At 64.9% G+C, this 54,954-nt stretch carries 53 protein-coding genes, 3 tRNA genes and 1 pseudogene (1 of these 57 only partly in view); 26 read left to right on the top strand and 31 right to left on the bottom strand.

The features are described 5' to 3' along the window. Window positions 1-146: 146 nt before the first annotated feature. From dapA to RS899_RS19180, 5 genes are all read left to right on the top strand, one after another. Window positions 147-1,025 (top strand): 4-hydroxy-tetrahydrodipicolinate synthase, encoded by an 879-nt coding sequence (dapA, locus tag RS899_RS19200; RefSeq protein WP_315807850.1) that lies wholly within the window; start codon window positions 147-149, stop codon window positions 1,023-1,025. A 13-nt stretch (window positions 1,026-1,038) separates the two neighbouring features. Beyond that, window positions 1,039-2,229, top strand: a complete 1,191-nt coding sequence (gene bamC, locus RS899_RS19195) for an outer membrane protein assembly factor BamC (RefSeq protein WP_315807849.1) — start codon at window positions 1,039-1,041, stop codon at window positions 2,227-2,229. Next, window positions 2,168-2,926 carry an MBL fold metallo-hydrolase gene (locus RS899_RS19190; RefSeq protein WP_054910995.1) on the top strand — a complete coding sequence of 253 codons (759 nt, stop codon included), beginning with the start codon at window positions 2,168-2,170 and terminating at the stop codon, window positions 2,924-2,926. The genes bamC and RS899_RS19190 overlap by 62 nt, the downstream gene beginning before the upstream one ends. A gap of 29 nt (window positions 2,927-2,955) precedes the next feature. Next, window positions 2,956-3,666, top strand: a complete 711-nt coding sequence (purC, locus tag RS899_RS19185; protein WP_038803299.1) for a phosphoribosylaminoimidazolesuccinocarboxamide synthase — start codon at window positions 2,956-2,958, stop codon at window positions 3,664-3,666. Window positions 3,667-3,761: 95 nt separating this feature from the next. Next, window positions 3,762-3,851 (top strand) — tRNA-Ser (locus RS899_RS19180). Window positions 3,852-3,937: 86 nt separating this feature from the next. Here RS899_RS19180 and RS899_RS19175 read toward each other — a convergent pair. The 3 genes from RS899_RS19175 to RS899_RS19165 form a co-directional block, all read right to left on the bottom strand. Continuing rightward, complete coding sequence (locus RS899_RS19175) at window positions 3,938-4,306, bottom strand: hypothetical protein (RefSeq protein WP_315807848.1); 369 nt, start codon at window positions 4,304-4,306, stop codon at window positions 3,938-3,940. Between the two features lie 99 nt (window positions 4,307-4,405). Beyond that, complete coding sequence (locus RS899_RS19170; protein ID WP_017522075.1) at window positions 4,406-4,753, bottom strand: carboxymuconolactone decarboxylase family protein; 348 nt, start codon at window positions 4,751-4,753, stop codon at window positions 4,406-4,408. Window positions 4,754-4,889: 136 nt separating this feature from the next. After that, window positions 4,890-5,372 (bottom strand): GreA/GreB family elongation factor, encoded by a 483-nt coding sequence (locus tag RS899_RS19165; protein WP_315810454.1) that lies wholly within the window; start codon window positions 5,370-5,372, stop codon window positions 4,890-4,892. Window positions 5,373-5,496: 124 nt separating this feature from the next. Here RS899_RS19165 and RS899_RS19160 point away from each other — a divergent pair, with 124 nt between their 5' ends. After that, entirely contained in the window at window positions 5,497-5,931 is a 435-nt protein-coding gene (locus RS899_RS19160) for a hypothetical protein (RefSeq protein ID WP_315807847.1), read from the top strand. Window positions 5,932-5,937: 6 nt separating this feature from the next. Here the strand turns inward: RS899_RS19160 and RS899_RS19155 are convergent, their stop codons facing one another. Beyond that, on the bottom strand, window positions 5,938-6,423 hold the full coding sequence (locus RS899_RS19155; RefSeq protein WP_315807846.1) for an RcnB family protein: 486 nt from the start codon (window positions 6,421-6,423) through the stop codon (window positions 5,938-5,940). Between the two features lie 269 nt (window positions 6,424-6,692). Here RS899_RS19155 and RS899_RS19150 point away from each other — a divergent pair, with 269 nt between their 5' ends. From RS899_RS19150 to rmuC, 3 genes are all read left to right on the top strand, one after another. Then, complete coding sequence (locus tag RS899_RS19150) at window positions 6,693-7,061, top strand: MbcA/ParS/Xre antitoxin family protein (protein WP_024763405.1); 369 nt, start codon at window positions 6,693-6,695, stop codon at window positions 7,059-7,061. Continuing rightward, complete coding sequence (locus tag RS899_RS19145) at window positions 7,062-7,826, top strand: RES family NAD+ phosphorylase (protein WP_054910907.1); 765 nt, start codon at window positions 7,062-7,064, stop codon at window positions 7,824-7,826. It begins immediately after the preceding gene. 857 nt (window positions 7,827-8,683) lie between these two features. Further along, window positions 8,684-10,048, top strand: a complete 1,365-nt coding sequence (rmuC, locus tag RS899_RS19140) for a DNA recombination protein RmuC (RefSeq protein WP_233300329.1) — start codon at window positions 8,684-8,686, stop codon at window positions 10,046-10,048. Window positions 10,049-10,199: 151 nt separating this feature from the next. Here rmuC and RS899_RS19135 read toward each other — a convergent pair whose 3' ends face one another. The 4 genes from RS899_RS19135 to RS899_RS19120 all read right to left on the bottom strand — a co-directional run bounded on the left by RS899_RS19135 (window position 10,200) and on the right by RS899_RS19120 (window position 15,187). Next, complete coding sequence (locus RS899_RS19135; protein WP_315807845.1) at window positions 10,200-11,546, bottom strand: FAD-binding oxidoreductase; 1,347 nt, start codon at window positions 11,544-11,546, stop codon at window positions 10,200-10,202. An 88-nt stretch (window positions 11,547-11,634) separates the two neighbouring features. Continuing rightward, window positions 11,635-12,525 carry a metal-dependent hydrolase gene (locus tag RS899_RS19130; RefSeq protein ID WP_315807844.1) on the bottom strand — a complete coding sequence of 297 codons (891 nt, stop codon included), beginning with the start codon at window positions 12,523-12,525 and terminating at the stop codon, window positions 11,635-11,637. An 8-nt stretch (window positions 12,526-12,533) separates the two neighbouring features. Further along, the gene (locus tag RS899_RS19125) at window positions 12,534-14,306 is read right to left on the bottom strand and encodes an SDR family oxidoreductase (RefSeq protein ID WP_315807843.1); all 1,773 of its coding nucleotides are present in this window, start codon (window positions 14,304-14,306) and stop codon (window positions 12,534-12,536) included. Beyond that, window positions 14,303-15,187, bottom strand: coding sequence for a M24 family metallopeptidase (locus RS899_RS19120; protein WP_315807842.1), 885 nt, complete (start codon window positions 15,185-15,187; stop codon window positions 14,303-14,305). The genes RS899_RS19125 and RS899_RS19120 overlap by 4 nt, the downstream gene beginning before the upstream one ends. Before the next feature lie 270 nt (window positions 15,188-15,457). Between RS899_RS19120 and RS899_RS19115 the strand changes: the two genes are divergently transcribed. Further along, on the top strand, window positions 15,458-16,276 hold the full coding sequence (locus RS899_RS19115) for a MerR family transcriptional regulator (protein ID WP_240964903.1): 819 nt from the start codon (window positions 15,458-15,460) through the stop codon (window positions 16,274-16,276). 4 nt (window positions 16,277-16,280) lie between these two features. Here RS899_RS19115 and RS899_RS19110 read toward each other — a convergent pair whose 3' ends face one another. Further along, entirely contained in the window at window positions 16,281-17,189 is a 909-nt protein-coding gene (locus tag RS899_RS19110; RefSeq protein WP_315807841.1) for a LysR family transcriptional regulator, read from the bottom strand. An 83-nt stretch (window positions 17,190-17,272) separates the two neighbouring features. Between RS899_RS19110 and RS899_RS19105 the strand changes: the two genes are divergently transcribed. After that, window positions 17,273-17,731 (top strand): DMT family transporter, encoded by a 459-nt coding sequence (locus RS899_RS19105; protein ID WP_054910900.1) that lies wholly within the window; start codon window positions 17,273-17,275, stop codon window positions 17,729-17,731. 135 nt (window positions 17,732-17,866) lie between these two features. On the opposite strand, the gene RS899_RS19100 is transcribed toward RS899_RS19105, so the two are convergent. Then, a complete protein-coding gene (locus RS899_RS19100) occupies window positions 17,867-21,343 on the bottom strand; it encodes a PAS domain-containing hybrid sensor histidine kinase/response regulator (protein ID WP_054910899.1) in 3,477 nt (1,158 codons plus the stop codon). Window positions 21,344-21,572: 229 nt separating this feature from the next. Between RS899_RS19100 and RS899_RS19095 the strand changes: the two are divergent. The 4 genes and pseudogenes from RS899_RS19095 to RS899_RS19080 all read left to right on the top strand — a co-directional run bounded on the left by RS899_RS19095 (window position 21,573) and on the right by RS899_RS19080 (window position 27,660). Next, window positions 21,573-22,174: pseudogene (locus RS899_RS19095) on the top strand (GNAT family N-acetyltransferase). A gap of 219 nt (window positions 22,175-22,393) precedes the next feature. Continuing rightward, window positions 22,394-23,245: an AraC family transcriptional regulator gene (locus RS899_RS19090; RefSeq protein ID WP_315807840.1), complete on the top strand. Its 852-nt coding sequence runs from the start codon at window positions 22,394-22,396 to the stop codon at window positions 23,243-23,245. A gap of 207 nt (window positions 23,246-23,452) precedes the next feature. Continuing rightward, on the top strand, window positions 23,453-25,618 hold the full coding sequence (locus RS899_RS19085; RefSeq protein ID WP_315807839.1) for a TonB-dependent receptor family protein: 2,166 nt from the start codon (window positions 23,453-23,455) through the stop codon (window positions 25,616-25,618). A gap of 167 nt (window positions 25,619-25,785) precedes the next feature. Beyond that, window positions 25,786-27,660 (top strand): MFS transporter, encoded by a 1,875-nt coding sequence (locus RS899_RS19080; RefSeq protein ID WP_315807838.1) that lies wholly within the window; start codon window positions 25,786-25,788, stop codon window positions 27,658-27,660. A 63-nt stretch (window positions 27,661-27,723) separates the two neighbouring features. Here RS899_RS19080 and RS899_RS19075 read toward each other — a convergent pair whose 3' ends face one another. From RS899_RS19075 to rdgC, 4 genes are all read right to left on the bottom strand, one after another. Next, window positions 27,724-27,933 (bottom strand): cold-shock protein, encoded by a 210-nt coding sequence (locus RS899_RS19075; protein WP_024763416.1) that lies wholly within the window; start codon window positions 27,931-27,933, stop codon window positions 27,724-27,726. Between the two features lie 205 nt (window positions 27,934-28,138). Further along, window positions 28,139-28,453: a quaternary ammonium compound efflux SMR transporter SugE gene (gene sugE / locus RS899_RS19070; protein WP_054910894.1), complete on the bottom strand. Its 315-nt coding sequence runs from the start codon at window positions 28,451-28,453 to the stop codon at window positions 28,139-28,141. Between the two features lie 134 nt (window positions 28,454-28,587). Beyond that, complete coding sequence (locus RS899_RS19065; protein WP_315807837.1) at window positions 28,588-29,544, bottom strand: bile acid:sodium symporter family protein; 957 nt, start codon at window positions 29,542-29,544, stop codon at window positions 28,588-28,590. Between the two features lie 70 nt (window positions 29,545-29,614). Further along, a complete protein-coding gene (gene rdgC / locus RS899_RS19060) occupies window positions 29,615-30,535 on the bottom strand; it encodes a recombination-associated protein RdgC (protein ID WP_054910892.1) in 921 nt (306 codons plus the stop codon). Window positions 30,536-30,712: 177 nt separating this feature from the next. Between rdgC and RS899_RS19055 the strand changes: the two genes are divergently transcribed. From RS899_RS19055 to RS899_RS19040, 4 genes are all read left to right on the top strand, one after another. Beyond that, window positions 30,713-30,788, top strand: a tRNA-Val gene (locus RS899_RS19055). Between the two features lie 13 nt (window positions 30,789-30,801). Beyond that, window positions 30,802-30,878, top strand: a tRNA-Asp gene (locus RS899_RS19050). Between the two features lie 287 nt (window positions 30,879-31,165). Continuing rightward, window positions 31,166-31,915 (top strand): FKBP-type peptidyl-prolyl cis-trans isomerase, encoded by a 750-nt coding sequence (locus tag RS899_RS19045; RefSeq protein WP_054910891.1) that lies wholly within the window; start codon window positions 31,166-31,168, stop codon window positions 31,913-31,915. Between the two features lie 374 nt (window positions 31,916-32,289). Beyond that, entirely contained in the window at window positions 32,290-32,715 is a 426-nt protein-coding gene (locus RS899_RS19040) for a YkvA family protein (protein ID WP_024763421.1), read from the top strand. Here the strand turns inward: RS899_RS19040 and RS899_RS19035 are convergent. After that, on the bottom strand, window positions 32,703-33,449 hold the full coding sequence (locus RS899_RS19035; RefSeq protein WP_054910890.1) for a substrate-binding periplasmic protein: 747 nt from the start codon (window positions 33,447-33,449) through the stop codon (window positions 32,703-32,705). The genes RS899_RS19040 and RS899_RS19035 overlap by 13 nt on opposite strands. A gap of 97 nt (window positions 33,450-33,546) precedes the next feature. Between RS899_RS19035 and RS899_RS19030 the strand changes: the two genes are divergently transcribed. From RS899_RS19030 to RS899_RS19020, 3 genes are all read left to right on the top strand, one after another. Further along, entirely contained in the window at window positions 33,547-33,864 is a 318-nt protein-coding gene (locus RS899_RS19030; RefSeq protein ID WP_054910889.1) for a helix-turn-helix domain-containing protein, read from the top strand. Continuing rightward, complete coding sequence (locus tag RS899_RS19025; RefSeq protein WP_024763424.1) at window positions 33,861-34,226, top strand: hypothetical protein; 366 nt, start codon at window positions 33,861-33,863, stop codon at window positions 34,224-34,226. Before RS899_RS19030 ends, RS899_RS19025 begins: the two co-directional genes overlap by 4 nt. Before the next feature lie 70 nt (window positions 34,227-34,296). Further along, window positions 34,297-34,713: a sel1 repeat family protein gene (locus RS899_RS19020; RefSeq protein ID WP_315810453.1), complete on the top strand. Its 417-nt coding sequence runs from the start codon at window positions 34,297-34,299 to the stop codon at window positions 34,711-34,713. A gap of 1 nt (window position 34,714) precedes the next feature. Here RS899_RS19020 and RS899_RS19015 read toward each other — a convergent pair whose 3' ends face one another. Together RS899_RS19015 and RS899_RS19010 are read right to left on the bottom strand one after the other, a co-directional pair. After that, the gene (locus RS899_RS19015; RefSeq protein WP_315807836.1) at window positions 34,715-36,463 is read right to left on the bottom strand and encodes a bifunctional diguanylate cyclase/phosphodiesterase; all 1,749 of its coding nucleotides are present in this window, start codon (window positions 36,461-36,463) and stop codon (window positions 34,715-34,717) included. Between the two features lie 89 nt (window positions 36,464-36,552). Next, window positions 36,553-38,631 (bottom strand): carboxy terminal-processing peptidase, encoded by a 2,079-nt coding sequence (locus tag RS899_RS19010; RefSeq protein ID WP_054911160.1) that lies wholly within the window; start codon window positions 38,629-38,631, stop codon window positions 36,553-36,555. 138 nt (window positions 38,632-38,769) lie between these two features. Here RS899_RS19010 and RS899_RS19005 point away from each other — a divergent pair, with 138 nt between their 5' ends. Beyond that, on the top strand, window positions 38,770-39,732 hold the full coding sequence (locus tag RS899_RS19005; RefSeq protein WP_315807835.1) for an NAD(P)H-quinone oxidoreductase: 963 nt from the start codon (window positions 38,770-38,772) through the stop codon (window positions 39,730-39,732). A 79-nt stretch (window positions 39,733-39,811) separates the two neighbouring features. On the opposite strand, the gene RS899_RS19000 is transcribed toward RS899_RS19005, so the two are convergent. Genes RS899_RS19000 through RS899_RS18975 form a run of 6 tightly spaced genes read right to left on the bottom strand, consistent with a single transcriptional unit; the run spans window position 39,812 to window position 44,991 of the window. Beyond that, on the bottom strand, window positions 39,812-40,465 hold the full coding sequence (locus RS899_RS19000; RefSeq protein WP_313464042.1) for an HAD family hydrolase: 654 nt from the start codon (window positions 40,463-40,465) through the stop codon (window positions 39,812-39,814). Then, window positions 40,465-41,460 (bottom strand): ABC transporter ATP-binding protein, encoded by a 996-nt coding sequence (locus tag RS899_RS18995; RefSeq protein WP_054911164.1) that lies wholly within the window; start codon window positions 41,458-41,460, stop codon window positions 40,465-40,467. The genes RS899_RS19000 and RS899_RS18995 overlap by 1 nt, the downstream gene beginning before the upstream one ends. Next, on the bottom strand, window positions 41,457-42,245 hold the full coding sequence (locus RS899_RS18990) for an ABC transporter permease (protein WP_037009239.1): 789 nt from the start codon (window positions 42,243-42,245) through the stop codon (window positions 41,457-41,459). The genes RS899_RS18995 and RS899_RS18990 overlap by 4 nt, the downstream gene beginning before the upstream one ends. Then, window positions 42,229-43,071, bottom strand: coding sequence for an ABC transporter permease (locus tag RS899_RS18985; RefSeq protein ID WP_054911165.1), 843 nt, complete (start codon window positions 43,069-43,071; stop codon window positions 42,229-42,231). The genes RS899_RS18990 and RS899_RS18985 overlap by 17 nt, the downstream gene beginning before the upstream one ends. Beyond that, the gene (locus tag RS899_RS18980) at window positions 43,068-43,877 is read right to left on the bottom strand and encodes an alkaline phosphatase family protein (protein WP_315807834.1); all 810 of its coding nucleotides are present in this window, start codon (window positions 43,875-43,877) and stop codon (window positions 43,068-43,070) included. The genes RS899_RS18985 and RS899_RS18980 overlap by 4 nt, the downstream gene beginning before the upstream one ends. A gap of 55 nt (window positions 43,878-43,932) precedes the next feature. Beyond that, window positions 43,933-44,991 (bottom strand): ABC transporter substrate-binding protein, encoded by a 1,059-nt coding sequence (locus tag RS899_RS18975; RefSeq protein WP_315807833.1) that lies wholly within the window; start codon window positions 44,989-44,991, stop codon window positions 43,933-43,935. Between the two features lie 325 nt (window positions 44,992-45,316). Here RS899_RS18975 and RS899_RS18970 point away from each other — a divergent pair, with 325 nt between their 5' ends. Beyond that, window positions 45,317-46,033, top strand: a complete 717-nt coding sequence (locus RS899_RS18970; protein ID WP_315807832.1) for a UTRA domain-containing protein — start codon at window positions 45,317-45,319, stop codon at window positions 46,031-46,033. 117 nt (window positions 46,034-46,150) lie between these two features. Here RS899_RS18970 and RS899_RS18965 read toward each other — a convergent pair whose 3' ends face one another. The 6 genes from RS899_RS18965 to minC form a co-directional block, all read right to left on the bottom strand. Beyond that, window positions 46,151-46,552: a GFA family protein gene (locus RS899_RS18965; RefSeq protein ID WP_054911169.1), complete on the bottom strand. Its 402-nt coding sequence runs from the start codon at window positions 46,550-46,552 to the stop codon at window positions 46,151-46,153. Window positions 46,553-46,611: 59 nt separating this feature from the next. Then, window positions 46,612-47,901, bottom strand: coding sequence for a M18 family aminopeptidase (locus RS899_RS18960; protein ID WP_169937462.1), 1,290 nt, complete (start codon window positions 47,899-47,901; stop codon window positions 46,612-46,614). A gap of 178 nt (window positions 47,902-48,079) precedes the next feature. After that, window positions 48,080-48,715, bottom strand: a complete 636-nt coding sequence (locus RS899_RS18955) for an RluA family pseudouridine synthase (protein WP_315807831.1) — start codon at window positions 48,713-48,715, stop codon at window positions 48,080-48,082. 75 nt (window positions 48,716-48,790) lie between these two features. Then, window positions 48,791-49,045, bottom strand: coding sequence for a cell division topological specificity factor MinE (gene minE / locus RS899_RS18950; protein ID WP_045210300.1), 255 nt, complete (start codon window positions 49,043-49,045; stop codon window positions 48,791-48,793). Then, a complete protein-coding gene (minD, locus tag RS899_RS18945) occupies window positions 49,042-49,857 on the bottom strand; it encodes a septum site-determining protein MinD (RefSeq protein ID WP_017522034.1) in 816 nt (271 codons plus the stop codon). The genes minE and minD overlap by 4 nt, the downstream gene beginning before the upstream one ends. Before the next feature lie 61 nt (window positions 49,858-49,918). Next, complete coding sequence (minC, locus tag RS899_RS18940) at window positions 49,919-50,854, bottom strand: septum site-determining protein MinC (protein WP_233300312.1); 936 nt, start codon at window positions 50,852-50,854, stop codon at window positions 49,919-49,921. Between the two features lie 144 nt (window positions 50,855-50,998). On the opposite strand from minC, the gene RS899_RS18935 reads away from it, so the two are divergent. After that, window positions 50,999-51,928, top strand: coding sequence for a lipid A biosynthesis lauroyl acyltransferase (locus RS899_RS18935; RefSeq protein ID WP_315807830.1), 930 nt, complete (start codon window positions 50,999-51,001; stop codon window positions 51,926-51,928). 45 nt (window positions 51,929-51,973) lie between these two features. Further along, complete coding sequence (locus RS899_RS18930; RefSeq protein ID WP_064979773.1) at window positions 51,974-53,158, top strand: patatin-like phospholipase family protein; 1,185 nt, start codon at window positions 51,974-51,976, stop codon at window positions 53,156-53,158. Between the two features lie 112 nt (window positions 53,159-53,270). Here the strand turns inward: RS899_RS18930 and RS899_RS18925 are convergent, their stop codons facing one another. Both RS899_RS18925 and RS899_RS18920 read right to left on the bottom strand, forming a co-directional pair. Then, complete coding sequence (locus RS899_RS18925; protein ID WP_315807829.1) at window positions 53,271-54,131, bottom strand: pirin family protein; 861 nt, start codon at window positions 54,129-54,131, stop codon at window positions 53,271-53,273. Window positions 54,132-54,271: 140 nt separating this feature from the next. Next, window positions 54,272-54,954, bottom strand: partial view of an MlaA family lipoprotein gene (locus RS899_RS18920; protein ID WP_054911122.1) — the 3' portion only. Its footprint extends 130 nt past the window's final position; the window shows 683 of its 813 coding nt (coding positions 131-813); the start codon falls outside the window, past its right edge — the gene reads right to left on this strand; the stop codon is at window positions 54,272-54,274.

Genomic DNA, 54,954 nt, shown 5'->3' with positions numbered 1-54,954 from the left:
AGCGGGCCGCATCGACAAAGGAGGAAGGGTAGCGAAAAGCGCCGATGAGGGGAATGTCTGGTCGTTCGCGGGTCGCTGCGTCACCTTGTGCGTGGCCGGTGGCGACAGTACCATTACGGCTTTCTTTTTCCGGCAGGAGCGGTTGCATGATTGCGGGCAGTATGGTGGCGCTGGTCACCCCCTTCGATGCTCAGGGTCGACTGGATTGGGACAGCCTCGCTAAGCTGGTGGACTTCCACCTGCAGGAAGGCACCAACGCCATCGTAGCGGTCGGCACCACTGGTGAATCGGCCACCCTGGACGTGAACGAACACCTGGAAGTCATCCGTCGCGTAGTCGACCAGGTCAACGGCCGCATCCCGGTCATCGCCGGCACCGGCGCCAACTCCACCCGCGAAGCCGTCGAGCTGACCGAGGCCGCCAAGTCCGGCGGCGCCGACGCCTGCCTGCTGGTGACTCCGTATTACAACAAGCCGACCCAGGAAGGCCTGTACCAGCATTTCCGCCACATCGCCGAAGCCGTGGCCATCCCGCAGATCCTCTACAACGTGCCGGGCCGTACCGCCTGCGACATGCTGCCCGAGACCGTCGAGCGCCTGTCCAAGGTGCCGAACATCATCGGCATCAAGGAAGCCACCGGCGACCTGCAGCGCGGCAAGGAAGTACTGGACCGCGTCGGCAAGGATTTCCTCGTCTACTCCGGTGACGACGCCACTGCCGTCGAGTTGATGCTGATGGGCGGCAAGGGCAACATCTCGGTGACCGCCAACGTCGCGCCGCGTGCCATGAGCGATCTCTGCGCTGCCGCCATGCGTGGCGATGCCGCCGCTGCCCGCGCCATCAACGATCGCCTGGTGCCGCTGCACAAGACCCTGTTCATTGAATCCAACCCCATCCCGGTCAAGTTCGCCCTGCACGAAATGGGGCTGATTCCAGAGGGCATCCGCCTGCCTCTGACCTGGCTCAGCCCGCGTTGCCACGAACCGCTGCGTCAGGCCATGCGCCAGACCGGCGTCCTGGCTTAAGGAGCTCCCTCGCATGAAGCGACTGGCAGGACTGACTGCGCTCGCCCTGGTTATCGGCAACACCTCCGGCTGCGGCTGGTTGTGGGGCCCGGAAGGCTACTTCCGTGACCGTGGCGACGATTATTTGAACGCCCGCGAAACGGCACCGATGAAGGTGCCCGAAGGCATGCAGAGCAAGCCGCTCGACCCGCTGCTGCCGATCCCGATGAACGTCGCCACCAGCACCGAGAAGGAAGGCGAGTTCGAAGTGCCACGTCCGCAGCCGCTGTCCGGCGCTGGTGAAGTCAGCGATTTCAGCCTGCAGAAGAGCGGTGATTCGCGCTGGCTGGTCGCCCAGCGCCCGCCGGCGGAAGTCTGGCCGGTTGCCCACCAGTTCTTCCAGGACAACGGCTTCTCCATCACCAACGAGCGTCCGCAGACTGGCGAGTTCAGCACCAACTGGCACCCGCTGTCGCAGCTCTCCGCGCCCCTGGCGCGTCGGCTGAGCAGCCGTGTATCGGGCGTCGAGCCTGACAGCGAAGCGCGCGTTCGCGTTCGCATCGAGCCGGGCGTGCAGACCAACACCAGTGAAGTCTACGTGCTGAGCGAAACCCGCCCGGCCGGCAGCACCGCCAGCGGTGATTGGCCGACCAAGCCGGCGGTGCCGAGCCTGGATGCTGCGCTGCTCGACGAGATGATCGCCAGCATGGCCACCAGTGCCGAGAAGGGCGGCTCCGTCTCCCTGCTCGCCGCCCACTCGGATTACGACACCCCCGGCGCCGTCCAGCTGAACAAGGACGGTAGCGGCAACCCGGTGCTGACCGTGGATTCCGACTTCGACCGCGCCTGGGTCAGCGTAGGCCGCGCCCTGGATCGTGCCGACATCCGTGTCGACGACCTCAACCGCAGCCTGGGCGTGTACTACGTCAACATCGCCGAAGGCGCGAAGAAGAAGGACGAAGACAAGCCTGGCTTCTTCAGCCGTCTGTTCGGCGGTGGCGAGAAGACCAAGGAAGAGGAAGACGCCAAGGCCCAGCGCTACCAGGTTCGCCTGACCAGCGTGAGCAATACCGTCCAGATCACCGTCGACAAAGACATCAACACTTCCGCACCGGCTGACGTGGCGCAGGGCGTGTTGGAAAAACTCCAGGAGAGTATGCGGAATGCACTTCGCGGTCCTGGGGAGCGGAAGCCGGGGCAATTCGGCCTTGGTGAGCAGTTCTGACACCCGGATACTGATCGATTGCGGTTTCCCGCTGCGTGAAACCATCCGCCGTCTGGCGCGCCTGGGCGTAGAGCCCGGGCAGCTGGACGCGGTGCTGGTCACGCACGAGCATTCCGATCACATCAACGGCGTCGAACTGCTGGCCCGGCACCATCGAATACCCGTGTATCTCAGCGCCGGCACCCTGCAGGGAATGCGCAAGCCGGTGACACCGGCGGGGCTGCTCAGATGCGGCGACCGACTGGTACTGAAAGACCTGGAAGTCACTGCAGTGAGCGTCTCCCACGATGCGCGGGAGCCCCTGCAGTACGTGTTTTCCGATGGCCGGAAGCGCTTTGGCCAGCTCACCGATCTGGGGGCCGCCACGGCGCAGGTGCTGGAATGCTATCGTGGCCTCGATGCGTTGATCATCGAGGCAAATCACGATACCGACATGCTGGCCCGCGGTCCGTATCCCTACCCACTCAAAGCCCGTGTTGGCGGCCAGTGGGGACATTTGAACAACCGGCAGGCTGCTGAACTCGTGGCCCAGCTGGGCTGGGAAAGCTTGCAGCACCTCGTGCTGGCGCATCTCAGCGAAAAGAACAACTCGCCGCAGCTGGCCCGGCAATGTTTCGTCGACACCCTCGGGTGCGACCCGGACTGGCTGCAGGTAGCCGATCAGCATTCTGGACTCGACTGGCGCACCATCGCCTGAGCCCACCCCCTAAGCAAGCGGAGCCCATCATGGAAAAACGCGAAGAACTCTATCGCGGCAAGGCCAAGTCGGTTTACACCACCGATGACGCCGACCGCCTCGTCCTGCTGTTCCGCAACGACACCTCGGCGTTCGACGGCAAGCGCATCGAGCAGCTTGATCGCAAAGGCATGGTGAACAACAAGTTCAACGCCTTCATCATGCAAAAGCTCGAAGCCGCTGGCATCCCGACCCAGTTCGACGCCCTGCTGTCGGACAACGAAGTGCTGGTCAAGAAGCTCGCCATGATCCCGGTCGAGTGCGTGGTGCGTAACTACGCCGCCGGCAGCCTGGTGCGCCGCCTGGGCGTGGAAGAGGGCCTGCAGCTCACCCCGCCGACCTTCGAACTGTTCCTGAAGAACGACGCCCTGGGCGACCCGTTCATCAACGAATCCCACGTCCAGGCCTTCGGCTGGGCGACCCTGGAGCAACTGGCCGAAATGAAGGCCTACTCCTTCAAGGTCAACGAAGTACTGAGCAAGCTGTTCGACGACGCCGGCCTGCTGCTGGTGGACTTCAAGCTCGAGTTCGGCCTGTTCCACGGCAAGATCGTCCTGGGCGACGAATTCAGCCCGGACGGCTGCCGCCTGTGGGACAAGGAAACCCGCAAGAAGATGGACAAGGACCGCTTCCGCCAAGGCTTGGGCGACGTCATCGAAGCCTACGAAGAAGTGGCCCACCGCCTGGGCGTGCCGCTGTAAACCGGCGAAATCACGCAAGCGCCTGATACCACGCAAAAAAATCCGAAAACAAAGCTTCGCGTTCGGACTTCAAGCTGGTATCATGCGCGCCGCACGGAGAGATGCCGGAGTGGTCGAACGGGACGGATTCGAAATCCGTTGAACCAGCAATGGTTCCTAGGGTTCAAATCCCTATCTCTCCGCCATTACAGATGGCCAGAACCCCTGAAATGCCTAGCGTTTCAGGGGTTTTGTCTTTTCCACGTCATGAAAGTCTCCACCCTGAGCTCCATCACCCGCAATACCCATCCATCTTCTCTCGATTCTTCTGTGTCGGATCCGCTTGATACTGCTGCAGCCAGAACTGACATGGCGCGCTGTTGAAGCGTTTGTCCCGTTCCGCTTTTTCGATCTCACGATTCTGCTGCTCCTGCGTAGCCTGCTGGCGTTGCAGGAATTGCTGGAACATTTCTTCGTTGCTGCGGGTTGGCGGGGGCGCCGTGGGTGTTGGCGTTGATGATGGAGCGAGGTGGGGGGCGAGAGCGAGCGGAGTGTTGCACCAGACCAGCCAAGCGGTGGCGGCGACGGCCAGGCAGCCGAGCCAGATGCCGACGGCGATGGCTAGGGTGAGTTTCCAGAAGCTGAGGGTAGGCTGGGGCATGGGCAACGGCTTTGGTTGGCTGAGCAGCACAGATAACCCATCGCACCCCTCAAGGGAAAGAGGCAGTCCCGCGGCGCCGAAGCGCCACGGGTGCAGGGCTCATTTCGGCGCGGCGGCAGACTCGTAGGCTTCGAGGGCGCGCAGGGAGTAGATGTAGGCGGCGCCGGCATTGAGCGAGATGGCGGTGGCCAGGGTCTGGGCGATCTCGGCTTCGGTGGCGCCAGCCTTGCGGGCAGCCTCGGCGTGAACGCCGATGCAGCCGTCGCAGCGGGTTGTGATGGCCACGGCGATGGCAATCAGTTCGCGGGTCTTGGCATCCAGGGCGTCGCCGTCAGCGGCGGCGGCTTCCAGGGCCTGGTAGGCGGCGATCATTTTCGGGTGTTTCTTGCCCAGGGCGCCGAAGGCTTTTTTCACGGCGGGGACGTACTCGGACCAGTTGAACAGCATGATGCTTCTCCTTGAGGCCGGGAGTGGGTGTGGCCTTGAAGCTTAGTCTGCGTCAGTTCGCGTGCCGGGTATTGTCTGTTCCGCTCAGATTTTTCATCGATGCGCTTGACTGCTGCTGCTTTACAGGGCGCAAGCGTCAACAGACGTCGAGGATTTCATAGCGCTGGCGTGCGCTGCCGGTTCCCACTTCGACTTCATCGCCGGGGTGACGCTGAAGCAGGGCGCTGCCCAGTGGGGCGCGGGTGGTGATGACCAGGATTTCGGTGCCTTCGTGCTGCACCTTGAGGCCGGCTCCGTCCGGGCCGAGGAATACCCAGCGCTGCTGGTCGCGCTCGTTGATCAGCTGAACCAGGGCGCTGGTCTGGATGCCCTGTTCCTCGTCGAAATCGCGCAATTGAAGGTTCTCGAACAGCGACAGGGCCTGGCGGATCTCTTCCACGCGCCGTGATTGGCCGGCAGCGAGGTAGGCCGCTTCCAGACCGAGGGTGTCGTACTTGTTCTCGGCGATGTTTTCCTCGTGGGTCGCGGTCTCGTGGGCCGTCTGGGCGGCGCGCATGGCGACCTCCAGGTCTTCGGCGAGGCGGGCGAGGATCAGTTGGTAGGCGCGTTTCTTGTCCATGGCGGCGGGCTGGAAATAAAGCCGCATATCCTAGGGCCTTTGCCCAGCCCTGCGAAGGCGCTTTCAAGATTTTCCGGCAGCAGCCGATAGAGCGGCTGAATTCCCGGTACAAAGGACATCCGGCATGAGCCTTTCGATTACCTCGGCGAACCAGGCTTTCGCCAGTCAGCTACGCGTTGCTACCTCAGCCACCACGGGTACGCAGGCCGACAGCGCCAATGAAGGCTCCGGCAGCCCGCGTCTGCAGGCCGGCGGAACGGCGCAAAGCGAGAAGAGCAGCAGCTCCGCCAGTTCCGGCAAGGCCAGCACCACCGTTGAGCAATTGCAGAAGCGCCTGAAGGAATTGCAGAAGCAGTTGCAGCAGGAGCAGCGGGAGCTGGCCGACGCACAGAAGCGTCACTATTCCTCGGATGCCGAGCGCACCGCGGCGCTGATGGCCCTGCAGAGCCGCATCGCCAGTACCAGTGCGGCCATGCAGCAGACCGCCGCGGCCTTGGCCGAGGCGATCCGCAGGGCTGGTGGCAGTGGCGCCGGCTCGATGCTCAGCGCCAGCGCCTGACGTGGATTAATAGCCGGCCAGGATGTTGACGATCAACCCGCTGGCGATGGCCACCAGGATGTAATCGCCGTTGACGTACAGCCAGCGATGGTCGCGCGGCGGTGCGTACAGGTGGCGCGCTTGCCAGTCGGTGACCCAATAGCGGTCGCCGCGATAGTTCGGCTCCACGATCACGCCGCGGCGCCAGTCACGGTGGGGCACGGGCATGCCGGCCTGAGGGCGGTAGTCCGGGTTCCTGTAGTAGCGCGGATCCGCGTGGCCATTGCGCCCCTGGTTGTAGTTGCCGTGAGGCTGCTGTTGGGGCCGTTGTTGATAGTGCTGTTGCTGGTCCGGCCGTTGCTGTTGCTGCTGGGGCGGCCGCTGCTGTTGTTGCGGCGGTCGATTATCCGGATGGTTCGGACCATAGTCCGGGCCGCCCCCCGGCTGGGCGAAACTCGCCAGCGGGCTGCCGAGCATCAGGGCGGCACAGAACAGGGCGACAGACTTCTTCATGGTGTTTCTCCTGGCGCAGCCGGCGTTGCCGGTGCGTGATTCCTGCTTTCATCTCCCGGACGATCCGGGTACTTCATGAGACCGCGTCGTCGGGTCAATGAATGCCAAGCCTAAGTAAATGTTCGGTAAAGAAATTCTCTGCTTTGTCAGCGCTTTGATACGGGGCTGCTGGGGGAGGGCAGCAGGTGGCTTTTCGAGCACTGCAGTCTTTGTGTGGTTACAGCATTTGGTGATATGTTTGCAGCAAATGCACTTGTTGGAGCTTTGCCATGAGCGCACTGCTGAAGGAAAACCCGGCTGCCGATACTGTCCTCGCGAAGGCGGTGTTGACTGCCCGCGAGCACCTGGCGATGACACAGCAGGAGCTGGCTGCCATCGTCGGTGTGGACCGCAGCGCGGTGAGCCGCTGGAAGCAGAATGGCCTGCGCGTGGACAGCAAGACCGGCGAGCTGGCGTTGCTGCTGGTGCGCATCTACCGCGCGCTGTTCGCTCTGTTCGGCGGTAATCATGAGGACATGCGCCACTTCCTGCGCACCGAGAACCGCCACCTGGGCGGTGTGCCGCTGCAGTTGATGGAGCGGGTGCAGGGGCTGGTCGCAGTGGTCGAGTACCTGGACGCCATCCGGGGCAAGGTCTGAATGTCCTTCGAAGCCGGCGCTCGTCTGTGGGCGAAGTATGAGGACTCGGTTGTTGCGCCCATCCGTGGGCGCCTGGTCCGACTGGTGGAGAGCCAGGGCCAGGTGGCGACGTTGCAACTGGTGGACACTCTGGAAGAGCAGGCTCTGCTGGAGGAGTTGCTGGAAACCAGCAAACCGCGCATGCCGTCCAGCGCTGAGCCACTGCATTACCTGCTGAAGACACCGTTCCGCTACCCGCCGCTGCGGTGGGGCTCGCGCTTTGGTCGGCGCCATGAGCCGAGCCTGTTCTACGGCGCGCTCAAGCTGGAAACGGCGATGGCGGAATCGGCGTTCTACCGCTTCGTGCTGTGGGAGGGGATGGCCACGCCGCCGCCCAGTGGACGGATCCTTTCCGAGCACGCTTCCTTCGAGGCGCGCTTCCAGGTACAGAAGGGCGTGCGGCTGCACCTGCCGCCGTTCCGCGAGCACGCGGCCCTGCTCGATCCACAGGATTACAGCGTGACTCAGGGGATGGGCAGTGCGATGCGCGATGCGGGGGTGGAGGCTTTCGAATATCGTTCGGCGCGTTGTCCGCAGGGAGGCATCAATGTGGCGTTGTTCGTGCCCTCGGCCTTTACCGAGAAGCGCCCGCGCAACCTGATGCCCTGGCTCTGCGAGACGACTTCGGAGTATGTCGCCTTCAAGCATGCCCAGGTGCCCGACAGCCCACGCATTTACCGCCGCGAGCAGTACCTGGTGGACGACAGGCTGCCCCATCCGGCCTGACCGTTCATCGTTTCGCCACTTACGCGTCATGTTGTGCGGTGTATGTTGCGGGATGGCCAAGCAGGGAGTGCCAGACCATGGATATACGGATAGCTGTCCATCCCAGCGACGATCGTCGCTGGCGTGTGTACCTCAATCAATTCTTCTATGACTGCAAGAGCCGCAGTTCGGCCGAGCGTATTTATGCGCGGGTCTGCGCCGCGGAGCAGTTGGCGATTCAGCTTCCCGAACCACCTCGCATCGTCCGGCCGCAGCGTGTGCCACGGCGCCAGGTTCAGATCGCCTGAAGTTTGCCGGGCATCGGCGTCGGAAAACGGAACTTCCGACCCGTGCATTGCCCGGCAGCAAGCACTACCTGCCTGAGAACACTTCTTATCCACTGCCCTGAAACGGGGCGGTCGGCTGCTGCGTGGCGCGCACTTGTGCACAATGCTGACGCACTCTGTCAAGCCCCCGAAACATTGCACTTGGCCACCCTCTGAATTTCCTTGCGTTTTTTAACTTATTGAAAAATAAAGAGAATTTTGATTGGTGAAAAAATCACCAATCTGTCACACGGCCCCAGTTCACTGGGGGTATGGGCGGTTTTCAGCAAGTTCTCCACCGAGTTATCCACAGCTTCTGTGGATTGTCCCGAGCGCTTGCTCAGGAGCCTTGTGCCAGGGCCTTTACGGCGGACGAGGCCGCTCCCGGCGAGCGGCTGGTAGACTGGCGCGATCCTTTGCCACACCTCGGAGTCCTGCATGCCCCTTGATCTGTCCGCCCTGTTGATCGGTGCGCTCGCCGGATTGCTGCCCATGGCTGCGCTTGCCTGGCGTCTGCAAGCGCAAAGGGTGGAGGTGGAGCAGGAGGCGACCCTGCTGCGCGAGCGGCTGGCGACGGCGCAACTGGCGCAGGACGGGCTGTCCGCGCGGGCTGAGGCGGATCGTGATGCTTTCCAGCGCTTGAGTGGCCGGCACGGCGAGCTCTCCGCCGAGGCGGCGGCGCTACGCCGCGAAGTTGAACTGGGCAAGGAGGAGCGGGCCCGCCTGGGTAACGCCGAGCAAGACTGGCAGGCCGAGCGCGCCGACAAGGAAACCGAGCTGCGCCGTCTTTCCGCTGAGCACGCGGCGCTCTCCGCCGAGCTGCGCGAGCAGCAGGACAATCACCAGCTACGACTGGGCGACCTGCAATCGGCGCGAGACGATCTGCGGGCGCAGTTCGCCGAGCTGGCCGGGAAGATCTTCGACGAGCGCGAGCAGCGTTTTGCCGAGTCGAGCCAGCAGCGCCTGGGGCAGTTGCTCGACCCGCTCAAGGAGCGCATCCAGTCCTTCGAGAAGCGCGTGGAAGAGAGCTATCAGGCCGAGGCCCGTGAGCGCTTCTCGCTGACCAAGGAGCTGGAGCGCCTGCAGCAGTTGAACCTGCGCCTGGGCGAGGAAGCCACCAACCTGACGCGCGCACTCAAGGGTCAGAAGACCCAGGGCAACTGGGGTGAGCTGGTGCTCGAACGCGTGCTGGAACACGCCGGCCTGGAGAAGGGCCGCGAGTATGAAACCCAGGTCAGCCTGCGTGCGCCGGATGGCGAGCGCTTCCAGCCGGACGTGCTGATCCGCCTGCCCGGCGACAAGCAGGTGGTGGTGGACGCCAAGGTCAGCCTGACGGCTTACCAGCAGTTCATTGCCGCCGAGGACGAGGTGATCCGCCAGCAGGCGCTCAAGGCCCATGTGCTGTCACTGCGCAACCATGTGAAGGGGTTGTCCGGCAAGGATTACCGACGCCTGGAAGGGCTGCACAGCCTCGACTTCGTGCTGCTGTTCATGCCGATCGAAGCGGCTTTCTCGGCGGCACTGCAGGCCGAGCCGAATCTGTTCCAGGAGGCCTTCGAACGCAACATCGTGATCGTCAGCCCGACCACCCTGCTGGCCACGCTGCGGGTGATCGACAGCCTGTGGCGCCAGGAGCGGCAGAACCAGAACGCCCGCGAGATCGCCGAGCGCGCCGGGGCGCTGTACGACAAGTTCGTGCTCTTCGTGCAGGACCTGGATGAGATGGGGACCCGCCTGCAGCAGTTGGACAAGACCTACGCCGCTGCGCGCAACAAGCTCTGCGAAGGGCGCGGCAACCTGATCAGCCGCGCCGAGCAGGTAAAACTGCTGGGGGCGCGGGCGAGCAAGAACCTGCCGACGGAGTGGCTGGAGCGGGCATTGAGTGACGATGCGCCGCTGGTGGAAGAGGGCGAGTAGGCCCGGCTTGCAAACGGACCTGTAGGAGCGAGCTTGCTCGCGAACCCCTATCTCTCGTACACATCCATGTGGCCGACGGGTCCTGTTCGCGAGCAAGCTCGCTCCTACGAAGAGCCCGGCGTTGTTTCCGCGGTGGGGCGTATGCGCTCTGTCAGAACAGCGAGTAAGGCTTGCCCGCCGTGCCATCGGCGAATCGCTGCAGCCGGAAGGCGTGCAGGTCCACTCCCGGATCGCCTTTGTGTATCCACTGGCTCATCAGTTGGCCGACGATCGGCCCCATGGCGAAGCCGTGGCCGCAGAAGCCCGTGGCGATCAGCAGTCCGGGTACTTGCGCGGGTGCATCGAGCACCGGAATGCCATCGGGCAGCACGTCGATCAGTCCCGCCCAGCTTTCCACGACTTTCACATCGCGTAGTGCCGGGAAGGCTTTCGCCAGATTCTGCTGTGCCGTGAAGACACGCGCGGTGTTTGCCTTTACCTGCGGATCGCGCTCGCCGAGTACCGGGCCGTTCACGCTCCTTTCCGAACCGGGCAGGCGCTGGCGCAAATCGTGGAACAACGCGCCGTTGAGCTTGAAGGAGAAGCCCGCGCGGTGCTCCGGCAGGTGCGGCAGGTAGTGTCTGGCACCGCGCAGGTAGTCGAGGTTCAGGTCGATGTCGGCCTGGGTTTCGTCAGCGAGGTTGATGCTGCCATCGGCACGCTGGCGGAAGCCGATGCCGTGGCCGATGAAGCTTTGAGCGCCCACGTCCGGGCCGGGGCTGGTGCGCGAAACGGTGCAACGTACGGCCTGTTGCGGCAGTTCCAGGCCGAGGCTCTGCACCAGGCGCCAACTGCTGGCGCCCGCGCAGATCAGCAGGTGTCGGGTTTTCACATAGCCGCGTTCGGTCTGTACGCCGCAGACGGCGCCGGCGGCGCGGTCGATGCCGGTGACGCCGCAGCCTTCGACGAACACGGCGCCACGCTCAATGGCACGCAGCGCATAGCCGGGCGCCACGCGGCGCGGCTCGGCCTGGCCGTCATTGGCGGTGTAGAGGGCGCCCAGTGCCGGGTCGCTCAGGGTCGGCATCAACTGCGCGACTTCCGCGCGGCTCAGAAGCCGTGTCCCGAGGTCGAAGTTGGCGGCGACCTTCAGCCAGTCTTCGTACTTGCGCTGCTGCTCGGGTGTTTCGGCCAGGTACAGGCAGCCGCCCTGGCGCCATTCCAGCGGCAGTTGCAGTTCTTCTTCCAGGCGCTCCCACAGCGGAATCGCCGCCATCATCAACGGCACTTCCGCCGGATCGCGCGCCTGCTGGCGGACGAAGCCCCAGGCGCGGGTGGATTGCTGGCTGGCGATCCCGGCCTTGTCCAGCACCAGTACACTCAGGCCCCGGCCGGCGAGCTGCCAGGCGGTGGCGCAGCCCATGATGCCGCTGCCAGCGATGACCACGTCCACCTGCTCTGGCAGGCGCTCCACGCGGGAGGAAAGGGCGGGGTGAAGCGGATAGGTTCCCATCGGCATACGGCGGCATCCCTGAGTCGAATAACGGATGCCGCAGTATGCGATTGACGTGCGCCGCGCATCCACTGCGCGGGCGCGCCGACAGGCGCTACGAGGCGCGCGCGGCCCGGCTGGCGGCCGGCGAACGGGCCAGGTAGTCCAGCGCTTCCTGGGTGTTGGCCTCGTGGTCCGGGTGGTACCAGGGCTTGAAGTAGCGCAGGAAGCTGGTGGTCAGGGAGCTGATCTTAGGCAGCACGCCGGACTTCGAGCCATCGCGCCAGATCGTGGCGAAGGAGCGTGGTTTGGCGATGGTCGGGTCCTGTCGCGACAGGGTGCGGGTGCCGAAGGCGAACAGATAGATGATCAGTGGCCACACCACGAACATCCACAACTGCCGGCTGACGAAGGTGCCGCCCAGATGGACGTGCAGGTCATGGGCGACGTTGCGGTGCTCCACTTCCTCGGCGCCGTGCCAGCGGAACAGGTCGAGCAGCACCGGGTCGGCCTTGGCGCGGTCCAGCGCATCGGCTTCGAGAATCCACTTGCCGAGGATGCAGGTGAAGTGCTCCACCGCGGCGACGATGGCGCAGCGCTGGCCGATCCACCAGCGCTTGAGCCAGGGTGTGCGGTTGAACAGTTCAGTGCCCAGCGGCGTGTCGCTGAGCAGTTGTTCGAACAGGTAGTCCATGACCTTCAGATAGCGTGTGGAGTCGATGCCGTGGTGGCTCAGGTAGCGCTCCAAGGCACCCGAGTGGGCGCGGGCGTGCATGGCTTCCTGGCGGATGAAACCCTGCACGTCTTCGCGCAGCCGGCCTTCCTTCACGAAGGGCAGTGCCTTGTTGTAGAGGCGGCAGAACCACAGCTCGCCCGCCGGCAGCATCATGTGGATGACGTTGATCGCGTGGGACGCTTCGGGCTCGCCGGGAATCCAGTGCAGCGGCGAATCGGTGTAGTCGAACTGCACCTTGCGTTGCACGAGCTTGTGATGATGGTCGTTCATGGCAGTTCTCAGGCAGTGAGATTGAGGCGGGCGAACAGGCGCGACAGCCAGGGCATGAAGCGCCATTGCAGGGCGCCCAGGTGCACTTCGCTGCCGACTTTCACCACCGGCTGGTTGCGTTCCACCGCGCGGGCGATGCGTTCGCCGACGGTGTCCGGGCTGAGCCGGCGCCGGCGGTAGAAGCGCTGCACCTTGGCACGGTGTTTCGCCTGTTGTTCGTCATCCAGGCCGGCGAAGCGCGTGGCCTGGACGATGCCGGTATCGACGAAGCCCGGGCAGGCGGCGCTGACGCCGATGCCATTGCCCGCCAATTCGGCGCGCAGGCATTCGCTGAGCATCAGTACCGCGGCCTTGCTGGTGGCGTAGGCCGGGTAGTTGCGTGACGGCGCGAAAGCCACGCCGGAGGCGACGTTGACCAGATGCCCCGGCTTCCCGGCCTCGACCATCTGCTTGCCGAACAACCGGCAACCGTCGATCACGCTCCACAGGTTGATGCGCAGCAGGCGCTCCCATTCCTGCGGGGTGGTCTTGAGCATCGGCCCGGCCATGCCGATGCCGGCGTTACTGACCACCACGTCGGGCACGCCGAGGCTGCTCTTCACCCACTGCGCGAAGCGCTCCATGGCGGCGCTGTCGCCCACGTCCACGCAATAGCTGTGAGCCGTGGCGCCGACCGCGCGGGCCAGCTCGGCACTACGTTCGGCAGCGGCCGGGTCGATGTCCGCGGCCAGCACGCTGGCGCCGCGTTCGGCGAAGCTCAGCAGGGTCGAGCGGCCGATACCGCCGCCCGCGCCAGTGACCACCACCAGCTTGCCGGCAAAGGGGCCGGCGCCGGGCTTCAGTGCCGCGCGCTGCAGCTCCGGCGGGGCTTCGCCGCCCTCGATATGGCTGACGAATTCGTCGATCCACTTGCCCAGTCGGGCCGGTTCGGCGAGCAGTTGCCAGTGGCCGGCAGTGACATCGCGGCGCCACAGGCGCGGCGCCCACAGCGAGAGCTGCTGGAAGAGTTGCTGGCCGACGTAGCGGTCGCGGGTGGGCACGATGAGTTGCACCGGTACCTCGGTGTGGCGCTTGCGCGGCTTGAAGATCGAGGTGATGAAGTTGGCCCGGTAGAGCTTCACGCCGTGCTCGCCATCGCTGGCCTGGTGCGGGTTGCGCACCGGGTTGCGGATGCCTTCGACCTTGCGCAGGTACTGCGGCCACGCCTTCGCCGCGCCGAACCGCCAGGACAGCGATGGCAGCAGCGGCAGGTGGAAGTAGTAGATGTACCAGGAATGCAGCAGCTGGCTGGCCATCTGCAGCAGGGCGCGTGGGGTCTTGCGGCGCAGACGGTCGCGCATCCAGAAACCGACGTGGTCCAGGCAGGGACCGGAGACACTGGTATAGGACGCGATGCGGGCGCGCAGTTGTGGATCGGTGACGCTTTCCCAGGTCTGGATCGAGCCCCAGTCGTGGGCCACCAGATGCACCGCGCGCTGTGGGCTGACGGCATCGAGCACGGCCTTGAGGTCCTGGCTGAGCAGTTCCAGGCGGTAGTCGCGGGTCTTGCGCGGCTTGTCCGATTCGCCGGCGCCGCGCACGTCATAGGCCACCAGTTGGAAGCGCCCCGAGAGGTGGCGGATCAGCGGCAGCCAGGTTTCATGGTTGTCCGGGTAGCCGTGGACGAACAGCACCATCGGCAGGTGCGCCTCGCCCCAGCGCCAGACGGCCAGGCGTACGTTGCCGGACTGCACGTCCAGCCGTTCCGGCGCCGGCAGGGTCTTCTCCAGCATGGCGTTCATGCCACCTCCCGCCGCGCCGGGGCGCTGATCAGGCCGCGCTCGGTCCAGCGGCGCACGTGGGGCAGGTCGTCGTCGAGCCAATAGGCGTCATCCTCGGTGACTACCAGCAGCTCCTCGAACTTGGCGCCCACGCCGCGCAGCCCCAGGTGCGGCTCGACGGCCCAGAGGCCGGGCGTGGGCGCATGTTGCGAACGATCATTGCTCGACCACAGCGGCGACCAGCCCTCGCGGCGGCCGGTGATCAGGGCGTTCTTCATCAGCGTGGCGATGTTGCGCACGCCAAAGCGCGCGACCGACGGGCCGGTGTTGCGCGCGCCAAGTTTTTCCACGCGGTGCGCCAGCACTTCGAAGGGATAGGCCTTGTGCCGCGGCAGGGTGCCCTGGCGGTGGCAGAGGCGGTCCACCGACTGGCTGACCTCGGCCAGCGGCAGGCGCTGGCGCACTTGTTCGACGATCAGGTTGCGGTGTGCCAGCAGGTCGTCCATCAGGCGCTCCACCAGCAGGTTGTGGCCCAGTGCGCCGGAGTAGCCGACGTCGGCGGTGTAGGCGCCCAGGGTCGGCGCGCAGTCGAGGATGAAGGGCATGCCTTCCTCCAGACGTTGCTTGCCGGGGTAGAAGGCCAGGTTGAAGCCGCCCAGGTGGCGCAGGCCGTCGAAGCCCTTGAAGGAGGTGCGGCTGCCGAACCAGGCGAAGGGCTGGTGGAACCAGTCGCGCACGCCGTGATCGAGCAGCCAGGTCTTCATCAGCGCGGCGGTCTCGCGCTCGCTGATGCCCGGGCGCAGTTCGCCGGCAATGGTTTCGCAGCAGCGGTAGGCCAGTTGCTGAATCTCGCGGAAGTGCCGCAGGTCTTCGGGGGTGGGCACCCAGGCGCCTTGGGACATGACTTTCTCCAGGCTGGTTGTTGTTATCGTTACATCGGGCGATGTCACGATCGATGCTGACCCATCGGTTGCCATTGCGCCATGCGTGCGTCGCGGGCCTGGAGTGTTACCGGAGCGGGGAGCCGCTGATGGCGCGGGTTGTGGGCGGGAGCGGGGAATCCGGTGGGTGCAGTTCCCGTCTTTGGTTGGGCCTCGGGGATGAGAAGGGGATCACCGAAGGATTAATCCTTCCGATTGTTCCGCGGGCATGTCGATGGCTATCATCCGGCCATGAGCACACCCCTGAACCTCCTGCAGCGCCTGCTGCAGCGCCCGGACGACGCGCCTTCCGCACTGGAAGACGAGCGCGAGTATTCCGTGGATGAACTGGCCCGCGAGGGCGGCACCACGGTACGCAACCTGCGCGCCTACCAGGATCGTGGCCTGCTGCCGCCGCCCGAGCGCCGGGGCCGCGCCGGGGTGTATTTCGCCAGCCACCTGCGCCGCCTGCGGCTGATCAATCGACTGCTGGAGCGCGGCTACAACATCGCCAATATCAAGGAGCTGCTGCAGAGCTGGGAAAGCGGCCATGACCTGGACCATGTGCTCGGCCTCGACGAAGCCATCGTCGGGCCATGGAACCTGGAGTCGCCCGGCAGCATCGAGTTCAGCGACCTGCAGGCGTTGTTTGGCGATGAGCTGAACGACGCCGTGATCGACCAGGCGCTGGCGCAAGGGCTGCTCGCTTTCGATGGGGAGCGCATCAGCATTCCCAGTCCGCGTCTGTTCAATGCCGGTGTCGAGCTCTATCGTGCGGGTATTCCGCTGGCGTCGTTGCTGGATCATCTGGCTGTATTGCGCAGCGATACGGAACACCTCGCCGCCGGCATCGTGCGCCTGGTGGTGACCCACCTGGTGGACAAGCCCGGTGCCGACCTGCTGCCCGGCGCGGCCGATCTGGAGCGCCTTGCCGAAGTCTTCCAGCGTCTGCGTCCCGTGGCCGAACAGGTGGTGCTGGTGGAGCTGGCGCGAGGCCTGAAGCGCTCGGCCAACGAGATGCTCGGCGAGCGCGTCGGGGAAATCCTCCGTCGCCTGGAAACCCCGGAATAGGCGGTCAGCTGGCTGCCTGGGCCAGCTTGCCACGCAGCCAGCGCCGCGCCGGGTCGTCCTCGCTGGCCTCCGACCAGATCTGCACGAAATCGAACGGTGCCAGTTTCAGCGGCGGCTCGAAGCTGGCCAGGCCGTGGCTTTCGAGATCGTCCGGCAGCATCCGCGCGGCGATCGTCAGCACCAGGTCGGTGCCTGCCAACAGGCTGGGAGCCACGCTGAAATGCGGCACGGTGGAGGCCACCTGACGGCGCCGGCCGAGTTTTTCCAGATGGCTGTCGATCTCTTCCGCTGGGCTCTGCTGCAGGGCGACCCGCAGGTGCGAGGCGGCGAGGTAGTCGTCCAGGTCCAGGTGCTTGCGGCCGCCCAGGGTTTCGCGCGAGCACAGGCAGACAAAGCGTTCCTCGAACAGGCGTTGCACGCGCAGCCCTTCCGGCAGCATCGGGAAGACCCCGAGGGCGCCATCCAACTCGCCACTCGCCACCTGCTCGGCCATGCCCCCGCGCGAAGCCTGGCGGACGTCCAGGTGAATGCCCGGCGCCTCGCGACGCAGGACCGGCAACAGCCTCGGCAACACCACCCAGGCGCCGTAGTCGGACATGCCCAGGCGTAGCTCCAGCTCGGCGTGGGCCGGATCGAAATCATCGCCCAGTACCAGCCGACGGACGCCACCGAGGATTTCCCGCAGCGGGCCAGCCAGCTCGAAGGCGCGGCGGGTCAGCTGCATCTGGTTGCCGGCGCGCACCAACAGCGGGTCATCCAGCAGGTCGCGCAGGCGGTTCAGCGCGTGGCTCACCGCCGGCTGGGTCATGGCCAGCCGCTCGGCGGCGCGGGAGACGTGGCGCTCTTCCAGCAGGGCGTCGAGGATCACCAGCAGGTTGAGATCGATGCGGCGCAAGTCATGAATCGAGTGCATTCCGGTTGTACCAATCATTCATTTCCATGCGCTGGATAGATAGCAGAAGCTGAGCCCCATCGACAAGCCATGGAGAATCTTCGATGTCGAAACTGCTTCTGTTATTGCCTGCCATCGCTGTGGGTGCGCTGGTTGCATTGCAGGCGGGCAGCAACTCGTTGCTGGGGCGCCAGTTGGGTCATCCGCTGAGTGCCAGCCTGACCTCGCTGGGTGTCAGCCTGGCGGCGGTGATCATTGCGCTGCTGGCGTTTCGCGTGCCGCTCCCGGCCGCCGCCGGAATTGCCGCCACGCCTTGGTGGGGCTGGCTCGGCGGTCTGTTCGGTGCGGCGTATCTGACGGTGGCGGTGATGCTGGCGCCGCAGCTGGGCGCGGCAACCTTCCTCGCCTGCGTGGTCGCGGGGCAGATGCTGATGTCGGCGCTGTGCGACCAGTTCGGCTGGGCGGGATTTGCGGTGCGACGGTTGTCGCCGGAAGGTTATCTGGCCATCGGGTTGATCATTGCCGGGGTGGTGTTGTTGCAGTGGCGGGGGAGGGTGGCGTGAAGTATCGCTGGCTGCTGGCTTTGGGCGGGTTCGCGAGCAAGCTCGCTCCTACAAAAAGCCACTTGAAGTTAGGGCTGACTGTAGGAGCGAGCTTGCTCGCGAACCGACGCCGCTGCCAAGGCGCGGCTAGACGAATTATCTCAGGCTCAGATGTCGACTCAACAACGCCCGCAGCGCCGCCGGCTTCACCGGCTTGGGCAGGAAGTCCAGCCCGGCCGCGTGGATCTGCGCCACCAGTTCGGGGCGGGCGTCCGCGCTGATCACCACGCCCGGCACCGGCTCGCCCAGGCGGGTGCGCAGCCAGGCCATGAGGTCGGTGCCCAGCTCGCCGTCGTCCAGGTGGTAGTCGATCAGCGCCAGTTGCGGGCGCGCATCGCCGTCCAGCAGGGCCTGGCATTCCTCGCGGCTGCGCGCCGTGAGCACGCGGCAGCCCCAGCGGGTCAGCAGGCTGTTCATGCCGGTGAGGATGCTGTCTTCGTTGTCGACGCAGAGCACCTGCGCGCCGTTGAGCTGTTCCGGGGTTTCCACCTTGTGCCCGTTCAGTGGCGCCGGGGCGGGTTGGCGAGCCAGTGGCACGCTGACGCTGAACACGCTGCCCTTGCCCGGCCAGGAGCGCACTTGCAGGCGGTGGCCGAGTACCTTGCACAGCCGGTCGGCGATGGCCAGGCCCAGACCCAGGCCCTTCTCGGCGCGGGTCTGGTGGCTGTCCAGGCGTTTGAATTCCTCGAAGATCACCTGCAGTTTGTCCGGCGGAATGCCTGGACCGTGGTCCCAGACTTCCAGGCGCAGATGGCCAGCCTCACGGCGTACACCGAGCAGCACGTGGCCCTTGGCGTAGCGGAAGGCATTGGTGAGGAAGTTCTGCAGCACGCGGCGCAGCAATTTGATGTCGCTCTCCACGCGCAGCTTGCTGCCGCGCACGTGGAAGTCGATGCCGTGCTCCTGGGCCAGCACGCGGAATTCCACGCCGAGGGTGTCGTACAGGTTGCTCAGCGGGAAGGCCGCGACGTCGGCGCTGACGCGGCCGCCTTCCAGCCGCGAGATGTCCAGCAGGTCGGTGATCAGGTCTTCCGCCGAGCGCAGCGACGAGTCCAGGTGGCGCACCAGTTCGGTGGCCTCCTCGGGCAGTTTTTCCTGATGGGCGAGGGCGGCGGAGAACAGCCGCGCGGCATTCAGCGGTTGCATCAGGTCGTGGCTGACCGCGGCGAGGAAGCGCGATTTCGACTGGTTCGCCGCCTCGGCCGTGCCCTTGGCCTCGGTGAGCGCCTGATTCAGCTGCGATAGCTCGAAGGTGCGCTCCTGCACGCGCTGCTCCAGGCCTTCGTTGGCGTCCTTCAGGCCTTGCTCGGCATCGCGGTAATTGGTGATGTCGGTGAAGCTCATGACGAAACCGCCGCCGGGCATCGGGTTGCCGATCAGCTCGATCACCCGGCCGTTGGGGAACAGCCGCTCGGAGGTGTGCGGCGTGCCCTGGCGCATCCAGTACAGGCGCTTGGCGACGTGCAGGTCCGGGTCGCCCGGCCCGCACAGGCCGCGCTCGGCGTTGTAGCGGATGATGTCGGCGATGGGCCGGCCGACGTAGATCAGCCCGTCCGGGTACTCGAACAGTTCGATATAGCGGTGGTTCCAGGCGACCAGACGCAGCGACTGGTCGACCACGCTGATGCCTTGAGTGATGTTCTCGATCGCGCCCTGCAGCAGCGCGCGGTTGAACTGCAGTACTTCGGAGGCTTCGTCGGCGATCTTCACGACGTCCTCCACCTGCATCTCGCGACCTTCGATGGCGGCCTTCACCACGGCGCGTGCGGACGAGGCGCCGAGCACGCCGGCGAGCAGGCGTTCGGTGTGGGCGATCCACTCATCGTTGGCGTTCTGGCTGGGGGTGAAGCCCTTGCCCTGGCGGTAGGCGAAGCGGATGAAACTCTGCCGCGCACGCTCCTCGCCGACGAAGCGCGCGGCGAGCATCAGCAGGTCTTCCAGTTGCACCGCGAGCATCGAGCGCGAGCTGAGCTTCTGCGAGATTTCCTGGCCGATGAAGCGGCTGGCCTGCCAGTGCTCGGAAACACGGGTGCGGGAGAACACCGAGACCAGCCCGAACAGCGCGAAGTTGCCGATCAGCGAGAGCAGCACACCCAGGGTCAGCGGCTCGATGGACAGGCCGAACGGGCGGCCGGCGAGCCAGGCCAGGCCGGGGAAGGTTTCCAGCGGCCAGCCCAGGCCCTTGGCGACCACCGGCAGCACCAGGGTATAGGCCCAGAGGAAGGAACCGGCGGCCAGACCGGCGAATACGCCGCGGCGATTGGCCTGCTTCCAGTACAGCGCACCAATCATCGCCGGGCCGAGCTGGGCGATGGCGGCGAAGGCGATCTGGCCGATGGTGGCCAGGCTCGCGGTGGAGCCCAGCAGTCGATAGCTGACATAGGCCAGCAGGAGGATCAGCGCGATGCTCACCCGGCGCACGGTCAGCAGCCAGTGGCGGAACACCTCGAAGGGCTGCTCGGCTTCACCTTTGCGGCGCAGCAGCCACGGCAGCAGCATGTCGTTGGAGACCATGGTAGACAGCGCCACGCTGGCGACGATGACCATACCGGTGGCCGCCGAGGCGCCGCCGATGAAGGCCAGCAGCGCCAGTGCCGGGTGGGCTTCGGCCAGCGGCAGGCTGATCACGAAGGAGTCCGGCATCACGCCCGCCGGCAGGTGCATCTGCCCGGCCAGGGCGATCGGCACCACGAACAGGGCGGCCAGCACCAGGTAGATCGGGAACACCCAGCGCGCCAGGTTCAGGTCGCGCGGCTCGATGTTCTCAACTACCAGCACGTGGAACTGCCGTGGCAGGCACATGATCGCGGTCATCGCCACGCCGGTCTGCAGCAGCATCGCCGGCCAGTGCACGGTTTCCTTCCAGTATTCGTTGAGCTGCGGGGCGACGCGGGCCTTGTCCACCAGGTCGCCGAAGCCATCGTAGAGGCCGTAGGTGACGAAGATGCCGACGGCGAGGAAGGCGGTCAGCTTGACCAGCGACTCGAAGGCGATGGCCAGCACCATGCCGCGGTGGTGCTCGGTGACGTCCAGGTTGCGGGTACCGAAGACGATGGTGAACAGCGCGAGGATCAACGAGACGATCAGCGCTGTGTCCTGGGCGCGAATGCCGGTGGAGTCGGGGCCGGCGCCGATCAGCAGGTTCACCCCGAGGACGATGCCCTTGAGTTGCAGGGCGATGTAGGGCAGCACGCAGACCACGCAGATCAGCGCCACCACCACCGCCAGCGCCTGGGACTTGCCGTAGCGTGCGGCGATGAAGTCGGCGATGGAGGTGATGTTCTCCTGCTTGCTGATCATGATCATCTTCTGCAGCACCCAGGGCGCGAAGAGCATCAGCAGCACGGGGCCGACATAGATCGGCAGGAACGACCACAGCTGGTCGGCGGCCTGGCCGACGGCGCCGAAGAAGGTCCAGCTGGTGCAGTACACCGCCAGCGAGAGGCTGTAGACCCAGGCGCGGACACGCGGCGAAAGTGGGGCGCGACGGCGGTCGCCATAGAACGCGATGGCGAACAGGACCGCCATGTAGAGCAGGGCGACCGTTGCGATCAACCCACTGGACAACGACATGCTGACTCCGGAAATGAACTGGCTCCCCCGCAGGAGCGCTGGCAGCAGTTTCGCACCAAAGTCCGGAACTGTCAGACGCCTGCTACCAATGTCTCAGTGGCGCTGTGTCGCGCTTCTCACTTGAGGGGCAGGCGCGGTACTGGTAGCTTGCCGGGCTTTTCGCGGTCCGTCCGTCGCGCCCGGCTGGGTACGCGGCACTTCGCCGGGCCGCTACGCTCTGATGTGAGCGATGATTTCGCGTCGTGTTTCGAGGAGGGCGCCATGTTCAGACCGTTACCCATCACCTTGCAGCGCGGGGCCCTGCGCCTGGAGCCGATGGTGGAGGCCGACGTGCCGGACCTGGTGACGCTGGCGGAGCAGAACCGCGATGTCCTGCAGTTCATGAGCGCTCCGGGGCGCCCGGACTGGTACCGCCAGGGCCTGGCCGACCAGCGCGAGGGCCGGGCGCTGCCACTGGTGGTGCGCCTGGGCAACCAGATCGTCGGCACCACGCGCTTCATGGACTTCCTCCCGGCGCTGCCGGCCTGCGAGATCGGCGCTACCTGGCTGGACCAGGGCCAGCATGGCAGCGGCCTCAACGCCACCATGAAGTACCTGATGCTGCGCCACGCCTTCGACAGCTGGAAGATGGTCCGCGTGCAGTTCAAGACCGCCGCCAGTAACGAGCGCTCCCAGCGCGCCATCGAGAAACTCGGGGCGGTGCGTGAGGGGGTGTTGCGCAACCATCGGCGCCTGGCCGGCGGCCGGCTCGACGACACCATTCTCTACAGCATCACCGACCAGGAATGGCCGCAGGTGAAGGCTGCGCTGGAAGCCGGTTTCGTCGGCTGAGTGGTACTCTGCACCGCTTGCCCCCTCACCCTAACCCTCTCCCCAAGGGAGAGGGGACTGTTCGGCGCAGGAGGAAACTATCGTGTCAGCCGGCACAGACGGCTCCCTCTCCCTCTGGGAGAGGGCGGGGGTGAGGGAAAGCCCGGACGCCATTTTCCAGTAATGGCTGATATGCCTGCAGGGCACGGCATACGAAGAGTCCCTTGACGGGAGTGGTAGATGGCAGAAGACCACGCAAGCGGCGAACGCACCCGCTTCTGGCGCGCCCAGGAGCTGGGCGGCGTCGAGCTGCTGCACGCGCGCTACATCGAGCAGGTGTTCTCGCCCCACGTCCATGAAGGCTTCGCCTTCGTCATGATCGAGCAGGGCGCGCAGCGCTTCCACCATCGCGGCGCCGAGCACTTCGCCCCGGCCGGCAGCGTGGTGCTGATCAACCCCGACGAGGTCCACACCGGCTCCAAGGCCGACGAGGCCGGCTGGCGCTACCGCGGTTTCTACCCGGAGCTGGGGCAGGTTTCCGGCGTGCTGGAGGAGCTTGAACTGGGCAAGGGTGGCACGCCGTCTTTCGATGCCAGTGTGGTGAATGATCCGGAACTGGTGCAGGCGCTGTTCGCTGCTCACCGCCTGGTGGATTCCGACGCTACTGTGCTGCAGCGTCAGACCTGCTGGCGCGAGGCGCTGCTGTTGCTGTTCCAGCGCCACGGGCGGATTCCCGAGGCGCCGCTCGCGGGCAATGAACCGCTGGCCGTGGCGCGCGCCCGCGAGCTGCTCGGCTCGCGGCTGATGGAGCCGCCGTCGCTGGAGGAACTGGCTGCCGCCGTCGGACTGTCGCCCTTCCATTTCGCTCGAGTGTTCCGCAAGGCCACTGGCCTGCCGCCTCATGCCTGGCTCAAACAGCGCCGGCTGGAGCAGGCGCGTGCCCTGCTCAAGCAGGGCTGCATGCCGGTGAACGTGGCGATGCAACTGGGCTTCGCCGACCAGAGCCATCTCAGCAGGCAGTTCAAGCAGGCCTACGGTGTCGGCCCTGGCGAATATCGCCAGGCTTGTGCACGGTCGTTCCGCCAGGCCTGACGTTTCCGCTGTATTCCCCTGAAGAACCTTGCCCTTGATGGGGTGCCGACTTTTTATCGACACGCCATTGAGCGATCGTTCGATACGACGGAAAGAGAATCTGAGTCAATCGGAATATTTTTTCATTTGCGATACATTTGCATTTACAAAATTTACAATCGGCTTTAATTTGCCGCCCCTTCACGAAGTACCCGGGGAGGGGGAAGCATGTCGCACGTTCGTTCGTGGTCGCGCCTGGCGATCGCCGTTGCCCTGGCCACGCCGCTGCTGCCGGCGCAGGCCGAAGAAGACACCAAGGAACTGGAGACCGTCACCGTCGTCGGTGACTGGCTCGGCGAGGCTGATCAGCAGGTAGTGCAGAACCACCCCGGCGCGCGCACCGTGGTGCGTCGCGAGCAGATGATCGAAGAGGGCGCGCAGAACGTGCGCGACGTGCTGCGCAGTATTCCCGGCGTGCAGGTGCAGGACAACAACGGCACCGGCGGCAGCGATGTTTCCCTCAACGTCGGCGTACGCGGCCTGACCTCGCGCCTGTCGCCACGCTCCACCGTACTCATCGATGGCGTCCCGGCCGCCGTGGCGCCCTATGGCCAGCCGCAGCTGTCGATGTTCCCGCTGTCGGTGGGCAACCTCGACAGCGTCGATGTCGTGCGTGGCGCCGGTTCTGTGCGCTATGGACCGCAGAACGTCGGCGGGGTGATCAACTTCGTCACCCGGGCGATTCCCAAGGAGTTCTCCGGCGACGTCGGCAGCACCGTGGAAACGGCTTCCCACGGTGGCTGGAAGAAGCTCTACAACGCCTTCCTCGGCGGCACCGCCGACAACGGCATGGGCGCTGCGCTGCTGTATTCGGGCGTGAAGGGCGCGGGCTACCGCGACAGCAACGACGCCACCGACATCGACGACGTGATGTTCAAGACCCACTGGGCACCCACCGACGTCGACGAGTTCTCCGCCAACTTCCACTACTACGACGGCAGCGCCGACATGCCCGGTGGCCTGACCCAGGCGCAGTTCGACAAGGACCCGTACCAGTCGGTGCGCGACTACGACAACTTCACCGGTCGTCGCAAGGACGTCTCGCTCAAGTACAAGCGGCAGATCGACGACCTCACCCAGGTCGAAGTGCTGACCTACTACAGCGACAGCTTCCGTGGCAGCAACATCGCCAACCGCGACCTCAAGACCCTGGCGTCCTATCCGCGCGACTACCATACCTTCGGCATCGAGCCGCGCGTGTCGAAGATCTTCATGGTCGGCCCGACCACCCAGGAAGCCAGCATCGGCTATCGCTACCTGAAGGAGGCGATGCACGAGCGCGCCAGCCAGGTCGGCCTGGTGAACAACATCCCGACGCCGATTCCCGGCGCCGACGGCCACACCTATCAGGACCGCACCGGCGGTACCGAGGCGAACTCCATCTACCTCGACGACAAGATCGATGTGGGCAACTGGACCGTCACCCCGGGCATCCGCTTCGAGCGTATCTCCACCGACTGGCACGAGCGCCCCGTGCTCGACAACAAGGGCAAGCCGGTCCAGGAGAAGAGCCGCAGCAAGGACTACAACGAGCCGCTGCCGGCGCTGGCGGTGATGTATCACCTGTCGGACGAGTGGAAGCTGTTCGCCAACTACGAGACCTCCTTCGGCAGCCTGCAGTACTTCCAGCTCGGCCAGGGCGGCAGCGGCAACGACACCGCCAGCGGCCTGCAGCCGGAAAAGGCGAAGACCTACGAAGTGGGCACCCGCTACGACAACGGCACCTGGGGTGGCGAAGTCACGCTGTTCTACATCGACTTCGACGACGAGCTGCAGTACATCAGCAACGACGTGGGCTGGACCAACCTGGGCGCCACCAAGCACCAGGGCATCGAGACCTCCGCGCACTACGACATGGCTGCGCTGGACCCGGTGCTCGCCGGCCTGACTGCCTACGGCACCTTCACCTATACTCGCGCTACCTACGAAGGTGAGATCCCGTCGTTCAAGGGCCGCGACCTGCCGCTCTACTCGCGCCAGGTGGCGACCATCGGCCTGCGCTACGAGCACGACCGCTGGACCTATAACGTCGACGGCTTCGCCCAGTCGGGGCAGCGCGCTCCCGGCCCGACCACCAACTCCAACGGCAGCTTCACCGGCAACTACATCACCGAGCCGAGCGCCGATGGCCAGTACGGCGACATCCCCGGCTACGTGCTGTGGAACGCCCGCGTGGGCTACGACTTCGGCCCGCAGGCGTCGAACCTGAAAGTCGCCGCCGGGGTGAAAAACATCTTCGACCAGATGAACTACACCCGTTCCAGCGACAACAACGCCGGTATCTACCTCGGCGAGCCGCGCACCTTTTACGTGCAGGGCAGCGTCGGTTTCTGACGTCGCCTACGGCCAGGAAAAGCCCGTCCCGCGTGACGGGCTTTTTCTTGCCGGAATTTCGTCACTGGAATGGATTTGTGCGGAAAATGTGGCTTTTCTTCACGCTGTTGCCGTCATATCCGTGCTGTTATTCCGGCTCAAGGCCGCTACGCAGGTAAACAAGGACGATGTCTCAACACTCGCAATTCGCCCTGCTGGGCACCAAGCGATTCCTGCCCTTCTTCATCACCCAGCTGCTGGGTGCCTTCAACGACAACATCTTCAAACAGTCGCTGATCCTGGCGATCCTCTACCATCTCACCGTCGGCGGTGACCGCAACCTGTTGGTCAACCTCTGCGCGCTGTTGTTCATCCTGCCGTTCTTCCTGTTCTCCGCCCTGGGCGGCCAGTTCGGCGAGAAGTTCAACAAGGACGCGCTAATGCGCGCGCTGAAGCTGGCCGAGATTGTGATCATGGCAGTGGGCGCTGCGGGCTTCGTGTTCGGCAGCCTGCCGTTGCTGTTCCTCGCGCTGTTCGCCATGGGCACGCACTCGGCGCTGTTCGGACCGGTGAAGTACTCGATCCTGCCGCAACACCTGCGCGAAGACGAACTGGTTGGCGGCAACGCCCTGGTGGAAATGGGCACCTTCCTCGCCATCCTCTGCGGCACCATTGGCGCCGGCGTGCTGATGTCGCGGCAGGACTATGCGGCCGGCGTCGGCATCGCCGTGGTGCTGGTGGCTGTCTGCGGTTTCCTCGCCAGCCGCAACATTCCCCGTGCGGCGGCCGCGCTGCCGGACCTGAAGGTCGACTGGAACATCTTCCGCCAGTCCTGGAGCATCCTCCTGCTCGGCCTGCGCCAGCGCCCGGCGGTGTCGCGCTCGCTGGTGGGCAACTCCTGGTTCTGGTTCCTCGGCGCGGTTTATCTGACGCAGATCCCGACTTACGCCAAGGAGCTGCTGCACGGCGACGAGAGCGTGGTGACGCTGATTCTCACCGTGTTCTCGGTGGGCATCGCGCTGGGCTCGATGCTCTGCGAAAAGCTTTCCGGCAAGAAGGTGGAAATCGGCCTGGTGCCCTTCGGCTCCATCGGCCTGAGCCTGTTCGGCATCCTCCTGTGGTGGCATTCGGGCGGCTTCCCGCAGGGCGTGCAGCCCTACAACTGGTTGGCGGTGCTGGAGCACTCGCAGTCCTGGGCAGTGCTGGCGGATATCCTCGGCATCGGCATCTTCGGCGGCTTCTACATCGTGCCGCTGTATGCGCTGATCCAGGCGCGCACCGAGGAAGACAAGCGCGCGCGGGTGATCGCGGCGAACAATATCCTCAACGCGCTGTTCATGGTGGTGGCGGCGATTGTCTCGATCCTGCTGCTGTCGGTAGCGAAGCTGTCGATCCCCGAGCTGTTCCTCGTTCTGTCGCTGATGAACGTCGCGGTGAACGTGTACATCTTCAAGATCGTGCCCGAGTTCACCATGCGCTTCCTGGTATGGCTGCTGACCCACTCGATGTACCGGGTCGACCATCGCAACCTTGAAGCCATCCCCGACGAAGGCCCGGCGGTGCTGGTGTGCAACCATGTGTCCTTCGTCGACGCGCTGCTGATCGCCGGCTCCGTGCGGCGCCCAGTGCGTTTCGTCATGTACTACAAGATCTTCCGCATTCCGGTGCTCAACTTCATTTTCCGTACCGCGGGCGCGGTGCCGATCGCCGGGCGTAACGAGGAGCCGGAGACCTACGAAAAGGCTTTCGCCAGAGTCGCCGAGTACCTGCGCGAGGGAGAGTTGGTGTGCATCTTCCCCGAGGGTATGCTGACCCTGGACGGCGAGATGAACGAATTCCGCGGCGGCGTGGAGCGCATCATCGAGGAGACGCCGGTGCCGGTGATCCCGATGGCGTTGCAGGGGTTGTGGGGCAGCTTCTTCAGCCGTGATCCGCAGAAGGGTTTCTTCCGCCGGCTGTGGTCGCGGGTCTGCCTGGTGGCCGGTCAGCCGGTGGCGCCAGAGGAGGCCAGGCGCCTGATGCTGCAGGAGCAGGTCGCGGCCTTGCGCGGCGCGGCGCGCTGACTTTATTGGCAGCAAAGAAAAAGCCCCGGCAATGCCGGGGCTTTTTCATGGGCGTGTCGCGGTTCAGATGACCTGAACTTCGTCAGCCTGCAGGCCCTTCTGGCCTTCAACCACGATGAAGGAGACCTTCTGGCCTTCCTGCAGCGACTTGAAGCCGGTGCCCTGGATGGAGCGGAAGTGCACGAAGACATCGTTGCCGCTTTCCGGAGTGATGAAGCCGAAGCCCTTGGCGTCATTGAACCACTTGACGGTGCCGGTCTGACGATTCGACATGGAGATACACCTTGAACAATTGAATATTGTTTTGCGGAAAGGTCCGCGCTCGTCCTGAGTTGCAAGGTGCAGTCGAAGCCGGGTGGTGGGGAATGGCCCCACCAGGTCACGAGCCACAGTGACCCAAGCAAACACAGTGGCCCGCAGCATACCGACAAATTTTCGGGAAAGCGACAGCCCGCCGGTATCGAGAACCGATACAGCGTCAGTGGCTCATTTTCAGTCCGACCAGTCCGCACAGGATCAGCGCAACGCTGAGCAGGCGTACCGGCGCCATGGACTCGCCGAACAGCACGATCCCGACGATGACAGTGCCGACGGCGCCGACACCGGTCCAGATGGCGTAGGCGGTGCCCAGGGGCAGATTCCTCATGGCCACGCCAAGCAGGCCCATGCTGGTGATGATCGCCAGCACGGTGAGGATGGTCGGTATCGGTCGGGTGAAACCTTCGGTGTATTTCAGGCCGACGGCCCAGCCCACTTCGAACAGGCCGGCGACGAACAGAATGATCCAGGACATGGAGCTCTCCAGACGGTGGATGGAATGGAGGGCCGTCCCCGCTGGAGCACCGGAAGGTGGTGAGGTCGTCCTCACAATGTGCATTATTTTGCACAAAAGCGGTGCGCCGGGCAACCCGGCGCCGGATGGTTGCCCTATTGCGGGGCTTCTTTCTGGACGGGTGGCTCATCGGTCATGCGTCGGAACCACGTGGAAAGCGTAGCGCCGGAAATGTTGTGCCAGACGCTGAACAGCGCGCTGGGTACGGCTGCCAGCGGCGAGAAGTGCGCGCTGGCCAGCGCGGCGCCGAGCCCGGAGTTCTGCATGCCGACTTCCAGTGCCAGCGATTTGCGCTGCGCCAGCGGCAGCCCGAAGACCTTGGCGGTGAAGTAGCCGAGCAGGAAGCCGAAACCGTTGTGCAGGATCACCACAGCCATGATCAGCAGGCCGGATTCGGCGATCTTCGCCTGGCTGGCCGCGACCACGGCGGCGACGATGATCACGATGGAGACCACCGAGACCAGTGGCAGCACGTCAACCACATGGCCTACTCGTGCGCCAAGCACGCGCTGGGCGACCAGGCCGAGCACGATGGGGACCACGACGACCTGCAGGATCGACCAGAACAGCGCGCCGAAAGAGACCGGCAGCCAGGCCGAGGCCAGCAGCCAGATCAGCGCCGGTGTCAGCAGCGGGGCGAGGAGGGTGGTCACGCCGGCGATGGCCACGGAAAGCGCCAGGTCGCCGCGCGAGAGCCAGGTCATCACGTTGGAAGCGGTTCCGCTGGGGCAGCAGCCGACCAGGATCACGCCCACGGCGATTTCCGGCGGCAGGTGCATCAGTTGGCAGAGCAGCCAGGCCATGCCGGGCATGATCACGAAGTGGGCGATGACGCCGAGGGTGACGCGCCAGGGATGCCGGGCGACTTCGGCGAAGTCCTCGACCTTGAGTGTGAGGCCCATGCCGAACATCACTACGCCGAGCATGGGGACGATGGCGACGGTGAGCGGAGTGAAGAGAGAGGGGATGAGGAACGCCAGGATGGCGAAGAGCAGCACCCAGAGGGCGAAGGTGTTGCCCATGAAGCGGCTGAGCAGGATGAGAGCACGCATGGGCCGTCCTTCTTTATGTGGGCCTTATTGTCAGGACAGGCGCCGCGAGGGCGCGGCGCCTGTCACGGCATCAGATGCCTTCGGGCATCGCCTCGCCACCGAGCGCTTCGATCAGCGCCGGAAGGAATTCGGCGAAGGTCAGCATCATCAGGGTGAAGCTGGCGTCGAGCTGGCCGAGGGCGTCTTCGCCGCCGTCCTGCTCTGCCTTCTCCTGCAGCATGTCTTCGAAGCGCAGTCGCTTGATCGCGACCTTGTCGTCGAGGACGAAGGACAGCTTGTCCGACCAGGCAAGGGACAGTTGGGTGACCAGCTTGCCGGCAGTCAGGTGCAACTGGATTTCCTCGCTGGTCAGGTCCTGGCGCTTGCAGCGCACCACGCCGCCGTCTTCGTGGGTATCACGCAGTTCGCACTCGTCGAGGACGAAGAAGTCGCCGGCGGCTTCCTGGGTTTTCACCCATTCGGTCAGGGTGGCGGTCGGTGCGGTCTTCACGGTCAGCGGGCGTACCGGCAGCGAGCCCAGCGCTTCGCGCAGGGTGGACAGCAGGTCTTCGGCCTTCTTCGCGCTGGAGGTATCGACCAGGATCAGGCCGAGGCTCGGGGCGATGGCGGCGAAGGTCGCCGAACGACGGATGAAGGCGCGCGGCAGCAGGGTCTGGACGATTTCGTCCTTGAGCTGGTCGCGTTCCTTCTTGTAGACCTTGCGCATCTGCGTGGCTTCGATCTCGTCGACCTTCTCCTTGAGCGCGTCACGCACCACGCTGCCGGGGAGAATGCGCTCTTCCTTGCGGGCGCTGATCAGGAAGAATCCCTCGCTGGCGTGAACCAGCGGCGCGTCCGGGCCCTTGCCGAAAGGAGCGGAGAAACCATAGGTAGTCAGCTCCTGGCTGGCGCAGGAGCGCGCCGGTTTGCTGGCCAGGGCCTTTTCCAGGGCATCGGCGTCGATCTGCAGATCCTGGGTGAGGCGATATACGAGCAGATTGCGGAACCACATGAGGGGCTAACTCCTGGACACAAAGGAGCCATTATTCCGTTCGGCGCGGTTCAGGCCAACCCCGTTTCGTCATTCGCCCTCTTCATCTAAGCCTTTGGAACATCTAAAAATTTTTTTCATCGAGGGGCTTGCCAGGTGCAAATGTCCTCCGTAGAATGCGCCCCACTTCGAGACGAAGGGTGATTAGCTCAGCCGGGAGAGCATCTGCCTTACAAGCAGAGGGTCGGCGGTTCGATCCCGTCATCACCCACCACTCGAGGTCCGACGCAGCGGTAGTTCAGTCGGTTAGAATACCGGCCTGTCACGCCGGGGGTCGCGGGTTCGAGTCCCGTCCGCTGCGCCACATTTTGAAAAGCCCTCAGGTAGCGATACCTGGGGGCTTTTTCTTTTCCTTCCTTTTCTTGTCTGCAAAAGCCTTTCCTGCGAAAGCTTCCCGTCAAAGTTGCCCGCTTCGATCACAGTGATTGCGTGCTGGCCGTCTGTCTTATCCTGTTAATTTTCTTATAAGTTTGCTGTGGGAACTTCTCTCTCGGCAGTGGTTCCTATTGCCCATAGCCACTGGCCACGAGCGCCTGATAAGCTCGCGGCTTCATTACTTAAGCCATGACGGCGCAAAGACAAGGATTCAGCATGAAACAACATCGGTTGGCGGCAGCGATCGCGCTGGTCGGCCTGGTTCTCGCGGGCTGTGACAAACAGGCCGCCGAAGTGGAACTCAAGACCCCTGCGCAGAAAGCTTCCTATGGCATCGGCCTGAACATGGGCAAGAGCCTCGCCCAGGAAGGCATGAATGACCTGGATTCGAAAGCCGTCGCCCTGGGTATCGAAGATGCCGTCGGCAAGCAGAAGCAGAAGCTGACCGACGAAGAGCTGACCGAAGCCTTCACCGCCCTGCAGAAGCGCACTGAAGAGCAGGTTGCCAAGAAGAATGCCGAGGCTCTGGAAGCCGGCAAGAAGTTCCTCGAGGAAAACGGCAAGCGTGATGGCGTGGTCACCACCAAGTCCGGCCTGCAGTACGAGGTCGTGAAGAAAGCCGATGGTGCGCAGCCCAAGGCTACCGATGTCGTCACCGTTCACTACGAAGGCAAGCTGGTCGATGGTACTGTCTTCGACAGCTCCATCCAGCGTGGCAGCCCGATCGACCTGCCGGTCGGCGGCGTGATCCCTGGTTGGGTCGAAGCCCTGCAACTGATGCACGTCGGCGAGAAGATCAAGCTCTTCATCCCGAGCGAACTGGCCTACGGCGCGCAGAGCCCGAGCCCGACCATCCCGGCCAACTCGGTTCTGGTGTTCGACCTCGAACTGCTGGCCATCAAGGACCCGAATCAGCCTGACGCGGCTGAGGCTCCGGCCGCTTCGGCAGAGCAGCCCAAGAAGTAACTGAGTACCTTCGTACCAGTGGAAACGCCCCGTAACCTGCGGGGCGTTTTCGTTTGTGCGGGGAACGCTCTGGAACGGCGCGCTGACCGTCGGGTCTGAATGGGAGTAACCTTCAGCTCGGTGTTACCCTTATGCACATATTTGACGCAGTTGAAACAATCTCCTCCCCTTGACATTGTCGGGCCCTTCGCTTAGCCGCAACTGCATGATTTTTAACGCATTTGTAGGGGTGAACAAAAAATCGCCGATCTGTCTCCAGCCCTCGTGGCGCGGGCGTTTGGGCGGCATCGAGGGTGTCTTTCAACAGAGTTATCCACAGGAAAGGTGGATAACCTGAACCTGCTCTGTACGAATCTTCCTATCGAGGTAAATCGATGAAAAAGCCTCCGGGATTTGACCGTTTCCTCAAGCTCGCCAGTCGTTTCATCGCGGGTGGGCGAGTGCCTGCGCTGCTGTTCGCCGTCGCTCGCAAGAGTGGCCGGGTGAAGCTGGCCAGGACCGATCTGAAGCTGCTGCAGGAATTGCTGGTGGCCTGGGTGCGCGGCGATTACCGCGGCATCAGTTCCCAGGCGCTGGTTTCCGTGGTGGCGGCGCTGCTGTATTTCCTTTCACCCGTGGACCTGGTGCCCGACTGGCTGCTGGGCGTCGGCTTCCTTGACGACCTGGCGGTGCTGGCCTGGGTGGTACGTCGCTGGCAATCGGAGATCGATGCCTTCAAGGTCTGGCGCGACGCGCAGGGCGTGGAAACCCGCGAAGCCCTGAAGCAATTGCCGCCGCCGGAAGCGATTCAGCGTCTCTGACGCAGCCGTGCGCTCTGCTCGCCGAGCAGGCGCTGGATGGAGCCGTCGCTCACCATTGCCTGCAGCACGGCATCCAGTCGTTCGGCGGGTAGTGGCAGCGTTGGGCTATATGAGCAGTAGATCGAGTAGCGCTGGACGTTGTTGCTGTGGACCGCCACTGGCAATTGGTGGTGCTGGGCAAGGAGAAACTCCAGCGGTCGGCGCATCTCGATCAATGCATCCAGGCGGCCGGCTTCCAGCATGTGCAGGCGTGTATCGAGGTCGCGTACATCGGCACGCTTCACCCTTCCTTCGGCGAAGGCCTGCATCAGCGGGGCGGGGTAGACGTAGCCCAGGCTGGTGCCGATGCGGATGTCGTGCAGCTGCGCGAGGTTCTCCACAGGCGGTGCATCCGCCCGTTGGGCCAGGGCATCTTCTTCCTCGAACAGGCTGGGAGACCAGTGCAACTTCTCCGGCGCCTTCATCCACTGCGGATTGTTGATGCACAGCAGGTGGATTGCGCCCTGGGCGAGGGCAGGTTCGGCGCGCTTGTCCGGCATTTCCACGAAGCGAATCTCGAGCCCCAGGCGCTGCCCGACGGTTTCACCCAGATCGCGGATGAAGCCAGGTGCCAATTCATGGTCGATACTTTCCGCATAGGGCATGCCGTTGCTTGGCGAATAGCCCCAGCGCAATTCTTCGGCGCCACACAGGGCACTGGCCAGGCATAGGCAGAGTGGAATCAGGCGCTGCAAATCGTTCCCCCGATTTGTGGGCGTGACGGCGAGCGCAGTATAGCCGGCACAGCCCGGCGCCAGGCTGTTAAGATGGCCGCCTGCAAGGAGTGTTGTCATGAACGTTCAAGTCATCATGCGTGACGGCGAAGCGGAGTACGCCGTGGTTCCCTGGGCTGAGTACCAGGCGCTGCTGGCGGCTGCCGGCCGAGGCGCCGCTCAGCTCGTCAAGCCGGATGCGACCCCGGCATTCGACGAGAAGCCGGACTGGAAAGCCCTACGGGAAGCCCGTGGCATCGCCATCGAAACGCTGGCGCGTGCGGTGGGCATCAGCCCGTCCTACCTGGAGCTGATAGAGAACGGCGAGCGCGAAGCCAGCGACGCCATCCAGCATGGCCTGCGTCGTGCCCTGGGCACTGGGGAGTCTGCTTCTTGAGCGTGCAGATCAGTCGCAAGCATTGGGAAGGCCTGCTCGGCGAGCTGGAAGATGCCCGCCGCCAGCGCCACCTGCTCACCTACCGGGCGCTGATCGAGCGCCTGCAATTGCCGACTCCGGCCATGACCGTGCTGACCGCCGCGCTGGAACACCTGGCTGCGCTGGATGCCCGTGCGGGTCGGCCGATACGCAGTTCGCTGGTGATCAGCCAGGGTGCCAGCCGCCTGCCCAGAACCGGCTTCTTCGAGCATGTCGAACGCCTGGGCCGATTCTCCGGTGCGCCGGATGGTCCTGCTGCTGCCGGCTGGCATGCGGCGGAAGTGGTCCGCGTGTTCGAGTTCGAGTACCCCGAGGAGCTCTGACGTGGTGACGCCTCGCGAGCTGTTCTGGCGTCTGCGTGCACGGCTGAGCTATGCCGTGGCGCGGCGCCTGATGGGATGGCCGTGGATGGTCCGCCAGCCGCGTTCCTGGGCCTGGATGCAGGGCCAGTTCGCACGCATGGCCGCGCTGGGGGACGTCGGCGCACAGAGCTTCTACGGACACCTGCTGTTGTTCCGCGGGCAGGGCTTCGGCGCCCGCGAGGAAGGCTTGCGTCTGTTGCGCCTGGCTGCCACGGCAGGCGACCACAAGGCGGCGTACCAGTTGGGCGTGCAATCCCTCAAGGGCGATACCCGCCATGCCGGCGATGCGCAGGAAGCGGCGCGCTACTGGGGGCAGGCCGCCGAGGCGGGGCATCCGCTGGCGGCACGCAAGCTTGGCGAGTTGTACCGCAGCGGCGGCCCCGGTCTCGAGCCCGATGAGGCCCAGGCCGAACGCTACGAGACGCGCGCCCGCCAGTTGGGGCTCTGAGTCATTCTGCCGTGAGAATGTGCAGGCTGTAGCCAGACATGTTCTTCGCGTGGCGCTTGGCCTCCGAGGCCAGCCCGGCCAATTGGCTGGCATCCAGGCGCTGGCCGGCGCCACTCTTCACGTGCACCACGCCGATCGACAGGGATAGCAGCGGATATTCCTCGCGCCGCCCCTGGCGGTTGTGCGCGACGAAGCAGCCCGCGTCCAGGTGCTCGCGGCTGTAGAAGCGCCGGCACTGGCCCTGGAAATCCTCCAGCAGGTGGTTGAGCCGCTCGCGCCAGTCCTGCGTCCCCAGCACCAGCATGAAATCGTCGCCGCCGATATGGCCGACGAAGTCCCGCGTCGGGTCCACGCGCTCGCCCAGGCACTGCGCCAGGCACAGCAGAACTTCATCGCCACGGGCATAGCCGTAGAGGTCGTTGAAGGGCTTGAAGCTATCGATGTCGACATAGCACACCACCGCTTCGCGCCCCTGTTGCAGCAGGCGCGACAGGCATTGCTGGATCGGCACGTTGCCCGGTAGCAGCGTCAGTGGGTTTGCATGCCGGGCCTGGCGGATCTTCAGTTCGGTGATCAGCTTGAGCACGTCGATCACCCGGCCCAGTCCCAGGTAGCGACCGTTCAGGGTGATGATGAAGTCTTCCTCGATGCGCTGCCGCGCGCGGCTGGTGAGCAGCCGACTGACCTGCTGCAGCGACTGGCTGCGCTCCACTGCGAGGAAGTCTTCGCTCATCAGCCGGCTGATCGGCTTGCGCGCATACAGCTCCGGCGCGAACGGCTTGAGCAGGGTGTCCGAGAGTGCATGGCGATGGACGATGCCGACCGGTTGATCGTGGCTGTCGAGCACCGCCAGGGAGTTGAGGTTGGCCTGGGCGCGGAAGGCTTCCAGCACATCAGCGATCGGCGTGCTGTCGCGCACCGCCGGTTGCTCCAGCAGCAGGGGCTCGAGGTCCGCTTGATCTTCGGCCAGCAGCGCACCAGCGCTGTCCACTTCCGGTAGCAGGGCGCGGGCGTCGCGGGGCGGAGTTTCGTTGGGACGGCCAAGCAGGTAGCCCTGTACCAGGTCCACGCCCATCTCGGAAAGCACGGCCAGCTCTTCGGGAATCTCGATGCCTTCGGCGATCACCTGGGCGCGGGAGGCGTGGGCCATCTTCAGGATCGAGCCGACGAACTCGCGCTTCACCGCATCCAGGTGGATGCCTCCGATGAAGTGGCGGTCGATCTTCACGTAGTCAGGCCGCAGCTCGGACCACAGACGCAGGCTGGAGTAGCCAGCGCCCAGGTCATCCAGGGCGATGGAAAAGCCCATGGCGCGGTAGTGGTGCAGTGCGGTGTCGAGGAGGGTGAAATCCTCGATGGGCGTCTGCTCGGTCAACTCGATCACCACGTCGCTCGGCGAAATGCCGAAAGTCTGCAGCAACTGCAGTGTGCGGCCGGGCTGGTGGGTCGGTTCCAACAGGGATTCGGGCGACACGTTGAGGAACAGCTTGCCCTCGAGCTTGAGGTCGCGGAAGCGCGCGCAGGCCTTGCGCCGGCAGAGCAGCTCCAGTTGGCTCAGGCGACCGCTGCTGCGGGCGATGCTGAACAGTGGCAGGGGCGAGTGCAGGGGGCCGTTGGACGGGCCGCGCGTAAGGGCTTCGTAGCCCACCAGGCGCCTTTCCGAAAGCGACAGGATGGGCTGGAACAGGCAGTGCAGGTCGCCGTGAGCGAGGATCTGGTCCAGCGCGCTCAACTGCTCGGTGACGGTCATGACGGTTCTCGGTGGCTGGAAAAGCAAAGGGCCGGTTTCCCGGCCCTGTGCATTTCACGACAGTGTCATGACTGTTTGATGTCATCCGATCAGTGTTTGGCTACCTGGGAGTCCAGATTCAGGTAGTCGATCAGGATATGCCCGGACTCGGTAAGGTAGGCGTCGTCCTGCGGTTTGGTCTTGTCCTCTTCCGGCAGGGCGTTCTCGTCTTCCTTCTTCAGCTCCTTGAGCGGCTCCTGGCCCTTGGATTTGCGCAGGGCGTTCTCCATGGCCAGTTGGCGGTTCTCGATGCTGGTCTGCTGGGCGCGACGCTTGGCTTCGTTGAGGCTGACGGTCTTCTCCTTCATCAGCTCCTGGGCCAGGGCGAGGCGCTCGCGGGCGTAGACGAAGTCCGCGTTGTGCTCGGTGCGCGCGTCGTGGCGGGCGCGCAGCTGGTCGAGGAACGGCTTGAACGGATCGGCCTGGGCCTTCAGTACCGGCTTGATGGTGTCCCACGGCATCGAGTCGGGCAGGGCGCTTTCGCCGATTTCCTTGTCGTCGACGATGGACGGGTAGCCGATGTCCGGGATCACGCCCTGGTGCTGGGTGCTCTGGCCGGAGACGCGGTAGAACTTGGCCAGGGTCAGCTTCAGCTCGCCGTGATTGAGCGGCTGGATGGTCTGCACTGTGCCCTTGCCGAAGGTCTGGCCACCGACGATGAGCGCGCGGTGGTAGTCCTGCATGGCGCCGGCGAAGATCTCCGAGGCTGAGGCAGACAGGCGGTTGACCAGCACGGTCATCGGGCCGGTGTAGAACGCCTTGCCCTCGTCATCGTTGAGCACGTCGACGCGGCCGTCGCTGTTGCGCACCAGCACGGTCGGACCCTGGTCGATGAACAGGCCGGTCAGCTCGGTGGCTTCCTGCAGGGAGCCGCCGCCGTTGTTGCGCAGGTCGATGACGATGCCGTCGACCTTGTCCTTCTGCAGTTCGGCGATGAGCTTCTTCACGTCACGGGTGGTGGACTTGTAGTCCGGATCGCCGGCGCGATAGGCCTTGAAGTCGAGGTAGAACGCGGGCACGTCGATGATGCCCAGCTTGTAGTTCTTGCCTTCGTGGTCGATGGTGATTTCCGACTTCTTCGCCGCCTGGTCTTCCAGCTTCACCGCCTCGCGGGTGATGGTGACGATCTTGCTGGTCTGGTCGTTTGGCGCGTTGGTGGACGGAATCACTTCCAGGCGGACCTGCGAGCCTTTCGGGCCCCGGATCAGCTTGACCACTTCATCCAGACGCCAGCCGACCACGTCGACCATCTCGCCCTTGCCCTGGGCGACGCCGATGATCTTGTCGGAAGTGGCGATCTGCTTGCTCTTCTCGGCGGGGCCGGCCGGTACCAGACGCACGACCTTCACATAGTCGTTGTCGCTCTGCAGTACGGCGCCGATGCCCTCGAGCGAGAGGCTCATGTTGATGTCGAAGTTTTCCGCGCTGTCCGGCGACAGGTACTGGGTGTGCGGGTCGTAGGTCTGCGCGAAGGCGTTGATGTAGGCCTGGAAGATGTCTTCGCTGCGGGTCTGCTCCAGGCGCATCAGCTGGTTCTTGTAGCGCTTGGTCAGCTGTTCCTGGATGGCCTTGTTGTCCTTGCCGGCGATCTTCAGGCGCAGGACTTCGTCCTTCACCTTCTTGCGCCACAGGTCGTCGAGCGCCGCGCTGTCTTTCGCCCAGGGCGATTTCTCGCGGTCGATTTCCAGCGACTCGTCGGTCTTGAAGTCCATCTTGTCGACGCCCTTGTTCAGGGTGGCCAGGGCGAAGTCCAGGCGCTCCTTCAGGCGGTCGAGGTGACGCTTGTAGATGGTGAAGCCCGGCTCCAGTTCGCCGCTCTTGAGGAAGTCGTCGAACTGGGTGCGCCAGGGGGCGAACTGGTCGATATCGGCCTGGGTGAAGTACATCCGCGCCGGATCGAGCGTCTTCAGGTAGCTGTCATAGATCTTCGCCGAGCGCTCGTCGTTCAGCGGCGGCTTGTTGTAGTGATGGCGCTTGAGCAGCTCAACGATGTTGAGGCTGGCGATCACTTGATCCCGGTCAGGCTGCAGGCCGTCCCAGACGTTCGGGCTGGTGGTTGCCGCGAACGAGGAAAAGGCGGTTGCGCCGAGGATGAACAACAGGGCGGTACGGGGCAAAAATCGCTTCATGCTGATTCGACTGATCGCGGAGTTATGACGCATATTAGGCCTTAATTGGCGGCGCCGGGTTCAATCGCAGGTGAATTCGGCGCGAAGAAAGGGCCCGACCTTTCGGATCGGGCCCTGCAGGATCACTATGGAGGCAGCGTGAACGCATTGCAAGGCATCGAAGGGCGAGTGGAGTGGGCCGAGCGCCCGAACCCTGCTTGCGCACAAGGACAGATCCGCATCCAGGTCGCCGCCGCGGGACTCAACCGCGCCGACCTGCTGCAAGTGGCCGGGCTCTACCCGCCACCGCCGGGGGCTAGCGACGTCATCGGCCTGGAATGTGCCGGCGTGGTGACCGAAGTCGGTGCCGGCAGTACCTGGCAGGTGGGCGACCGCGTCTGCGCCCTGCTGGCCGGCGGCGGCATGGCCGAGGAAGTGGTGGTGGACCAGCGTCATGCGCTACCGGTGCCTGCCGGCTTGAGCCTTGCTGAAGCCGCTGCGCTGCCCGAGGTCTACGCCACCGCGTGGCTGAACCTGTTCATGCTCGGCGCGCTGCAGCCGGGGGAGAAGGTGCTGCTGCACGCGGGCGCCAGCGGCGTCGGCTCGGCCGGTATCCAGCTGTGCAAGGCCTTCGGCAGCCCTTGCTGGGTCAGCGTCGGCTCCGCTGATCGCCTGGCCTACTGCGAGGCTTTGGGCGCCGAGGGCGGCGCGCTGCGTGGCAAGAGCCTCGAATCGCTTCGGGATTTCGCTCCCTTCGATGTGATCCTCGACCCGGTGGGCGCCAACTACGCCAAGCTGGACCTGGAAATCCTCGCCCGTGACGGTCGATGGGTGGTTATCGGCCTGATGGGCGGTCGCAAGGCCGAACTGGACCTGGCCCTGCTGCTGGGCAAGCGCATTCAACTGATCGGCTCGACCCTGCGTTCGCGCGATGCCGACTTCAAGGCGCAGCTGATCGCCGAGCTCGGGCAGAAGGTCTGGCCATTGTTCGAAACCGGCAAGCTGAGCCCGCAGCTGGAGCGCACCTTCCCGGTCCGAGATGCGCAGAGCGCGTTCGATGCGCTGGCGAGCAACCAGGTGCAGGGCAAGGTAGTGGTCGTGATCGATGAGAGCCTGAGCTAAGGGTCGCGAGCAAGCTCGCTCCTACAGGAGCCGCCAATGAAAAGGGCCGCATCAGCGACCCTTTTTTCGGGTGCAAACGTCACTTCCAGTTCAGAACGTCCCAACCCATCTTCTGTGCGTGCTCCAGCAGTACCGGGTCAGCATTCACCACGTGCGGGTTGCCCACCAGCTTGAGCAGCGGGAGGTCGTTGCGCGAGTCGGAGTAGAAGTGCGCGTCGGCCAGTTGGCTGTCGTCGCCTTCGAGCAGGTCGAGCAGGCGCAGCACCTTGCCTTCGCGGTAGGTGAGGGTGCCGACAGTACGGCCGGTGTAGTGCCCGTTCAGCACTTCCAGGTCGATGGCCAGCACTTCGTCGATGCCGATACGTGCGGCGATGGGTTTGACCAGGTGCACGCCAGAGGCGGAGATCACCAGCGGGCGGTCGCCGGCTTCGCGGTGGCGGGCGAGGGTGGCGCACGCGTCGCTGTGGATCAGCGGCTCGATCACGTCCTCGACGAAGGCTTCGACATCGCGCTCGATTTCTTCCACGCTGCGCCCGGCCATCGGTTCCAGGGCGAAGGCCATGTAGTCCTCCATGGGCAGTTTGCCCTGCGCGTACAGCGCCATCAGTTCGGCGTCGCGCTTGAGGAACGACTCCGCGTCGACCCAGCCGAGATCGGCCATGCGCTTGCTCCACAGGCTCGCGCAGTCGCCGTCGATCAGGGTGTCGTCGAGGTCGAATATCACCAGGGCCATCAGGCCACCTCCCGAATGCTTTCAATGTCTACGTGCAGGCCGAGCGTGGTGCCGGCTGGGTACAGGCGCTCGGCGCTGCGGTTGAGGACGTCCACGGTCAGCTCGACGCCGTTGGCGTCCACCCGGTAGCGGATCACGTTGCCCAGCAGGCTGTGGGAGAGTACCCGAACCGGAATGCCCTCGCTCGCTTCGGCGCTCAGGCGCAGGGATTCGGGGCGGATCGCCACCTGTTGGCGGAAGGGGCGGTCGAGCAACCGGGTCGCCTGGGCCGCATCGAGCAGGTTGTAGTTGCCGATGAAGCCGGCAGCAAAGGCGTTTTCCGGCGCGGTGTAGAGGGTTTCCGCGTCGCCGCTCTGGACGATGCGCCCGGCGTTCATCAGCACGATGCGGTCGGACAGCGTCAGCGCCTCTTCCTGGTCGTGGGTGACAAAGACCGTAGTCAGTTTCAGTTCCTGCTGGATGCGCCGGATCTGCTCGCGCAGGTGCTTGCGGATGCGTGCGTCCAGTGCCGACAGCGGCTCGTCGAGCAGCAGCAGGCGCGGGCGGGTGACCAGTGAGCGGGCCAGGGCGACGCGCTGGCACTGGCCGCCGGAGAGCTGGTGCGGATAGCGTGCGGCGAGCGGGCCGAGTTCGACCATTTCCAGCACCTCGGCCACACGCTGGGCCGATTCCGCTGCCGGCACCTTGTGCATGCGCAAACCGAAGCCGACGTTCTGCTCCACGGTCATGTTGGGGAACAGCGCGTAGCTCTGGAACACCATGGCGATGCCGCGCTTCTGCGGGCTCTTGGGCACGATGTCCTCGCCGTCCAGCAGGATGCGCCCGCTGTCCACCGCGGTGAGGCCGGCGATGCAGCGCAACAGGGTGGACTTGCCGCAGCCGCTGGGGCCGAGCAGGGTGACGAACTCGCCGCTCTCGGCGGCGAAGTCGATGTCCTGGAACACCGTGGTGCTGCCGTAGCTCTTGTTCAGTGTCTCGACGCTGAGGAAGCTCATGCCTTGTCCTTGCTTAAACGGTTCGCCGCCCAGGTGAGCAGCAGGACGAAGAGGAAGTACGAAACCACCACCGCGCTGGTGTAGTGGCCACTGCTGTTGCGCATGTTGTTGAGGAACACCTGCAGGGTTTCGTAGCGGGTGCCCACCAGCAGGTTGGCGAAGACGAACTCGCCGATGAGGAAGCTGAAGGACAGGAACAGCGCCACCATCAGGCCCTTGCGCAGGTTCGGCAGCACCACCAGCAGGGCGGCCTGCCAGGTGCTGGCGCCGAGCAGGTGGGCGGCGTCCATCAGGTCGTGCAGATTGATCGCCTGCAGGTTGTTGCTGATCGCCCGGTACATGAAGGGCAGCGCGATGGTGAAGTAGCAGCCGATGAGGATCCATGGCGTGCCCACGATGGGTACCGGGCCCGAGGCGTAGAGCTGAAGCAGGCCGACCGACGAGACCACCGGCGGCACCGCGAAGGGCAGCAGGATCAGCACGTTCATCAGCGCGTCCAGGCGCGGGAAGTAGTAGTGGATGACGAACATCAGCGGCAGCACCAGCGCCACGCTCAGGATCAGCGCGCCGAAGCACACCAGCAGCGACTGGCCGAAGGCGACGAGGAAGCGCGGGTCGCTCCACAGGGTCAGGAACCACTTCAGGGTCAGCCCGTCCGGCAGCACGCTGGCGCTCCAGGAGGTGGCCAGCGAATAGAGCAGGGTGGCGGCCAGCGGCACCAGCAGGATCAGGAACAGTGCGTAGACCACCACGCGGTGGTACAGCGCGTTAGCGTTTCTCGACATGGTAGCTCCGGCGCAGCAGCCACTGGTGGGCCAGGGTAATGATGCTCATCAGGCCGACCAGCACCATCGCCAGGGCGCTGGCCATGTTCGGGTCGAGGAACACGTCGCCCGAGACCAGCCCAGCGATGCGGATCGGCACCACGTTGAAGTTGCCAGTGGTCAGCGAGTAGACCGTGGCATAGGCGCCCAGCGCGTTGGCCAGCAGGATGACGAAGGTGCCCAGCAGCGCCGGCGTCAGCACCGGGATGCCGATGTGCCGCCAGAACGCCCACTGGCTGGCGCCCAGTAGTGCGGCGGATTCGCGCCAGTCTTCGCGCAGGGCGTCGAAGGCCGGGTAGAGCAGCATCACGCCCAGGGGAATCTGGAAGTAGGTGTAGAGGATGATCAGGCCGGTCTTCGAATAGAGGTTGAAGTCCTCGATGATCCCCGCCTGTTTCAGCAGCAGCGTGATGGCGCCGTTGAAGCCCAGGATGATGATGAAGGCGAAGGCCAGCGGCACCCCGGCGAAGTTGCTGGTCATGTTGGCGAAGGCCATCACGAAGTCGCGCAGCTTGCTGTCCACCTGGCGCAGCGAGTAGCTGCCAAGGATGGCGATGAACAGGCCGATCAGGCTCGACCACAGCGAGATTTCCAGGCTGTAGCGGATCGCCTGCAGGTAGAAGGGCGAGCCGAAGATCTCGCTGAAATTGCCCAGGCCCCAACCGTCGCCGGTGCGCACGCTGTTGATCATCACCCATAGCAGCGGCGCGAGCTGGAAGGCGAAGAAGAACAGCGCGAAAGGCAGCAGGCAGAGCAGGGCGAAGAGTTTTCCGGTGTTCGATCTCATGCCTTGAGCAGCTCCCGGCAGACCGGTTTGTCGTGGGGCGCGCCGAGGATCTCGCACAGCGTGCCGCAGAGTTCGACCTGGCGCGGGCGTGCCTGGTCGTCGAGGCTGAATGCCTCGCCGAAGACGAACAGCGGCACTTCGCGCTCCTCGGGGAGGATGCCGCCGTGGCTGCGGTCGTCGTTCATGCCGTGGTCGGCGGTGACCATCACTTGGTAGCCGGCGGCCAGCCACTGGTGCAGGTATTCGGAAAGAATGATGTCGGCATGCCGCGCGCTGTTGCGGTACTGCGGCGTGCCGAGGCCGTGCTTGTGGCCGGTGTCGTCGATGTTCATCGGGTGCACCAGTAGGCAGTTGGGCGCGTGCCGGCGGCGCAGCGACTCGGCATCGGTGAACAGGTGCGAGTCGGGGTAGTGGTCGGTCCAGTAGAAGTGGCCGTGCTGGATCGGCAGGGATTCATCGGCGGTATGACGGTCACGCGCCGGGTCGAAGGGCGTGCGGTTGTACAGCTCGCTGACCCAGTGATAGGCAGCCGCGGCGGTGGTCAGGCCGGCGTCGCGGGCATAGTGGAACAGGCTGCGCTGGTTCGACAGACGCGATACATCGTTGTGCAGGATGCCGCTATCGATGGGGCGCACGCCGGTGAGGATGCATTCATAGAGCGGGCGGGACAGCGATGGCAGCTCGCATTCGAGCCGATAGAGCTGGCCGCGGCCGGCGTAGCACAGGGCTTGCAGGTGGCCCATGCAGTCGTGGGCGACGCTGTAGTTGAGGCCGTCGAGAACGACCAGGATGACGTCGTGGCGCATGGGCGGGGCCTTGGTCAGACGCGGCCGCCCCGGCGCGAACCGGGGCGGCTGGGCGTCACTGCATGTTGATGATGACGTTTTCCTGCCACTGGCGCGGCAGGCGCTTGGAGGTTTCTTCCCAGGCCTTGGGATCCTTGATCGGCTGGGCCTTGGCGTACTGCTCGTTGGGCAGCAGCTTGGCCTTCACCTCGGCCGGCAGGGTCAGGTGCTCGGCGCGGATCGGACGGGCATTGCCCTTGGCCAGGTTGATCTGGCCGGCGTCGCTGAAGATGTATTCGCGGGCCAGCTTGGCGGCGTTCGGGTTCTTCGCGTACTTGTTGATGATGGTGGTGTAGCCGGAGATCACCGAGCCGTCGGAGGGGATCAGCACCTCGAAGCGTGACGGGTCGATCTGGTCGCGGTAGCTCAGGCCGTTGAAGTCCCAGACGATGCCGACTTCCACTTCACCCTTCTCCAGGGTGTTGATCACCGGGTTGGTCAGCGACAGGCGGCCCTGCTTGGCCAACTGGGCGAAGAACTCCAGGCCCGGCTTGATGTTCTTTTCGTCACCGCCGTTGGCGATGCTGGCGGCCAGCACGCCGTTGACGGCCTGGGCGGCAGCGCTGACGTCACCGATGGTGACCTTGTACTTGCCCTTGAGCAGGTCGGCCCAGCTGTGCGGAACGTCCTTCACCAGCTGCTTGTTGACGATGAAGGCGATGGTGCCGGTGTAGGCGAGTGCCCAGTGGCCGTCCTTGTCCTTGGCCCATTCCGGGACCTGGTCCCAGGTACTGGGCTTGTAGGGCTGGCTGACGTCCATCTGCATCGCGATGGGCCCGAAGGCGGCGCCGACGTCGCCGATGTCGGCGCTGGCGTTTTCCTTCTCGGCCTTGAACTTGGCCAGCTCCTGGGCCGAGCTCATGTCGGTGTCCATGTGCTTCAAGCCGTACTTGCTTTCCAGGTCCTTCCAGGTGTCCTTCCAGTTCGCCCAGCTGTCGGGCATGCCCACGCTGTTGACCTGGGCTTCCTTGCGGGCAGCGGCTTCCAGCGATTGCAGATCGGCGTTGGCCGCCATGGCGAGGCCGCTGCCGAAGGCAATGGCCGATCCCAGCAGTGAAGCAAGCAAGCGTTTCATTCGGTGCTCCTTCGGTTCAGTGTTTTCAAGCGTGGTCTAGATCAGCAAGACGCAGGCCAATCTAAGCGGGGCGGATGACAGTTTGATGTATGCCCCAGGCTCGCCGGCCCGGCCTCGAGCGCCCAGCGGGGTATCGGGGAAAAGCGTAGACCATGGCCAATGCCTTGATCCGCCTGGGCTACGCTGATGTCGTTAACTGGCATGGGCGCTGCTTGCAAAGGCACTGTCACGGGACGGTCATCGGGCTTTCCTAGGATGACGACACCCCATCGGGGGTAAGAAATGCCCTGTTCTGGGGCTGGACTAGTCCAAAAGAGGGAATCGAATGCGCGATACGGCGCTACCCACGGTCACGACGATCTGCCGCGCACTCATCGAACAGATCGACAGCGGCCTGCTCAGCGCGGGCGGCAAGCTGCCGGCCGAGCGCAAGCTGAGCGAGCTGTTCGATACCACGCGCATCACATTGCGCGAGGCGCTGGGGCAACTCGAGGCGCAAGGCCTGATCTACCGCGAGGAGCGTCGCGGCTGGTTCGTCTCACCGCCGCGCCTGCTGTACAACCCGCTGGTGCGCAGCCACTACCACGCCATGGTGGAAGGGCAGGGGCGCGTGCCGGCGACCGAGGTGCTGTCGGCGCGGCAGGTGCCCGCCAGCGCGGCCATCTGCGAGCTACTGGAGCTGCCGGCGCTGTCCAGCGTGTACCAGATTCGTCGCGTGCGACGTGTGGATGGGCGGCTGGTGCTCTACGTCGAGCACTACCTCAACCCGGCTTACTTCCCCGGCATCCTCGACAGCGACCTGACCTGCTCACTGACTGAGCTGTATGCCAGCCGCTACGACATTCGCTATGGCCGCGTGCGCTTCGACATGGTGCCCACCGCGTTGCACGGTGAAGCCGCCAGCGTACTGCGAGTCGCCGAGGGCAGCCCGGCGCTGCGCATCGCCCGCATCAACGGTGATCAGCACGGGCGCATCATCGATTGCGACCTGGAGTTCTGGCGACACGATGCCATTCACGTGAGTGTGGAAGTGCCGGATTGATCGCCTGCCGTCGAGCCTGAGTTGTAGGAGCGTGCTTGCTCGCGAACGGAGTCAGCCGATGGCACCGGAGTTGGGTGGTTCGCGAGCAAGCTCGCTCCTACAGGATCAACGGCCGATTCAGCGGTCCGGATTCCACTCCGGATAGGCCGGAATCCCATCCTGCGCCAGCCAGGGCCGGTCGTGGGACACCCAGATATGCCGCGCCGGCCGAGAGCCCGGATCCTCGTCCAGGCTGGCTACCCGCACGATGACGTGAGGTTGGCCGTCGCGCTCGGCGATCAGCTGCGTGCCGCAGCGCGGGCAGAACTTACGCAGCTTGCCGGGCGAGGATTCATAAGCTGCCAGCTTGTCCGCGCCGCGGGTCCAGCGAAAGTGCTCGCGCATGACCCCCGCCGTACTGGCAAAGGCCGCCGCGTGCGCCTTCTGGCAGGTCCGGCAGTGGCAATGGCCGATAGGCATGTCCAGGCCGTCGATCTCGTAGGCGATGTCGCCGCACAGGCAGCTCCCGCTGAAGGGCATGGCTGGCTCTCCTCGAAGACTCTTCATACAAAAACGCCCGGCGGGGCCGGGCGTTCGGGTCAGGGCAGGTCGGCGCTGTCGTAGAAGGCGCTGAGGACCTTGGCCAGGTAGTGCAGGTCCTGGCTGCCGGCCAGTTCGCGGATGGAGTGCATGGCGAAGGTCGGCAGGCCGATGTCCACGGTACGCACGCCGATCTGGCTGGCGGTGATCGGGCCGATGGTGGAGCCGCAACCCATGTCGCTGCGGGTCACGAAGCTCTGCACCGGCACTTCGTTTTCCAGGCACAGGTGGCGGAAGAAGCCGGCGGTCTCGCTGTTGGTGGCGTAACGCTGGTTGCTGTTGATCTTGATCACCGGCCCGCCGTTGAGCTTCGGGCCGTGGTTGCCGTCGTGCTTGTCGGCGTAGTTCGGGTGTACGCCGTGCGCGTTGTCGGCGGAGACCAGCAGCGAGCGCTGTACGGTACGGGTGAAGGCGTCGCCTTCGGGCAGCAGCCGGCGCAGCACTTGCTCCAGGAACGGACCATCGGCGCCGCAGGCAGAGCAGGAGCCCACTTCCTCATGGTCGGTGCAGACCAGCACGCCGCTCTGCTCGTCACTGCTGCCCAGCAGCGCCTGCAGGCCGGCGTAGCAGGACAGCAGGTTGTCCAGGCGGGCACCGGCGATGAACGCCTGGTCGAGGCCGATCACGGCCGCGCGCTGGGTATCGTAGAAGCTCAGCTCGTAGTCGAGGATGGCGTCGGCGGTGATGCCGTGCTCCAGTTGCAGCTGTTCGCCGAGCAGGTCGCGGAAGTCGCGGGTCTCGCCAGCGGCGACCTGGGCGAGGATCGGCGGCAGCTCGGTCTGCGCGTTGATCGACCAGCCGAGGTTGGCTTCGCGGTTGAGGTGGATCGCCAGGTTGGGGATCACCGCAATGGGCGCCCTGAAGTCGATCAGCTTGCTTTCGACCTTGCCGGCCAAGCGGAAGGTGACGCGGCCGGCCAGGGACAGGTCGCGGTCGAACCAGGGCGCGAACAGCGCGCCGCCGTAGACCTCGACGCCCAGTTGCCAGTAGCCGTTACGCACCAGCTCGGGGTTCGGCTTGACGCGCAGGCACGGGCTGTCGGTGTGGGCGCCGACCAGGCGCAGGCCGTTCTCCAGCAGCGGCGCGGTGCCGAGCTTGAAGGCGATTAGCGAGGAGTCGTTGCGGGTGACGTAATAGCGGCCACCAGCTTCGGTGCGCCAGGCATCGCGCTCGTCCAGGCGCTGGTAGCCGGCCTCTTCAAGGCGGAGGGCGAGGGCCTGGGTGGCGTGGAAGGGGGTGGGGGAGGCCGCGAGGAAATCGATCAGGCCCTGGTTGAGTTCTGCACGCATGGGTAACTCCGGACAGCGAATGGCCGGAAGTTTAACGTAAATGCGCAAATCTGCGGCCAGGGGAGGACGTTGTAGGAGCGAGCTTGCTCGCGAACCGTCCTGGCTCCGACTTCAACCTCGGTTCGCGAGCAAGCTCGCTCCTGCAGTTCGGTGATGCAGGTAGAGCGAATACAGGCGATCAGAACGGTGCGGGCGACTCGAAGCGCAGGCGCTCGCCGGTCTGCGGGTGGGTCAGGGCCAGCATGCTGGCGTGCAGGCACAGGCGGTCGCGCAGGGTCAGGGCCTCGCCTTCGGCGTACAGGCGGTCACCCAGCAGCGGGTGGCCGATGGTCAGCATGTGCACGCGCAGCTGGTGCGAGCGACCGGTGATTGGCGTGAGTTCGACGCGGCTCCAGTTGCCGTGGCGCTCCATGACCCGCCAGAAGGTCAGCGCATGACGGCCCTGTTCGAAGTCCACCACGTGGCGCGGCTTGGTTGGCGGGTCGTAGCGCAGCGGTGCCTCGATGCGGCCACTGTCCAGTTCCGGCTCACCCCAGCACAGGGCGGTGTAGGCCTTCTCGGTCTCGCGGTCGTGGAACTGGCGGGACAGCTCGCGGTGGCTGTCGGCATCACGGGCCAGCACGATCAGCCCGGAGGTCTCCCAGTCCAGCCGGTGGACGATGCGCGCTTCCGGATAGCCGTTCTCCTGCAGGCGGGTGATCAGGCAGTCCTTGTTGTCGTCCGCGCGGCCGGGCACGGAGAGCAGCAGGGTGGGCTTGTTCACCACCAGCAGGGCGGCGTCCTCATGGACGAATTCGATCTGGGAAAGCGGCATGGAAGCTCTTGCGCGAATAAGAATGACGAAAACGACTGCGGCGGCCGAAGCCGCCGCAGGTTCACCACAGCCGGATCAACGCTCCGGCAGGGTGATGTTGAGTTCCAGGATCGAACAGCTGCCCTGGTTGGCCAGCTCGACCTGGACTTGTTCCTGGTCAATGGGCACGTATTTGCGGATCACTTCCAGCAGGTCTTTCTGCAACTGCGGGAGGTAGTCCGGTTGCGAACGGTTGCCGCGCTCGTGGGCGACGATGATCTGGAGTCTTTCTTTCGCGATGGATGCGCTGTTTTGCGCCTTCCGGCTGCGGAAGAAATCTAAAAGGCTCATTCACGTCCTCCGAACAGTCGTTGCAGGAATCCTTTCTTCTGGACATCAAGGAACCGATGGGGCATTTCCTTGCCCAGCAGTCGCTCGACGGCGTCGCTGTACGCCTGGCCAGCATCGCTCTCTTCATCGAGGATGACCGGTACGCCCTGGTTGGATGCCTTCAGCACGGCCTGGGATTCCGGGATCACGCCGAGCAGACGGATGGCCAGGATTTCCTCGACGTCCTCGACGCCGAGCATTTCGCCTTTGGTGACGCGCTCGGGGTTGTAGCGGGTCAGCAGCAGGTGTTCCTTGATCGCGTCCTCGCCTTTCTCGGCGCGGGCGGACTTGCTGGCCAGCAGGCCGAGCATGCGGTCGGAGTCGCGGACCGAGGAGACTTCCGGGTTGGTCACGACGATCGCCTCGTCGGCGTAGTACATGGCCAGGTGGGCACCTTTCTCGATGCCGGCCGGGGAGTCGCAGATCACGTAGTCGAAGGACTGCTTGAGTTCTTCGATGACCTTGCCGACGCCTTCCTGGGTGAGGGCGTCCTTGTCGCGGGTCTGGCTGGCAGCCAGTACGAACAGGTTCTCGAGGCGCTTGTCCTTGATCAGGGCCTGGGTCAGGGTGGCTTCGCCGTTGATGACGTTGACGAAGTCGTAAACCACGCGGCGTTCGCAGCCCATGATCAGGTCGAGGTTACGCAGGCCCACGTCGAAGTCGACGATGACGGTCTTGTGGCCGCGCAGGGCCAGGCCGGTGCCGATGGCTGCGCTGGTGGTGGTTTTACCGACGCCACCCTTACCGGAAGTGACTACGAGGATCTTGGCCAAGGTGATTCACCCCAAAGAAAAAACGAAGAATTCTGGTCCCTGAAAGTCGCGGCAGTATCCGTTAAAGGCGGGTGATGTTCAACACGTCACCCGACAGGCTGACGTGCACCGCCTGCCCCCATTGCGGACTGCGTCGAAGGTCTTCGGCGACCTTGTAATTACCAGCGATGGACACGAGTTCCGCGGCCAGCTGCTGGCAGAAAATACGTGCGCTGGTATCGCCCTTGACACCTGCCAGGGCGCGTCCGCGCATCGGACCGTACACATGGATATTTCCGTCGGCGAGAAGTTCCGCACCCGGGCTGACGGGGGCGAGCACGATCAGGTCGCCGCCGGCGGCGTAGATCTGCACGCCGCCGCGGACCGGAGTGGTCACCAGCTTGGTCGGGCGGACGACCGGTGCCGGCGGTTCGGCGGGCTTTTGCTCAGCGGCTTCCTTGGCCGGCTCCAGCGTTTCGGCAGTTGCCTCGGCGGGCGCTTCTGCGGCGATCTCCGGCTTGGCCTCGGTGGGCTGCTCGGCCGGCTTCTCGGCCTGCACGCCAGCGCCGGCGGCCTGCTCGACCACCTTTTCCGAGAGCTTTTCGCCGCGCGGGCGACGTACCGGCGCAGCGCCGGTCACCTGCGGGACGGCGTCCTTGGGTTCGACCGGGCGCTCGCGGGACGAGCCCGACGGCGGCAGCACGGGGATGTCGAACATGGTGGCCAGGCGGATGTCTTCCTCGCGGCTGGCGCGAATGGCCAGGGTGCGCAGGCCGTGGCGGCGGCAGATGTCCAGCACGCCCTGCAAGTCGAGCTGGCCTTCGCCGTCGGGCAGCTTGTCTAGCGCCAGCACCAGCGGGGTGTCGCGGAAGAAGTTGGGGGCCTGGGCGACCTTGTCGGCGAGCTGGCGGTCCAGGCGCGGCAGGTCATTGTGGGCCAGTTCCAGAACGGTGACGGCCAGCATGCTGCCCTTGAGCTGGAATACGGGATCGTGGTCGAGAAGGTCGGCTTGGCTCATGGTCAGGCTGCATCACTAAATGGTGTGGACTTATAACGGAGCGCCCCGGCAGCCGCAAGCGTGGCGCACGGCCAGGGCCTGAAGGCGGGCGCGGTGTGCGCCGGCAAGGTAGAATGTCGGGCTTTGACCTAGCCGGAAAGTTCCATGGACCGCCCCACCTTTCGCCGTGAGTTCCTCCATCCCCGCCACTGGCCGCTCTGGCTCGGCCTCGGCGTGCTGTGGCTGGTGGTGCAGCTGCCGTACCCGGCGCTACTGGGCCTGGGCCGCGGACTGGGGGCGCTGATGTACCGCGTGGTCGGCAGCCGCCGGGCGATCGCCGCACGCAATCTGGAGTTGTGTTTCCCGGAACTGTCCGCCGCCGAGCGCAAGCGTCTGCTCAAGGAAAACTTCGCATCCACCGGCATCGCCTTCTTCGAGATGGCCATGAGCTGGTGGTGGCCCAAGGCCCGTCTGGCCAAGCTCGCCCACATCGAAGGCATCGAGCACCTGAAGACGGCCGAGGCCGAAGGCAAGGGCGTGATCCTCATGGCCATGCACTTCACCACCCTGGAGATCGGCGCGGCGCTGCTGGGCCAGGTGCAGACCATCGACGGCATGTATCGCGAGCACGACAACCCGGTGTTCGACTTCGTCCAGCGTACCGGCCGCGAGCGGCATAACGCCGACGCTACCGCCATCGAGCGCGAGGACGTGCGCGCCATGCTCAAGGTGCTGCGCGCCGGCCGGGCCATCTGGTACGCGCCGGACCAGGATTACGGCGCCAAGCAGAGCCTGTTCGTGCCGTTGTTCGGCATCCAGGCGGCGACTGTCACCGCCACCACCAAGTTCGCCCGCCTGGGCCGCGCGCTGGTGCTGCCCTTTACCCAGTCGCGCCTAGCCGACGGCTCGGGCTACCGCCTGACCATCCATCCGCCGCTGGAAGACTTCCCCGGCGAGAGCGAAGAGGCCGACTGCCTGCGTATCAACCAATGGGTGGAAAGCGAGATTCGCCGTCAGCCCGAGCAGTACCTCTGGGCGCATCGGCGCTTCAAGAGCCGCCCCGAGGGCGAGCCGAAGCTCTACGACAAGAAGTAGGCCGGGGCGGTCTACGCTGGTAACGACGCGACAAGGACTTCAGCTGTGACCGACTCCGCCACTGCACCGACTTCCCCGGCCGTCACTGGCCTCATACTTTCCGGCGGCGGCGCGCGGGCGGCCTACCAGGTCGGCGTGCTGGCCGCCATCGCCGAGCTGCTGCCCGAGGGGGCGGAGAATCCCTTCCCGGTGATCGTCGGCACTTCAGCTGGCGCCATCAATGCCGTCGGCCTCGCCTGCGGTGCGCTGTCCTTCACCGGCGCGGTGGAGCGCCTGACCAAGGTCTGGAAGGGTTTTCGCACCGGGCAGGTGTACCGTTCCGACTGGCCGGGCGTGTTCAGCCAGGCCTTCAAGTTTCTCGGCCACAGCCTGCTCGGGCTGGGAAAACGCGAGCCGGTAGCGCTGCTGGACAGCACGCCGTTGCGCTATCTCCTGGAGCGTGAGCTGGACCTGTCCGGCATCGCCGCCGCCGTGCGCCGCCGCAATCTGCGCGCAGTGGCAGTCACCGCATTCGGCTACGAGTCCGGGCAGGCGGTGACCTTCTACCAGGGCCGCGCCACCATCGATCCGTGGCTGCGTCACCGGCGTATCGGCGTGCCGACGCGTCTGCAGATCGAGCATTTGCTGGCCAGTTCGGCGATTCCGTTGCTGTTCCGCCCGGTGAAGATTCTCCGCGAGTTCTTCGGCGACGGTGCGGTTCGGCAGCAGGCACCGATCAGCCCGGCGTTGCATCTGGGCGCCAACCGCGTTCTGGTGATTGGTGTGAGCGGCAATCCCACCGTCGGCAGTGCCAACGAGTCCGTGGCGAACTACCGTACCGGCCAGCCGCCGAGCCTGGCGCAGGTGGGTATCCATCTTCTCAACAGCACCTTCATCGACAGCCTGGAAGGCGATATCGAGTTGCTGCACCGCATCAACTTCCTCAGTTCACTGGTGCCCGAAGAGGCGCGCCGCTCGACGCTGGGGCTGGCGCCGGTGGACGTGCTGCTGATTTCGCCAAGCCGGCCGCTGGACGAGATCGCCGCGCAGTATCGCCACGAACTGCCACGCGCGTTGCGCCTGTTCCTGCGCGGGCCGGGGGCGACCAAGGCGAGCGGGGCGGGCGTGCTCAGCTACCTGCTGTTCGAGCCGGGCTACTGCAATGCGCTGATCGATCTGGGGTATCGCGATGCCATGGAAAAGCGCGCGGAGATCGCGCGCTTTCTGGGGATGGAGGAGTGGTCGCTGTAGGAACCCTTCGTAGGATGGCGTGGAGCGAAGCGATACCCATCATTTTTCCGGCCGCTCCGGACGATGGGTATCGCAAGCTCCACCCATCCTACGAAAGCTCATCGGGCTTCAGTCAGACCGCGAAAACGCCATCGCGGTAGTCGCGCAGGGCCTGCTCGATTTCCTCGCGGCTGTTCATCACGAACGGGCCGTACTGCACGATGGGCTCATTGAGCGGCTTGCCGGCCAGCAGCAGGACGCGCGCGCCCTGGTCGCTGGACAGCTGGATCTCGTCGCCCTGGCCCAGGCGCACCAGGCGGTTGGTGGCGATGTTCTCGTTGCCGCGCTCGCCCGGTACCTGCAGCGAACCCTCATAGACGTACAGCATCACCCGATGGCCCGCCGGAATCTGCGGAGCCACCGAAGTGCCCGCCGGCAGGACCAGATCGTAATAGTGCGGTTCGGTGCCCGGACGCTGCACCGCGCCATCGACGGCGGTCTCGCCGTCGTCGAAGCGCCCGGCGATCACGGTCACGCCCACACCTTGCCCGGTGGTCACGCGCGGCACGTCTTCCGGCTCGATATCGCGGTAGCCGGCCGGGGACAGCTTGTCCTTCGCCGGCAGGTTCAGCCACAGCTGGAAGCCACGCATGGCGCCTTCCACCTGCTCGGGCATCTCGCTGTGGATGATGCCGTGGGCCGCCGTCATCCACTGCACGCCGCCGGGCTTGAGCAGGCCGGTATTGCCCAGGTGGTCTTCGTGGCGCATGCGCCCTTCGAGCATGTAGGTGACGGTCTCGAAGCCGCGGTGCGGGTGCGAGGGGAAGCCGGCGATGTAGTCGTCGGGGTTCTGTGTGTCGAACTGGTCGAGCATCAGGAACGGATCGAAGCGTTCGATGCCCGCACCGCCAATGACGCGGGTCAGGCGCACGCCGGCGCCGTCGGAGGCCGGGTGGCCGATGTGCTGGTCGATCACGGTACGTAAACGGGTCATGGGGACCTCCTTGATCTGTGAATGGAGATCATCCTAGTCCCAATCGATGGATCAATGGTTGCGAGTTTTTCAGCTTACCAATCGATAAAATAGATGTATTAATGAAAAGAAAACCGCCGCCCAAGGGCGACGGTTCCGATTCACTCCTGAATCTGCAGGCGCCGGGCTTCGGTATAGAAGTAGCGCAGCTTCTCGTACTCGAAGGGCGTGTTCATCTGCCCGTAGCGGAAGCCATTGCTGTAGCGCTTGTCGATGATCTCCAGCACCGGCAGTTCCCAGTACTCGCGGCTGATCTCGGAGTAGTCCAGGTAGTTCACTTCGCGGGCGGCGACGAAGTCGGTGACCAGCCCGCCGGTGTCGCGCAGGTTGGACGGGCCAAGGATCGGCAGCATCAGGTAGGGGCCATCGGGGACGCCCCAGTAGCCCAGGGTCTGGCCGAAGTCCTCGCTGAGCTTGGGCAGGCCCATGGCGGTGGCCGGGTCCCACAGGCCGCCGATGCCGAAGATGGTGTTGAACAGCAGCCGCGCGGTGCTGTTCGCCGCGCGCTGGGGCTTGAGCTGGGCAACGCTGTTGAGCAGCGTCGGCACTTCGCCCAGGTTGCTGAAGAAGTTGCTCACGCCAGTACGCACGAAGTGCGGGGTGACGTACTCGTAGCCATGCACCACGGGCAGGAAGACCCACTCGTCGAAGCGGTAGTTGAAGTGATAGACCCGACGGTTCCACGACTCCCAGGGGTCGTAGACGTTGAGCGCGTCGAAGGTGGCGCGCTCGAACTCGCGCTGGTCCAGGCCGGGGTTGAACTTCAGCGCGTCGAGCGGGTGCT

Origin of the sequence: Pseudomonas sp. C9-3, assembly GCF_032392015.1 — a bacterium.
GTDB lineage: Bacteria > Pseudomonadota > Gammaproteobacteria > Pseudomonadales > Pseudomonadaceae > Pseudomonas > Pseudomonas nitroreducens.
This window is presented reverse-complemented; position numbering and strand designations above follow the sequence as displayed.

Coding starts and splice junctions, on each gene's coding strand:
- RS899_RS19105 (WP_054910900.1), top strand. CDS start 17,273: ATGTCGAAACTGCTTCTGTTATTGCCTGCCATCGCTGTGGGTGCGCTG.
- RS899_RS18985 (WP_054911165.1), bottom strand. CDS start 43,071: ATGAGATCGAACACCGGAAAACTCTTCGCCCTGCTCTGCCTGCTGCCT.
- RS899_RS19000 (WP_313464042.1), bottom strand. CDS start 40,465: ATGGCCCTGGTGATATTCGACCTCGACGACACCCTGATCGACGGCGAC.
- RS899_RS19075 (WP_024763416.1), bottom strand. CDS start 27,933: ATGTCGAATCGTCAGACCGGCACCGTCAAGTGGTTCAATGACGCCAAG.
- RS899_RS18975 (WP_315807833.1), bottom strand. CDS start 44,991: ATGAAACGCTTGCTTGCTTCACTGCTGGGATCGGCCATTGCCTTCGGC.
- minC (WP_233300312.1), bottom strand. CDS start 50,854: ATGAGCCAAGCCGACCTTCTCGACCACGATCCCGTATTCCAGCTCAAG.
- RS899_RS19085 (WP_315807839.1), top strand. CDS start 23,453: ATGTCGCACGTTCGTTCGTGGTCGCGCCTGGCGATCGCCGTTGCCCTG.
- RS899_RS19130 (WP_315807844.1), bottom strand. CDS start 12,525: ATGAACGACCATCATCACAAGCTCGTGCAACGCAAGGTGCAGTTCGAC.
- RS899_RS19015 (WP_315807836.1), bottom strand. CDS start 36,463: ATGACCGTCACCGAGCAGTTGAGCGCGCTGGACCAGATCCTCGCTCAC.
- RS899_RS18965 (WP_054911169.1), bottom strand. CDS start 46,552: ATGCCCTTCAGCGGGAGCTGCCTGTGCGGCGACATCGCCTACGAGATC.
- RS899_RS19160 (WP_315807847.1), top strand. CDS start 5,497: ATGAGCCTTTCGATTACCTCGGCGAACCAGGCTTTCGCCAGTCAGCTA.
- RS899_RS18995 (WP_054911164.1), bottom strand. CDS start 41,460: ATGAGCTTCCTCAGCGTCGAGACACTGAACAAGAGCTACGGCAGCACC.
- RS899_RS19110 (WP_315807841.1), bottom strand. CDS start 17,189: ATGCACTCGATTCATGACTTGCGCCGCATCGATCTCAACCTGCTGGTG.
- RS899_RS19145 (WP_054910907.1), top strand. CDS start 7,062: ATGTCCTTCGAAGCCGGCGCTCGTCTGTGGGCGAAGTATGAGGACTCG.
- purC (WP_038803299.1), top strand. CDS start 2,956: ATGGAAAAACGCGAAGAACTCTATCGCGGCAAGGCCAAGTCGGTTTAC.
- RS899_RS19135 (WP_315807845.1), bottom strand. CDS start 11,546: ATGCCGATGGGAACCTATCCGCTTCACCCCGCCCTTTCCTCCCGCGTG.
- RS899_RS19100 (WP_054910899.1), bottom strand. CDS start 21,343: ATGTCGTTGTCCAGTGGGTTGATCGCAACGGTCGCCCTGCTCTACATG.
- RS899_RS19175 (WP_315807848.1), bottom strand. CDS start 4,306: ATGCCCCAGCCTACCCTCAGCTTCTGGAAACTCACCCTAGCCATCGCC.
- RS899_RS19080 (WP_315807838.1), top strand. CDS start 25,786: ATGTCTCAACACTCGCAATTCGCCCTGCTGGGCACCAAGCGATTCCTG.
- RS899_RS19115 (WP_240964903.1), top strand. CDS start 15,458: ATGAGCACACCCCTGAACCTCCTGCAGCGCCTGCTGCAGCGCCCGGAC.
- RS899_RS19040 (WP_024763421.1), top strand. CDS start 32,290: ATGAAAAAGCCTCCGGGATTTGACCGTTTCCTCAAGCTCGCCAGTCGT.
- RS899_RS19120 (WP_315807842.1), bottom strand. CDS start 15,187: ATGTCCCAAGGCGCCTGGGTGCCCACCCCCGAAGACCTGCGGCACTTC.
- RS899_RS18970 (WP_315807832.1), top strand. CDS start 45,317: ATGCGCGATACGGCGCTACCCACGGTCACGACGATCTGCCGCGCACTC.
- RS899_RS19065 (WP_315807837.1), bottom strand. CDS start 29,544: ATGCGTGCTCTCATCCTGCTCAGCCGCTTCATGGGCAACACCTTCGCC.
- RS899_RS18955 (WP_315807831.1), bottom strand. CDS start 48,715: ATGCCGCTTTCCCAGATCGAATTCGTCCATGAGGACGCCGCCCTGCTG.
- minE (WP_045210300.1), bottom strand. CDS start 49,045: ATGAGCCTTTTAGATTTCTTCCGCAGCCGGAAGGCGCAAAACAGCGCA.
- RS899_RS19045 (WP_054910891.1), top strand. CDS start 31,166: ATGAAACAACATCGGTTGGCGGCAGCGATCGCGCTGGTCGGCCTGGTT.
- dapA (WP_315807850.1), top strand. CDS start 147: ATGATTGCGGGCAGTATGGTGGCGCTGGTCACCCCCTTCGATGCTCAG.
- rdgC (WP_054910892.1), bottom strand. CDS start 30,535: ATGTGGTTCCGCAATCTGCTCGTATATCGCCTCACCCAGGATCTGCAG.
- RS899_RS19090 (WP_315807840.1), top strand. CDS start 22,394: ATGGCAGAAGACCACGCAAGCGGCGAACGCACCCGCTTCTGGCGCGCC.
- RS899_RS18960 (WP_169937462.1), bottom strand. CDS start 47,901: ATGCGTGCAGAACTCAACCAGGGCCTGATCGATTTCCTCGCGGCCTCC.
- RS899_RS19125 (WP_315807843.1), bottom strand. CDS start 14,306: ATGAACGCCATGCTGGAGAAGACCCTGCCGGCGCCGGAACGGCTGGAC.
- RS899_RS19030 (WP_054910889.1), top strand. CDS start 33,547: ATGAACGTTCAAGTCATCATGCGTGACGGCGAAGCGGAGTACGCCGTG.
- RS899_RS18980 (WP_315807834.1), bottom strand. CDS start 43,877: ATGCGCCACGACGTCATCCTGGTCGTTCTCGACGGCCTCAACTACAGC.
- RS899_RS18990 (WP_037009239.1), bottom strand. CDS start 42,245: ATGTCGAGAAACGCTAACGCGCTGTACCACCGCGTGGTGGTCTACGCA.
- RS899_RS19155 (WP_315807846.1), bottom strand. CDS start 6,423: ATGAAGAAGTCTGTCGCCCTGTTCTGTGCCGCCCTGATGCTCGGCAGC.
- RS899_RS19190 (WP_054910995.1), top strand. CDS start 2,168: ATGCACTTCGCGGTCCTGGGGAGCGGAAGCCGGGGCAATTCGGCCTTG.
- RS899_RS19150 (WP_024763405.1), top strand. CDS start 6,693: ATGAGCGCACTGCTGAAGGAAAACCCGGCTGCCGATACTGTCCTCGCG.
- sugE (WP_054910894.1), bottom strand. CDS start 28,453: ATGTCCTGGATCATTCTGTTCGTCGCCGGCCTGTTCGAAGTGGGCTGG.
- RS899_RS18935 (WP_315807830.1), top strand. CDS start 50,999: ATGGACCGCCCCACCTTTCGCCGTGAGTTCCTCCATCCCCGCCACTGG.
- bamC (WP_315807849.1), top strand. CDS start 1,039: ATGAAGCGACTGGCAGGACTGACTGCGCTCGCCCTGGTTATCGGCAAC.
- RS899_RS19020 (WP_315810453.1), top strand. CDS start 34,297: ATGGGATGGCCGTGGATGGTCCGCCAGCCGCGTTCCTGGGCCTGGATG.
- RS899_RS18925 (WP_315807829.1), bottom strand. CDS start 54,131: ATGACCCGTTTACGTACCGTGATCGACCAGCACATCGGCCACCCGGCC.
- RS899_RS19010 (WP_054911160.1), bottom strand. CDS start 38,631: ATGAAGCGATTTTTGCCCCGTACCGCCCTGTTGTTCATCCTCGGCGCA.
- RS899_RS19165 (WP_315810454.1), bottom strand. CDS start 5,372: ATGGACAAGAAACGCGCCTACCAACTGATCCTCGCCCGCCTCGCCGAA.
- RS899_RS19170 (WP_017522075.1), bottom strand. CDS start 4,753: ATGCTGTTCAACTGGTCCGAGTACGTCCCCGCCGTGAAAAAAGCCTTC.